The sequence below is a fragment of the Pseudomonas sp. E6002 genome (genome assembly GCF_013385565.1).
GTDB lineage: Bacteria > Pseudomonadota > Gammaproteobacteria > Pseudomonadales > Pseudomonadaceae > Aquipseudomonas.
The window spans coordinates 1-57,671 of the sequence record NZ_JACAPT010000003.1 but is presented as its reverse complement, the minus strand read 5'-3'; the positions used below and the strand labels follow the sequence as shown (position 1 = coordinate 57,671).

The following is a 57,671-nucleotide window of genomic DNA, read 5'->3' as shown; positions in this document are numbered from 1 at the left end:
TCGACAGCGCCAGCGCGCTGATCGCGGTGCTGTCCATCGGCGTGGTGGCCTGGGCCTCCTACCAGGGCCAGCGAATCAAGCGAAGACTGCTCGAACAAGGCAAGACCCGCGTGGCGATCTGGGACACCAAGGTTGCCCTGCGCCGGGTCGAGACGGTGTTCGACCGCTACTTCTGGGGCAGCTACTGGCAGCCGGGGCGCACCTTCCAGGAAGTCATGGGCGAACTGACCGGCACACCGCTGGAAAAAAGCCTCGAAGCCCTGAAAAAACAGTGCGTGATGCTTGATCGGCAAGTCGCCGACGGACGGCATTGGCTGAATAACGCCCGGGAATTATCCGATGTGGCCACTGCGATGGCGCGAGAGCGTTACCAGCTGGATTTTTATGATCCCAAGTCGGATACGCCGGGCAATGCGGTGATTCACCGTGAGTTTGAGGTGCTGGTGTATACGTGGACGGCACGGCTGAAGAGCTTCGACCATCAACTTGATGAGATCGAAACCGAGTATTCCTGATATCTGTGGTGTCTGTACTGACGCCTTCGCGAGCAAGCCCGCTCCCACATTCGATCGAGTTCCATCTTTGGAATGCAGTCGAATGTGGGAGCGGGCTTGCTCGCGAAGGCACTTTACCGTTCAGCGCTGAAGTCTGCGCCTATTGAAAAATTGGGCTGCATACGCCAGCCAATGCTAATCTTCCCCGGATTTCGGCGGGCTTGAGCCGACACCCTTCGGGGTTCAGGGAAGACAGCCCACTTCACAGGATTTGATCAGGTCACTACATGAATAAGCCAGCAGTCGTTCTCTTGGGTATCGTCGTCGCCATTGGTGCAATCAGCGCAGGCGGTGCCTGGTACACCGGCAAGCAACTGGAGCCGGTGCTGCAAACCGCCATCCAGGACGCCAACAAGGAACTGCAGACCTCCATGGCCGGTGTCGACGGCACTGTGACCCTCGAACTGGTCTCCCTCGACCGTCAGCTGTTCAGCAGCACCGCCCACTATCGCCTCAAGGCCCAGGGCGCGGTGTTCGGCGAAAATCATCAGGACACCGAACTGCTGTTCGTCGACCATATCGAACACGGCCCGCTGCCGTTCTCGCGCCTGGTGTCGCTGAAGTGGCTGCCGGTCATGGCCACCAGTCACTACGAACTCGAGAAAAACCCCACCACCGAAAAATGGTTCGCTGCCAGCAAGGACGTGTCGCCCCTCAAAGGCGTGGCCAACATCGGCTATGACCGCTCGGTGACCGGCAACGTTGAACTGCTGCCCCTGGAACTCAAGGACGACAAGTCGGCCGTGAGCTTCTCCGGCGCCAACCTCGACTTCGACTCCACCGCCGAAGGCAAGAAGGTCAAGGCCAGCGGCTACATGGACAGCCTCAAGGTCTCGGTTGTCGATGCCAACAACGCCAAGCTGGATGCGGAGCTGAGCGGCCTGACCATCGCCAGCAACCTGGAAAAAACCACCTTCGGTTTCTACACCGGGCAAAACACCGTCGAGCTGACCAACACCAAGGTCACCTTCGGCCCGCAGCAAGCAGTGCTGACTCTCAAGAACTTTGAGCAGAAAGACAGCAGCGAAACCAAGGACAACAACCTGGCCGGCCGCGTCGACTACAAGATCGACGAGATCGGTTATCAGGGCAAGCCCGTGGGCTCGGCGGCCATGGCCGTCAGCATGAAGAACGTCGACATCCCGTCGATGCTGGTACTGACCAAGCTCTACCAGGAAAAAGTACAGCCGGCCCAGGCCGCTGCCGCTGCTGGCCAGCCCGTGCCTGAGTTGCAATTGACCGAAGCCGAGCAGACCCTGGCCCAGGCCAACGTCGACCAACTGCTGGCTGCCAAGCCGCAAGTGGCGGTAGAAAACCTGTCGCTGAAAACCACCAATGGCGAGAGCCGCTTCAACCTGGTGGCGGACTTCGCCAAGCCGTCGAGCATGGACCTGCCGCCGGTTGAACTGGGCAAGCAAATCGTTGCGTTGCTGGACGCCAACCTCACCCTGTCCAAGCCGATGATCCAGGACGTTGCCGGCCTGCAGGCGCAGATTGGTGGTGTGACCGACCCGAAAGCCATCGAGCAGCAATCCCAGATGGCCAGCGAGATGATCAGCGGCATGGCCGTAGGTACTCAACTGGCGACCCTGGTGGGTACCGATATCGTGTCCAAGCTGCACTACGCCAACAATGAAGTGACCTTCAACGGCCAGAAAATGACCGTCGAGCAATTCATTGGTTTTGTGCTGGGCAAGTTCGGCGCGGTCAGCGGCGCTCAATAAGACTCGGCTCAAAGTGATGTAGGCCAATTCTGAACAATTGTTCTGAATTGGCCTTTTTTGTACCCCCCTCAAGGATATTGCGCCCCGGGAAAGCTTGGCCGCGTCATCAGATGCCGGCCGCCTGGAGTGTCGTGCAGGTGAACTTATCGCTACAGCTTTCCCTGGTGAGGAAGCTGACGACATGTCGCGTAATATTCATCCGTTTATCCGCCTGGCCCTGTGCAGCCAACTGCTCTGGCCCGTCGTGGCATCGGCCGATGCGGCCTATGATTCGCTGATCAATCAGGCCCGCAGTGGCAACTATGGTCCGGCCCTCAACCTGTTGCGCCAAATGCCCGCCGAGCGCCAGACGCCGGGGCAGGTCAGCGATCACCTGTTGATTGCCAGCTGGGCGCGCCAGGACGCCGAGGTGCTGACGGTCTACGAGGCCCAGGGCCGCTCACGCACCCTCACCACCCAGGCGCTGGCCACCGTCGCCCGCACCTATCGCAACCAGCAGCGTTGGGAACCGGCGATTGCCGTGTATCGCCAGGCGTTGCTGCGCGAGCCGAATAACCCGGACCTGCAACTCGGCCTGGCCCTGACCCAGGCGGACGCCGGCCAGACCGCTGAAGCGGTGCAGCGCACCCGCGCCCTGGTGGCCGCCAAGCCCGACGACGCCGACCGCCGCATGGCCCTGGGTTACGCACTGACCCGTGCCGGTTCTACCTATGACGCGCTGTTCGAATTCGACCAGGCGTTCATGCGTGCCGGCAACAAACCTGAAGTCGCCCGCGAATACATCGTCGCCCTGCAACGTGCGCGCCTGCCGGAACCGGCCCTGCGCCTCGCTGCCCGGCGCCCTGGCCTGTTGGACCCGGTCACCCAACGCCGCCTCGAAGGCGACCTGGCCGCCGAGCGCGTGCGCATGGCCGAGTTCGCGACCCGCAGTGAAAAAGAGCGCTACGTCATCGCCGACCGTGCCCTCAAGGATTACGACCAACTGCTCACCACCTGGACACCGGATGCCAACGCCCATGATGACGTGGTGCGCTGGCGCATCGACCGTCTGGGCGCGCTGAAAGCCCGGGCGCGCACCGCCGAGGTGATCCGCGATTACGAAGTCTTGAAGGGCGAAGGCGTGCAACTGCCGACCTACGCCCTGCGCTGGGTCGCTGCCGCCTACCTCGACCAGCGCCAGCCGGAAAAGGCCGCGCCGCTGTATCGCCAGGCCCTGGCGGCAAGCGATGCGGACGCCGGCGATCACGTCGAAGACAGCACCGCGCTGTTCTACGCCCTGCTCGAAAACGATCAAGTGGTGGAAGCTCGCGAAGTCGCCGACAACCTGGCGAGCACCCAGAAACCCCGGGTCGAGCTCAAGGGCTTGCCCATCGGCAACCCCAACGACGCCTGGATGGACGCCCAACAATTGGCCGCCCAGGCCGGCACCTATGGCGCCGACCTGCCCGCCAGCGAAAAAGGCCTGGAAGCCCTGGTGCAACAGGCCCCGGGCAATATCGGCCTGCGCCTGGCCCAGGCCGATATGTACCGTGCCCGCGACTGGCCACGGCGCGCCGAAAACACCCTCAAGGAAACCGAAGCCCAGGCCCCGCGCGACATCGGCCTGGAGGTTTCCCAAGGCCACACTGCCCTCGATCTGCAGGAATGGCGTCAGCTCGATGCACTCACCGATGACGTGGTCGACCGCGCCCCGGACAACCGCCAGGTACAGCGCCTCAGGCGCCTGCGGGATGTGCACGACATGGCCGAATTGCGCGTCGAGGCCTACACCGGCAAAAGCAACGGCGGCGGCGATAACGGCGCGGGCGCGGTGTCCGGCAGCCGCGACTTTGGCATCGAAACCTTGCTCTACAGCCCGCCCATCGATGAAGACTGGCGCGTCTTCGGCGGGGCCGGCTACGCCACCGCCGATTTCGAAGAAGGCACCGGCCAACACCGTTGGCAGCGCCTTGGTGTAGAGCGGCGCACCCGCGACATGACCCTCGAAGCCGAGGTCTCCAACCACTCCTACGGCTTTGGCGACAAGCAGGGCGCGCGCATCGCGATTGCCCGGGATATCAATGACCAATGGCAGTACGGCGGCAGTCTCGACTACCTCTCCGCGAGCACCCCGCTGCGGGCACTGAATGCCGACATTACTGCCAACGGCGGCAGCGGGTTTATCCGCTGGCGCGCCAACGAAAGCCGCGAATGGAAACTGGCCCTGAGCCCGTCCCATTTCAGCGACGGCAACAACCGTCTCGAAGCACTGCTCACCGGTCGCCAGGGCGTGTACAGCTCGCCGGGGGTGCAAGTCGACCTGGGCCTGGAAGTCGGCACCAGCCGCAACACCAAGGAAGACACGCCGTACTTCAACCCGCGCTCGGACTTCAGCGTGCTGCCCACGGCCACCGTCAACCACGTGCTCTACCACCGCTACGAAACACTGTGGAGCCAGCAGTTCCAGGTGGGGGCGGGCACCTACAGTCAGCGCGACTACGGTACCGGCGGCGTTGCACTGGTGGGCTACGGCCAGCGGTTTCGCTGGAACGACGTGCTCGAAACCGGCGCCAACCTCAGCTGGATCAGCCGACCTTATGACGGTGAGCGCGAAAGCGACCTGCGCCTGATCGTCGACCTCACCTACCGCTTCTAGAAGAGTCCGATCATGCCCGTCTTGTCCCGTTGCCTGTTGGCCCTGGGGTTAATGCTGAGCAGCGCTTGCGCCCAGCAACCCGCACCTTTCACTCCACCCGCCGAGCGGCTCAAGCCTGCCAGCGAAGCGGCGTGGCCGAAGAACCATTTCCTCGGTATCGCCTACCACGACATCGAGGACCGCGACCCCGATCAGGCTGTCGTGGCCGTGCGCACCGAACGTTTGATCGAGCAGTTGGCGTGGCTGCGGGAAAACGGCTACCAGCCCGTCACCGTCGACCAGATTTTGGCGGCCCGCAACGGCGGCCCGGAGTTGCCGGCGAAGGCGATCATGCTCAGCTTCGATGACGGCTACGCGAGCTTCTACACCCGTGTGATGCCGATCCTGCGCAGCTACAACTGGCACGCGCTGCTGGCGCCGGTGGGTTCGTGGGTGGATACGCCGCTGAACCAGCCGGTGGACTTCGCCGGCACACCACGCCCGCGTTCGGACTTCCTGACCTGGCAGCAGGTGCGCGAAATCGCCCAGTCCGGCCTGGTGGAAATCGCCGCGCACACCGACGCCAATCACAAGGGCGTGCTGGCCAACCCACAGGGCAACCTGCAACCGGCCGCCACCACCCGACGCTTTGACCCGGCGACCCATCGCTACGAAACCGAAGCCCAGTTTCAGGCGCGGATGCGCACCGACGTGACGGCGATCTCCAACAAGATCCGCGCCGTCACCGGCAAGGCGCCGCGCGTGTGGGTGTGGCCTTACGGCGCTGCCGATGGCACCTCGCTGGCGGTGGTGGGCGAGCAGGGTTACCAGATGGCCCTGACCCTGGAAGACGGTCTCGACAGCCTCGGCAACCTGATGAGCAGCCCGCGCTTCCTGGTGGCCTCCGACCCGGACGGCGAACACTACGCCAACGCCATCGTCGCGACCCAGACTGAAGCCCCGCTGCGGGTGCTGCATGTGGACCTGGACAACGTCTACGACCCGGACCCGGAACAGCAGGTGCGCAACCTCGACAAACTGATCCAGCGTGTGGTCGACATGGGTGCCAGCACCGTGTTCCTGCAGGCTTTCGCCGACCCCAAGGGCGATGGCCTGGTGCGTTCGCTGTACTTCCCCAACCGCCATTTGCCGGTGCGCGCCGACCTGTTCAACCGCGTCACCTGGCAACTGCGCACCCGGGCCCACGTGAACGTATTTGCCTGGATGCCGGTGCTCAGTTTCGCCCTCGATTCGAAGCTGCCCCGCGTTACCCGTTGGGACCCGCAAACCGGCAAGGTCGCCATCGACCCGGACCAGTACCAGCGCCTGTCGCCGTTCGATCCGAAAGTGCGGCAGGTCATCGGTGAGATCTACGAAGACCTGGCGCGCACCAGTGCCATCGACGGCGTGTTGTTCCACGACGACGCGGTGCTGTCGGACTTCGAAGACGCCAGCCCGCTGGCGCTCAAGGCCTACGCCGCCAATGGCCTGCCGGACACCATCGAAGCCCTGCGCGCCGACCCTGCGGTGATGCAGCGCTGGACGCGTTTCAAGAGCCGCTACCTGATCGACTTCACCCATGAGCTGACGGCCAAGGTCCGCAAGCTGCGCGGCCCGCAGGTGCAGACCGCACGCAATATCTTCGCCGAACCGATGCTCAACCCGGGCAGTGAAGCCTGGTTCGCGCAGAACCTCGACGACTTCCTCACCAGCTACGACTGGACTGTGCCGATGGCCATGCCGCTGATGGAAGGCCAGGACCTCAAGGGCTCCAACGCCTGGCTGGAAAAACTCGTGGCCACCGTCAAGGCCCGCCCCGGCGCGCTGCAACGCACAGTCTTCGAGTTGCAGGCCAAGGACTGGCGCACCCAGGCCGCCCCGGACCTTTCCGGCGCACAAATGGCCGAGTGGATGGGCGTGCTCAAGCGTCAAGGCGTGACCAGTTTTGGCTACTACCCCGACAACTTCCTGGAGAATTCGCCGGATCTGAAAACCGTGCGTCCGGCCCTTTCCAACCAGTGGAATCCTTGACTCATGTTCGACAGAATCCTCGCGCTTATCGTGTTGTCGCTGGTATTGGGTGTGCCTCTGGGCCTGATCTTTCTGGTCACCGGGCAGTTCCTGATGGACTTCGTCTTCTTCTATCCACTGTTCATGTCCGGCTTGTGGATCGCCGGCGGCCTGTACTTCTGGCTGCACTGGGAGCGCCACTGGCCGTGGGCGGATGACACCCCCGCGCCGGTACTCGCCGGTGAGCCGCTGATCTCGATCCTGATCCCTTGCTACAACGAAGGCGACAACGCCGCCGAGACCATCGGCGCCGCGTTGGCCCAGCAATACCGCAACATCGAAGTGATCGCGATCAACGATGGCTCCAGCGACAACACCGCCGCCGTGCTCGATGCGTTGGCCCTGAAAGAGCCGCGCCTGCGGGTGCTGCACCTGGCGCAAAACCAGGGCAAGGCTGTGGCCTTGCGCATGGGCGCGGTAGCAGCGCGCAGCGAATACCTGGTGTGCATCGACGGCGATGCGTTGCTCTCGCCGAACACCGCGGCGTACCTGGTGGCGCCGATGCTCGACAACCCGCGCCTGGGGGCGGTCACCGGCAACCCGCGCATTCGCACGCGCTCCACCTTGATCGGCCGGGTGCAGGTGGGCGAGTTCTCTTCGATCATCGGCTTGATCAAGCGCACCCAGCGGGTCTTCGGGCGGATCTTCACCGTCTCCGGCGTGGTGGTGGCGTTTCGGCGGGCGGCCCTGGACCGGGTCGACTACTGGAGCACCGACATGATCACCGAAGACATCGACGTGAGCTGGAAGCTGCAACTGGACCACTGGAGCATCTTCTACGAGCCTCGCGCGCTGTGCTGGATCCTGATGCCGGAAACCCTCGGCGGCCTGTGGAAGCAACGCCTGCGCTGGGCCCAGGGCGGCGCTGAAGTGCTGTTCAAAAATATTCGTGGCATCTGGCAATGGCGCCATCGCTACCTGTGGCCGCTGCTGTTCGAGTACTGCCTGTCCACCGGTTGGGCCTTCACCTTTTTGCTCTCGGTGATTTTCTGGGCCGTGGGCAAAGTGGTGACGCTGCCCGCCGCCATCGCCGTCGACTCGCTGATGCCGCCGGCCTTCACCGGCCTGCTGCTGGCGGTGGTGTGCCTGGTGCAGTTCGCGGTGAGCATCATGATCGACCGGCGCTATGAAAAGGGCCTGTGGAAAACCCTGTTCTGGACCGTCTGGTACCCGCTGGTGTTCTGGTTGGTGAGCCTATTCACCACCCTGGTCAGCTTCCCCAAAGTGCTGTTCCGCCAACACCAGAAACGCGCGCGCTGGGTCAGCCCGGATCGCGGAATCAAAGCCCCCACTACGGATGTGCAGCCATGAATCTGATCCGAACCCAACAGCGCCCGGTGATGTGGGCCATCGACGTATTCCTGACCCTGCTGGCCTGGGCCGGGCTGATTATCCTGCTGGTGCGCGGGCTGGTGCCGATGCTCGACAGCCACGGCGGCCCGCGGATCGATGCGCCGATTTTCGCGGCGCTGGATACCTTGCAGATCTACCTGTGGATTGCCGTGTTCAACGCGGTGGTGCTGATCAGTTGGGCACGCTACCAGCAGCGACGTGGCAAGCACTTTGCCCAGCGGCGCTCGGCGGCCAAGGCCTTGAGCGACCAGCATTTGAGCGACAGCTTCAGCCTGGGGGAAGGTGACCTGGAGCAACTGCGCCGCCCGGGTGTGTTGGTGATTCATAACGACCACGAAGGGGGCGTGCAGGAAGTGACAGCCCATGTGTCCCGGCATGTGGAGCGGCCAGGGTTGAAGTTGGTGGCGGGGCAGGAGCGGACCAAGGAGGTTGGTTAACCGGGATATCGAAAAATGGGATCCAATTCACAAAATAACCGCGAACTTTTCTCATCTTTTGGCTACTAACCAGTCTTGATACCGCATTGATGGCCAAGTAATGGCAATTGTAAGCGCCATCATTGGAGGTGTATCAAAACTGTTACCGCTTGTCGGAATAAAAATTCCAATTGCAAGCAATTAAACGTTGCATGATTTATTTATTGTTAATAATCAGCAACTTATATGCCTGTTAAACATAACTTCCCACTAAGCCAGAATCTTGGCCCACCGGAAGTTCGATGTTAGTTTGCCGGCCCCCGCTTTTTCGACGGATCGAACATGTCTTTATTATTGCCACGGACTCGGCTGCTGCTGGGCGTTTGCCTGCTGACTTGCTTCGCACTCAATAGTGCGGTGGCGGCGCCTACGCCTGGCGACCAGGACCTGATCCGCGACCGGCAAAACCGTCTGCTGGAAGAACAGCGCCGGCGCCTTGAAGACCTCAAGGAACTGCCCGGCAAAGAAGTCAAGCCCCAAGCGCCTGCCACCCCGGCCGACACCCGTTGCTTCCCGATCAAAGACATCGAACTCAAGGGTGCCGACAGCCTGCCTGCACCGGACCGCGAGCGCCTGCTCAAGCCGTATATCGGCCAGTGCCTGGGCGTCTCCCAGCTCAACCAAGTGCTCAAGTCGATCACCGACTACTACATCGACAAAGGCATGGTTACCAGCCGTGCTTACTTGCCGCAGCAGGACCTTTCCACCGGCCACCTCCAGGTGTTGGTGGTGGAAGGCAAGCTCGAAGGCTTGAAGGGCGCCGACGGCAGCAACCTGTCCCCGCGCGAGCTGGCCATGGCCTTCCCCGGCAAGGTCGGCGAGCAGCTCAACCTGCGGGAAATCGAGCAGTTGGTGGACCAGTTGAATCGCTTGCCGTCCAAGCAGGCGCAAATGGAACTGACCCCCGGCAGCCAGGTGGGCGGCAGTGAAGTGCAGGTCAAGAACGTCCCGCAAAAGCCCTGGCGCGCCAGCCTGTCGCGCAACAACGACGGGCAGAAAAGCACCGGCGAACAGCAGTGGGGCGCCGGCCTTGAGTGGGACAGCCCCCTGGGCCTGGCCGACCAGTTGGTGTTGCGCGGTGGCCACGATGGCGTCAGCGACCATCAGAAAACCTCGAAAAACACCATGCTCTACTACAACGTGCCGTGGGGCTGGTGGAACTTCAGCTACACCTACAGCGAGAGTGATTACCGCGCTCTGGGTTACGCCGACACCTTCAAGTTCAAGCAATCTGGCGACAACGAAAACCACCAGTTGCGCGCCGAGCGCGTGATCCATCGCGACGACGTCAGCAAGACCTCGGTCAACGTCGGCCTGGCCCACCTGCGCACTAACAACTACATCAACGACGCTCACCTCGAAACCAGCAGCAACCGCCTCAGCGAGCTGCAACTGGGCATCAACCACGGTCGCCGCATCGGCAATGCCTTCGTCAACCTCGACCTGGGCATGCAGAACGGTATCGGCGCCTTCGATGCCCAAGCTGAAAACGAGCGCGATCAGTACGGCAATCGCCTGCCCAACGCGCGCTACCGCAAATACACCGCCACCGTCAGCTACTTGCAGCCATTCACGCTATGGGGTGAGTCGTTCAGTTTCTCCAGCCTGGCCACCGGCCAACGCAGTGAAGACATTCTGTTCAGCCCCCAGCGCATGAGCCTCGGCGGCTCGGCCTCGGTGCGCGGTTTCAAAGACCAGCAGCTCACCGGCGACAGCGGCGGCTACTGGCGCAACGACGTGCGCTGGGCGCGCCCGGTGACCTGGGACTGGATGCGCCCGGCCTTTGCCGAATACGGCGCCAGCGTCGGCTACGACCAGGGTGTGATCAGCAACGACCGCTATAACGGTGAAGTGCATGGCCGGGTCTCGAGCAACTCGTTGGAGCTGTTCGCCCGTGGCAAATACGTCAGCACCAGCGTGACCTTTGCCCATTCCCTGGAACGCCCGGCAGTGATGAGCGAGCGCGAAGCGCCGATCTACTTCCGCATGGATTTCTTCCTGTAATTCAACGCCCCGTTACATCGAGAATATGACAATGGATGTTCGCCACTTTGCCTTCCTGGCCCGCCAACCTTCTGCTGCGCTGAAACCGCGAGACTCGTTCTTCGGCCTTCCCAAGCGCGGTTTGGTGCTGATCCTGGCCAACGCGCTGTTCTGGCAGCCGCTGCTGGCCCAGGCCGGAGGCATTGTGGTCAGTGCGCCGGGCACCACCGTCGGCCAGGCCGGCAATGGCGTACCGGTGGTGAACATCGCCACCCCCAATGGCAGTGGCTTGTCCCATAACCAATTCAAGGACTACAACGTCGGCCCCAACGGCGTGATCCTCAACAACGCCAACGGCCCCATGACGAACACCCAGCTGGGTGGCTACATCGTCGGCAACCCCAACCTCAAGGGCGGCGCGGCCAGCGTCATCCTCAACGAAGTCAACGGCGGCAGCCCCAGCCAACTGCGCGGCTACACCGAAGTGGCGGGCCAGTCGGCCAAGGTTATCGTCGCCAACCCGTACGGCGTCACGTGCAGCGGTTGCGGCTTTATCAACACCCCCAACGTGACCCTCACCACCGGCAAACCGGTGCTCGACGCCAGCGGCCAGTTGCAGCGCTACCAGGTTGACGGCGGCGCCGTGACCATCGACGGCGAAGGCTTGAATGCCAGCAACGTCGACCGCTTCGAAATCATCACCCGCTCGGCCAAGATCAATGCGCAGATCAACGCACGAGAATTGACCGTCATTGCCGGGCGTAACGACGTCGATGCCAACAGCCTGAAAGCCACCGCGCGCGCCGATGACGGCAGTGCCAAGCCCGAGCTGGCCATCGACTCCTCGGCGCTGGGCGGTATGTACGCCGGTGCGATCAAACTGGTGGGCACCGAAGCCGGCGTGGGTGTGAAGCTCGACGGTACGCTGGCCGCCAGTGGCGGCGACATCCAGCTGGATGCCAACGGGCGCCTGAGCATGGCGCAGACGGCGACCACCGGTAACCTCAAGGTCACCGCGCAGAACGTGAACCTGACCGACAAGGTCTACGCCGCCGGCAATGTGCAGGTGAGCAGTGCTGAAGAACTGGTCAACCAAAAGAGCCTGGCCGCTGGCCAACGCATCGAACTCAACGCCACCACCGTCACCAACCCGGGCATCATCGAAGCAGGCGTGCAGGCCGATAACAGCCGCAATGCCACCGGCGATGTGGTGGTGAATACGCAAACCCTGAACACCAGCGGCAACGTCCTGGCCAGCCGCTCGCTGAGCGCCACGGCCACCCGGGAACTGAACAACCAGGGCGCAGTGATCCAGGGTAAAACCGTCACGCTGAACAGTGCCAGACTGACCAACCAGGGCGCCACCGCGCGGGTGTATGGCGAGCAAGCGCTGGCGATCAACGCGCCGGCCATCGTCAACCTCGGCGGGCTGATTCGCTTCGGTGCCGATCAGGCGGCAACGCTGCAAACCGATTCGCTGGATAACCGCCAGGGCCATATCCAGGTCGCGGGCGGCAGCTTGACGCTCAACAGCGGCACGCTGAATAACACCGGCGGGCAGATTGTCGCGGGCAACCTCGGTGTAACAGCGGACACAATCAACAACCAGAACGGTTTCCTGGTTGCCGACGCCGTGACGGTCAACGCCGCCCGCCTCGACAACAGTGCCAAGGGCTTGATCAGTGCCGAGAAAGGCGCGCTCAACCTCACCGTCACCAACACCTTCAACAACAGCCAGGGTCATGCCCAGGCTGGCACTGACTTGAACCTGCGCGCCGGTGACGTCGCCAACCAGGACGGCAAGCTGGTGGGTGGTCAACTCACCGCTACCCTCGGCAGCCTCAGCAACAACGACGCAGGTGTACTCAGCGCGGATGCCGGCAAGTTGACCTTGACCGTCGCCCAACAGTTGAACAACGCCAAAGGTCACTTGCAGGCCGCCCAGGGCGACATCGAACTGCACGCCGCGAGCCTGGATAACCAGGGCGGCGCCATCATCGGCAAGCAGTTGCTGCTGGATGCGCGAAGCGGGCAGATCGACAACCGCGCCGGGCGTATCGTCGGTGACCAACTGGACGTCCGCGCCGGCAGCCTCGACAACCGCAGTGCCGGGTTGCTGGCCGGTGGTGTGCCGGGTGTGAGCGTGGTGCTGAACGACCAATTGCTCAACACCCAGGGCCGTATTCAAAGTGAGGGTGACCTGCTGCTGACCGGCAAGCGCCTGGGCAACAGCGCCGGGATCCTGCTCGGCAAGGCCCTCACTGTCACCGCGCAAGACCTCGACAACAGCAGCAAGGGCGCGCTGGTCAGCAATGACGGCGACATCACCCTCAACATCAGCAACCTGCTGACCAACACCAACGGCGTGATCGACGCCGCCGAACGCAGTGTGCTGGTCAAGGCCTTGACCACCCTCGACAACCAGGGCGGCACCTTGCGGGGCAAGCGCCTGGATATCGCGGCGCAAACCCTCGACAACGACCAGGGCCAACTCCTGGCCGGCAATCAGGGCGTGAGCTACCGCGGCCAGGACCTGAGCAATCGCCAGGGCATGATCCTCAGCGGTGGTGCGGCGGTCGACCTGACGCTGGGCACCTTGAACAACCAGGGCGGCACCGTGCAAGGCGACAGCTTGACGGTGACAGCCGACAGCGTCGACAACAGCCAAGACGGTACCAAGGCCGGCGCGTTGACCGCCTTGAAGAGCGACCTGCAACTGACGGTCGAGGCCTTGACCAACCGGGGCGGCAAACTGTTCGGCAAGGAGCACGTCACCGTCTCCGGCGCCACCCTGGACAACAGCGCCAACGGCCAGATCAGCGGCAATCAGCTCAGCCTGACCTCGCGTACCCAACTGACCAACCAAGGCGGCCTGATTGAGTCCAACCAGGGCCTGACCTTCAATGGCGGCAACCTCGACAACAGCGCGGGCGGCCAACTGCGGGCGATGGAAGGCGCCAGCAGCACGCTGACGGTCACCGACCAACTGAATAACCAGAACGGCATTCTTGAATTCGGCAGCCAGGCCTTCAGCCTCAGCGCCGGGCATCTGAATAACCAGGCCGGGCAACTGCAGCACGCTGGCACCGGCGTGTTCAGCCTCAATACCAGCAGCCTCAGCGGCAGCCAGGGCAGCATCAATGGCCTGGGCACCGCCGACTGGTCGTTCGGCCGGGTCGATGGCCTCGGCCGTGTGCAACTCAATGAAGCCTTGCACTACACCAGCACCCAGGGCCTGAGCCTCAAGGCCGGCGACCGCCTGGCCAGCGCCAAGGGTCTGACCCTGGATATCGCCAGCCTGGATAACGCGGGCGAGTTGCTCAGCGACGGTGACCTGAGTGTCAACCTGACCGGCGACATGACCAACAGTGGCCGCCTTTCGGCCCAGCAAAAACTGAGCGTGGTCGCCAACAACCTCAGCCAGAACGGCGGGCGTTTGGCCGGCGGCACCACCACCCGCATCACCCTGGGCGGTACGCTGGATAACCTCGGCTACCTCACCGCACGCCAGCAACTCGACATTGCCGCCGCACACATCAACAACCGCGGCACCCTCGGTTCACAAGGCAACGTCAACCTCAGCGCCAGCAATGGCATCAGCAATAGCGCCGACACGCTGCTGTTCAGCGGCGGCGATCTGACCCTGCGCGGGAACAGCTTCAGCAACCTGTACGGCGACGTCTACAGCAAGGGCAACCTGAGTTTCGCGGCGCTCGATGGCGGCATGGCGGCGGGCTTCAGCAACCTTTCCGGTACGGTTGAAAGCGAAGGCAATATCGGCATCAGTGCGCGGAATGTGGAAAACGCCAAGGCTGAATTCGAGTTGGGCCAGACCATCACCACCGGCAGCCTCAATTGGCAGTGCGGCCAGCACTGCGGCGGGCACGACTCGTTCAAGCGCGGTCAAATCACCATCAACCAGACCTACCTTGAATCCGCGATCAAGGACTCGGCCTCTGCGCGCCTGGTGGCGGGCAAAGACCTGCTGATCCAGGGCGACAACGTCCAGAACCGCTATAGCCTGCTGGCGGCGAATGGCAACCTGAGCATCACCGCCAACGACCTGCTCAACCAGGGCGCCGCGACTCGCACCGGGCAGAACACCATCGTCATCGGCACCCCGCAGCGCATCGACACCGATGAGTGGGACCGGATGGAATACATCGACGTACCCGCCTTCAACGCAGCAGTGGCAGCGGGTAATTTCGATGAAGCACGCTTTGAGGTGCTCAAGGCCCGGTCGAGCGACTGGCGTTTCTCCGAGCAAAGCAACGTCACCACCTGGACCGACAACGGCGGCCCAGGCTACACCGCGACGATACAGGCCGGTGGCGCGGTCAACCTCAACGTTGCGCGCACCCTGCAAAATGGCACGTTGCACACCAACACCCTGGAGCAACTGACCGGCACCCTCGGTGACGACCAGACCGGCATCCCCGTCGGCGGCATCAACATCAACCTGAGCAAGCACGTCAACGACGCCACCGCCCAGGCGCCGAGCAGCGTATTGCCGGTGACCAGCATCGCGCCCGACGGCCGCTACGTACCCGTGGACTACACCGGCGAGTCCTTCACCCCGGTCGACCCCACCACCGCGCCCGGCTTCCAGTTGCCCAAGGGCGACTACGGCCTGTTCATCAAAAACGCCGACCCCACCAGTCACTACCTGATCGAGACCAACCCGAACCTCACCACTGTGGCGGGCTTCTTCAGCTCCGACTACATGCTCGGCAAGCTCGGCTACAGCCCCGACAACGCCTGGCGTCGCCTGGGTGACGGGCAATACGAGTCACGGCTGATCCGCGATGCGGTGCTGGCGCAAACCGGGCAACGCTTCCTCGCCGGTGGCCTGACCAGCGACTACGACCAGTTCCGCTACCTGATGGACAACGCCCTGGCCAGCAAGGACGCCTTGCGCCTGAGCGTCGGCGTATCCCTCACTGACCAGCAAGTCGGCGCCCTGACCCACGACATCGTGTGGATGGAAAACCGCGTGGTCGACGGCCAGACCGTGCTCGTGCCGGTGCTCTACCTGGCCCAGGCCGACTCCCGCAACGTGCGCGGCAACAGCCTGATCCAGGGCCGCGACCTCAACCTGATGACCGGCGGCGACCTGATCAACGTCGGCACCCTGCGCGCCAGCAACAACCTCTCAGTGGCCAGCAGCGGCAGCCTCTACACCGGCGGCCTGATCGAGGCCGGCAACAACCTCAGCCTGCTGGCCCAGGACAGCATCCGCAATTCCATGGCTGGCGAGATACGCGGCACCCAGGTCAGCCTCACCACCCTGAAGGGCGACATCACCAACGACAACACCGCCATCCAGGTGCGCCAGGGTGCCGGCATGCGCACCCTCACCGACAGCAGCGCCGGCACCATCACCGCCCGCGAAAACCTGGCCATCGACGCTGGCCGCGACCTCACCAACCACGGTGCACTCACCGCCGGCGGCGATGCCGACCTGAAAGCCGGGCGCGACCTCAACCTGATCGCCGTCAGCGACACCAGCGAGATCCACGCCTTCAGCGACGGCGGGCACAAATCCAGCATCACCACCGACGTGAAAAACCAAGCGGCCACGGTCACGGCCGGTGGCAACCTGAGCATGGTGGCGGGGCAAGACGTCAACATCATCGGCAGCAACGCCACCGCGGGTAAGGACCTGAACATTCAGGCCGGGCGCGATTTCAACGTGGCGTCTGTCAGTGATGTGCACAACGTCGAAGGCAAGGAAAAGGACGGCAAGAAACGCATCAAGACGGCGGACGAGCAGACTACGCAGTTGGCCAGTGTGCTGACGGCGGGCAGGGACTTTACGAGCCAGGCCGGGCGCGACACTACGCTGGTGGCGAGCAAGATCAGTGCGGGGAATGAGGCTTATCTGTATAGCGGGGATAAGTTGAATTTGCTGGCGGCTGAGAACAGTACGCATACGTTGTATGACATGAAAAAGGTCAGCGGTTGGGGCAACAAAAAGACCCAGCGTGACGAAGTGACTCGCGTGACCAACGTCGGTACTGAAATCAAGACCGGTGGTGACCTCGTGCTTAAGAGTGGTGGTGATCAGACTTACCAGCTCGCCAAGCTTCAGAGTGGAAAAGACATCACCCTGGACAGTGGTGGTGCCATCACCTTTGAGGCGGTAAAGGACCTGCATCAGGAAAGCCATGAGAAGACCAATAACAATGCGTTTTGGGTGTCTTCCAAAGGCAAGGGCAATACTGATGAAACCCTGCGTCAGAGCCAGTTGATTGCCGAAGGCAACGTGGCAATCAAAGCCGTCGATGGTTTGAAAATCGACATCAACCAGGTTAACCAGCAAACCGTTAGCCAGTCCATTGATGCGATGGTCAAGGCGGATCCGCAGTTGGCGTGGATCAAGGAAGCGGAAAAGCGCGGTGATGTGGATTGGCGTCAGGTCAAGGAAATCCACGACAGCTTCAAGTACAGCAACTCGGGGTTGGGGCCGGCTTCGCAGATCATTATTGCGATTGTGATGGCAGCAGTGGTTGGGCCTATGGCAGCGGCCGCTGCAGGCGGCGGCACTGTCGGCGCCGTCGCAGGCGCTGTTGCGACGGGTGCTTCAACGAATGCAACGGTCAGTGTGGTTAACAATCGAGGCAACCTTGGTGCTGTGCTCAAGGATGTGACTTCCTCGAGTGCCATCAAAGGCTATGCAATCGCGGGTGCCACCGCTGGCTTGACTACCGCCTATTTTGATGGCTGGACAGGAACTCATACGGAATGGACTTCGGCGGGTGGCAAAGTCGTCGGCCCTCCGCTGAATACATGGACAGGAGTAGGCCAGTTTGCGGCTAACCAAACCTTACAGGCAGGAACATCCACACTTCTTAGCAAAGCATTGGGGCAAGGGGGAAGTGCAAGCGAAGCCTTGAAAGGGGCGCTGTTCAATACGTTGGCGGCTGCCAGCTTCAATGCAGTGGGCGATTACACCAAGGGTGTATATGCCGATGGCTCTGTACAAAAAATCGCGATCCACGCCATGGTCGGAGGACTGCTAGCCGAAGCAACCGGCGGCGATTTCAAGACGGGTGCGCTAGCGGCAGGTGCCTCTGAGGCGCTGGTCGTTGATCTGAATAACTTGGTCAAGGGCAATGAAGGCCTGTTGACCATGAGCTCGCAAATTGTTGGTGTTTTAGCTGCGGCGGCACAAGGTGATGTTGATGCCAGTCAGTTGGAAAAAGGCAGTTGGATTGCCAAGAATGCTACCCAGTACAACTTTCTTGGCGATCATTCCGGTCCTGAGCGGGATAGGGCTCGGGAGGCATTTGAGAAAGATCGAGGAATTAGTGCTGCTCAAAAACTGGTAAGCCTGGAAGGGGCCGATCAGCGTAGCGATAACCTGCTGGCGGCTTACAGAAAAGACCCCTACTCGCTCTCTGCGGCTGACGTAACAGAGCTAAACGCTTACCTGCAGGTCTACACCTATGAACAACTGACTCTGCATGGCGAACAGCAGGCAAAGTCAGACGTGGCAAATCTGATGAAAAATGGGCCTACGCCGAACTATGAGTATTCCTACGCGGGTACCACCGACGCGAAAAATGCCTACGCGGACTCAGTCCGAGCTGGGCTTGGTCCTTTAGACCAGTTGATGTGGAGCAGAGACAAAAGCTCGAACGAGCTGACATACCGAGATGCTAAAGGCTATTTGCAAATCAACAATGAGCAGCAAGGGCTCGCGAACATCGGTGGACCAGCGATTTATGGCCTTACAGGGCCGTTAGGGGCATCGATTCGAATTGCTGCTGCGGCGAACGGTGTGCTTCAGGCCGGTTATGGTGCAAACCAAGCGATTAATGGCGATACGTGGAATGCCGCTGGCAACATCCTCTTAGGCGTTGCAGGGATGGCGAGTTTGGGCTTGCCGGGTGTAAGGAATACTAACGCTTCAGGCATTGGCAAAGCATCCGTTGCTGACCGATCACCCCCTACGTTACAAATAGCCGGGGAGGGCGGTAGCGTTTTTGATAAAAATATACTGCGTGTACCAGCAAAAGATGAGCTTGCGGACCAGGCAAGCAAAGAGCTTTTAGATGCGATCTTTGCATTTCCTAGCAATACTCAGGCTTCTAAGGTCGCCACGATGATCGGGGCTTATGACCCTATGACCGGTAAAATTGCTGTTGGTAGCAGCACCGGTAAGGTAACCGCTGAGAGCTTGGATCCTCGCACAGTTAGCTACGTTGAGAGCAAGCTTGGTGTGAAAATAGGTGAATTAACAAGTTTTTGCAGGAATTCTGCTGGTGCATGTGCAGAGGTATCAGCAGTAGATAAGCTTGTCAGGTCAGGAGGGAATCCAGAAAATATCAAATTCACACAGGCTTTACGTCCTAAAACCATCAGGGATGAAGGTGGATACACCCCTAAAGCAGTTATAGAAACATGCCCGAATTGTAAGGTGACTTGGCCGGGGAATAAATGATGGTTATTGATGAACAATGGGTTCCAGGATTTGGAGAAATTGTTACTTGGTTTGCGATGGACAAAGCCGGTGCTATTGCCGTCATGGTGAATAACTGTTTTGGATCGTTACCAAAGGTTTTGTTGGAAGTTACAGCTGTGGAGCAGAAGCTTGATAGCTTAAGTGAGTACTTGTGGGAAGAGTCTGGTGATTACGAAGAATATCCGAAAGCTAAAAACGGTAAAACAATTCTTGATTTATACTCTGCCTGTGCATATCGTCACCTAGACTCTAGGGCTGAAGTGGAACGATGGATAGCGGATCGATCTTCACTCCAAGCCAGGCTGACAGAATATAACCTTCCAGCAATTAAAGGTGTCTATATATACCATGCTATAGAAGGTAGTGTGTCTGGGGAGGACTTCCCTTCCGGTTATGATGGAGAGTCTAAAATGGGGGACTATTTTCGCTACTTAATCCCTAGCGTTAAGGCTGGTATAGAAGATATTCCTTTTGAGCTTAGGGGGATAGTTGTTGTTTCTGATAGTCTGGAATTTTCAGATGTGAGTTTTTGGTCTGGAAGTTCTATTGATGAGCATTTCTCTCGTATGTATTGACGTAAAAGGGGCAGATTTATTTAAATATTAAATTTAAAAAACTCCAGATGGGTCGATTAAATAAATCCGTCCCCTTTGACCGTGGCTAATCATATGGCTGAAATTGAAATTGTCTTTAGCGAGAGGCTACATGATGGCGCTTCAGTTGTATGGGGGCGGCTAATACAACAGCTCAAAAACTTTAATGAGGATACCGTCATTGATGGCTTTACCGGCAAGAAAATAGGGTTGGCGGACGTTTCGAATTACTTGGAGAAAAACAAGTGTCAGAGTTTTTTTATTGAGCTGGCAAACGGTTCTGTCGAGTTTTCGTATGTGGCAGATAAAGCGTTTTATCGGCTTGATATGAAACGCCTGGCGAATTCGATTGAAGTTGCACAGACCTTGATTGAAGCTTTAATCGATGAGCCCGGCTTTGTTCAGGCTCGAATTTACGACGCCGAGTATGATCGATGGCAAAATGCCGAGAGTCTTACGCTCTTTGAAGTTGAGCGCGTCGAACACGCTCATCTGCCCAAGAAAAGTAATGGGCTGCCTTTTCCGCTGACCCAAGAGGTCGTAGATATATCAAAAAATCCTGGGCGTTGGGTTTTAAGAAACGGCTACATTGAGGCGGTTGGCGCTTTCATGTGGGTAAGCAAATCCTTGCTTCAGTTAGTGGGTGTCGACGAAAAGAAGTTAATGGATATCGACTGCTTTGCAGTAGAAGATTTGGGCGGCGTTTTGAAGATTGCTGCCTATAATCAGTGCTTCACTGCAGCCGTAGGGGCTCAGGCAGAGAGGCAGGACTTGCTGAGAGAAGTTTTGTTTAACGCGTGAATTAGAGCGAGAATCGGGCGCGGGAAATAGGGTTCAGGCCACGGTTTTCTAATTAAAGTATTAATAGTGGTCTGACCCCCTATTTCTCGGTCGATGATATAACAGCGTAAAGGGGGCGGATTTATTTAAATATTAAAAATTTCTTATGAGTTAATTAAATAAATCCGTCCCCTTTAACCAAATGCAAGTGGTATCTGTAATAAGTGTAGTGCAGGTTTGACGGGTAATAGTGACCTGAATGGGGTGGTTAAACAATTCAGTCAGCGCTATCCTACTCTTCTGCTAAGAGTTACCGCTGAGGGAGGGGCAGCAATGCCAAATCGTCTAACAGTCCTAGTTAAAGATGGGAGAATAGTTAATGGACAATGAAGAAGCGCTTAAAGTCATTGACAGTATGATGTGGGTAAAGAAAGCCTCAATTTTCCTTCTGTTGCTTGATTATGCTCTACGTAACCTTGACTCGGCGAGTGATACGCAAAAAAAATGTCAGGAGGCAGTTGATAAGTGTTGGCGATGGTTGTCTGATCGAGGGCTCAGTGCTGATGAATTAGCATATTATCTAGACTCCGATGATATGCAGAGCGGACCGCTGGCAGAAGGAAATTTTGCATCTGAAAGCGTAGAACAAAATAGTTTAATTTTAATATTGTTGGTGATCGGTTTTTTTGCCAATAAGGCCTATAAGATTGTAGGGCTACAAGAGCAAATGTCTGAGCCGGTATGTGAGGCGGACGAGAGCTCTGCTATATATATTGTTGCTTATGTTGAACGGATAGGCTTGTCTGATAAGTTGAGTGTTTATCTATCTGCACATGTTTTGGAAAATAGGGGGCAATCCACGTTTTAATGCTGGCAGAGTTGCTCTTTAACGTAAAGGGCAAGGATTTATTTAGGACGTAAAAGTGACGGATTTGTTTAAATATTAGATTTAAAAACTCCAGCTAGGTCAATTAAATAAATCCGTCCCCTTTGCCCAGAGTGAGTATAAAAAATGGAAAACTTGGAACTCTCCGAGTTAAAATTTCCGAGTATGAGAGAGGAGCTGGTTTCCTATCTGGCAGGTTTGTCGGACTCAGATTACCAGTTCCGTGCCTGGGTAGAACGTTCATCGCCGAATTTAGCTTATGATGAACTTGATTACACAATACATTTTTTATATGACGATACAGGGCTCGCTGAAAATGCATACACTTGGATAGGGCTAGTTTTGAAAAATGATCAGGAAGCTAGAGCCATCGAGGACGTGGTTCAAGCTATTGACGCGCTTTTTGATAAGTATGGTCCTGATCTTTCTGATAAAGAGTATTTGGAAAAAGAAGAGTGGGCACGCATAGTGTGCGTTTCTAAAGATGCTTTAAAAGTTTTGCTTCATGGTAAGTGAGGTTGTTTAACCGAGTTAAAGGGGCGGCACCCAGGCCGCCCGGCTTTTACTCAGGATGGATCGGTATTGAGTCTGCGACTGATGACATCCAGCAAATCACACCCATCGCGCAGCGGAATCGCCAGCAATTGGGCGAAGTCTTGAAGCACCACAGCATCGCTGCTGAGTTGGTCGCGGAAGGCCAGGTTTTCCAGCAGTTGGGTGACGGCGCGAATCCGGTACACGGCGGCGTCGTGGAGGACATCGAGGGGCGCATGGGTGTCGATAAGCAGGGCGGGGACGGTGCAGTCGTGGCCCGTGAGGGGCATGTATCGATTCATTGTCAGTACTCTGTTGGTGGATTAAGCCACCACTCATTCGTCGCCAAACGAATGGGTGGCGGCCGTACGCAGGTTGGCGAACCGGCAACAGAGAAAACCGGCAGACCCGAAGGTCTCCCGCGCACAGCCGCCATATCATGCACAGCTTTGCGGGTGCAAAAACACCTGCATAGAAGCGGGATGCTTTTGCGCTCTGTTGTCAGGTCGCCAAACCTGAATCGCCATATGGGCGACGGCCCGGACTATAAGCCCGCACCCAAACCCACGCAAGGCAGCAAAGTACTGGCCCACTCCCAATGCCTCATGTCTTCACCCCCATTGCCGACACCCTGGCGATGATTAAACGCATCCACCCACCACCAACATTAAAGGACTGATGTGAAAAACCTTCTCCTGGTTCTCCTCTCCACCCTCATCCTCGGCGGCTGCGTCAGCCAGCCCCTCACGCCCGAGCATCGTGCGCAGGTCAAGACGGTCAAAGTGCTGCCCGTAAAGTGGGAAAAGAACATGGTCTACATGGGCCGTGAACAAGCCTGGGGTGCGGCCCTGGGCGCCGGGCTTGGTGCGGGCGTCGGCATGGCCAGCGGCGCGTCCAAGCTGGGCACGGCAGCCTTGAGCGGCGCGGGGTTTGCCGCCGGCATGAAGGCGGGGCAACTGGCCGAGATGTCGACGCCGGCGGCGATCCTCACGGTGATGGACGCCGAAAATATCGACTTGGGTGTGTTGCTCAAGCAGGCCTTCATTGATGCCTTGGGTAAGACGTCATCGCTCAAAGTGGTGGGTGACGACGAGCCGGCCGATGCGCAGATTCAACTGACGGTAGGCGAGTGGGGCTTTCGCCTGACCCAGGGTTTCAGCAGCGTGGTCTACCCGACGCTCACCGTGGTGGCGCGCATGGACCGTGGCGACGAGATGCTCTGGCGCACGGTGGAGTCGATCACGCCGTTCAATGGCCAGAATGTCTACGGTTACACGCCGCTCACTTATCGCACTGATCCTGAGGCGTTGCGCCGCGCGTTGACGGGTATCACGCAGATCTCCGGGAGTTATCTGGTGAAGGAGCTCAAGTAGACCAGCGAGAGGTCTCCGCGTGGCTTGCGGTGGCTGATCCTGACGCGAGCAGTTTGATAGAACTCGCCGAGCACCTTGAACATTTTGTATATCCCAGTGTCTTTACCCCGCCCACCCGCAACCGGTCGGGCTGCATGGACTGCAGCGTTTTCAAATGACATTAAGGATTAATGTGAACCTCACCCCCCAAGCCTCTTTTCTGTCACCGCCCGCTGTGGTGCACAGGCGCGCGCCTGCGTTTCAGGAAGGCACCCTGGGGGAATGCATTCGGATCAATTGATCCCTCGCTTAGCACACCTACTGCCGCCGGGCCTATTGGCGGCTTTTAATGTAGTTCATGGAGTTTGAAATGAAGCGTAAGCAGTTCCAGAAAAGCCTGTTGGCACTCATGGTCGGCGCAATCAGTACGCAAGCGCTGGCGGTGGAATTCGACCTGGGGCAGGGCAAGAACATTTGGGTCGGCGAGACCTTTAATGAGTCATTGATTATCAACGGGACGTTCTCCGAAGTAGTGGTGCCGACCACCACCAACCCTGCCGGACTGGGTGTGGCCAACACCACTATCCAGGGTTCGTTGATCAACCGTGCCGACATCACTCTGGATTCCCAGGGCGCCGCCATCCGTGCGATTGCCCTGGACCCGCTGTTCTGGTCGGGCCCGCAGAACCTGAGCCCGGGAACTGTCACCGGGGACGTGGTCCAGGCGGGCAACATTCTTATGAAAAATGGGGGTTACGAGGGGCTTGAGATCGGCGCGACGACCATCGGTGGAAGTGTCATCAACTCCGGCACCATCCGTTCCACGCTGCCCCTGACGCCGCCGGCTTCACCTTCCTACGTGGATGGCGGCGAAGGCATTTACCTGCATGGCACCACCATCGCCGGCGACGTCTCGAACACCGGTGTGATCGACATGAACGGTGATTACGCCATCGGCCTGATCCTCGACCGTCAGAACAATCTGGGGACCACCGTCGGCGGCAAAATCCTCAACGCCGGCACGCTCAAGGCGACGGGCGAGGGCGCCTGGGGCATCGAGGTGGAAACCGACACCAACCCTCTGCGCATCGAAAACAGCGGCCTGCTTTCTGCCAACGGCAATGACGCCAAGACGGTGATGTTTCTAAACGGTAAGGTCGACTACATCCTCAACACCGGCACCGTCGAGGCCACGGGCACCAACGCCAATGCCTTCGAGTTTGCCGGGGCAACCTTTGCCCAGAACAGCGCGACCGGCGCGCGCGGCATCGTTAACCGCGGCACGATCAGCGCCGATGGTACAGCCATTCATGTAGATGCCGCGGACCAGACCTCGGCGTTCGAGATCAACCAGCAAGCCGGCGAAATCCGCAGTAACGCCGGCATCGCCATCGACGCCGCCAACCTTGCCACGCTGAATTGGACCGGCGGCAAAATCACCGGCGACCTGCTCAACTTGAGCGCGGTGAATGTCGCAGGCCAGGCCGATTTCACCGGCAGCCGCATCATCGCGCCGGTATCGGTCAACTCGGGCTCGCTGAACCTGTCGGCGCCCGGTACTGCGATCACTGGCAACCTCAACATTGCTAGCGGCGCAGGTATTGATATGCACCTGGCCGACAGCGTAGTGCCGACAACGCCGTACCTGACTGTCAACGGTGCAGCGAATTTCGCCCAGGCTTCGAAGCTGACCGTGAGCGCCAAGCCGGGCGACTTCGCCAGCACCAACAACGGCACTCAGTACACCCTGTTGCAAGCCACCAGCGTGCAAGACAATGGCCTGTCTGTGGCCAGCTCGTCCTCTCTGCTGAACGTGCTGAGCTACTCGGCCGACGCGCAAACGGTCAAGGCCGTGGTGGCGGTTAAAGACAACCAGCAAGTGCAGCAGGAGCTCGCCGCGGTGGGCGCCGGCGCTGCGTCAGCGACGGCGGTGAACACCTTTAAAAACGACGTACTGAGCGGACTCAATCAGAACGACCCAGTGTTCCAAACCCTGGCTGACGCCGGCACAGCACAGCAGCTTGCTCAGGTCAGCGAACAACTCAAGCCGGACGTCAATCGCGGCGCCCTGGACGTGGCGTTGTCGGGCCAGACCGTGGTCAACGGCGCGATCTTCAACCGCCTCACCGACCAGCGCGAAAGCCATCAAACCGGCGGCGTGTGGGTGCAGGGCCTGAGCAGCAACATGGACCAGGACGGGCGTGGCGGCAACAACGGCTACTCGGCCAACAGCAGCGGCATGGCCGTGGGTGTGGACGGGCGCTTGAACGACACCACCACGTTGGGCGTGGCGTACAGCTACCTTAACTCCAACATCCATTCCGACCTCGGCAACAAGACCGATGTGGAGGGCCATGCGCTGTCGCTGTACGGCAACTGGTCGCTGCAAAACTGGTTTGTCGACGGCAGCCTCAGCTATGGCCATAACGACAACGACAGCAAACGCCATATCGCCGGCACCACAGCCAAGGGCAGTTACGACAGCAATGTGCTGTCTGCCAGTGTGATCGGCGGCTACAGCTTCAAGCCGTCGCAGGCCGTGGTGATCGAGCCGCGCGTGGCAGCGCGTTACGCCAACGTGCGCATGGACGGTTTCAACGAGAAGGGCTCCTCGGCCGCGCTGAGCACCCAGTCGCAACGCTATGAAGTGGGCGAGCTGGGCGCTGGTGTGCGCTTGGCGGGCAACTTGCCCATGGGTGCCGGTAGCTTGCAGCCGGAAGCAACCTTGATGGCGTATCACGACCTGATGGGTGATCGCGTCGCACAAACCTCCAGCTATGTGCTCGGCGGTTCTGCGTTCACCGTCACCGGCGCTTCGGTGGCGCGTGACAGCTATGAAGCCAGTGTCGGCGTGAACTACCAGGTGTCGGACTTTACCGTGGGTGCCAGCTACACCCGCCAGGCCCGCAGTGGTTTTGATGCCGATGGGGTCATGCTCAAGGCGCGGTACGCGTTTTAAGTATTACGGCCGATAGAAAACGGCATCGGGCTGCGGTTCTCCCACGTAGCCCGAGCCAGACTTTTAAATGTGCTCAAGGAAGTAACCCATGAAAAAGACCTCACTCTTAATCCTCGCCCTGGTCTTGGCCGGCTGCCACTCCACTGCCAGGAACTCCTCGCCAAGCCTGCTGACGGACGGCGTCCAGTTGCAGCAGAAAAAGGTCGAGGTGGACGCCGAACACGCCAAGGTCATCATGAAGGCAACCGGTTTTACCTATCCGGTGCAGTTCTCCGTACGCCGTAGTTCCGATGCAGATCAGCGTCCGGAAATCCTCGGGACGGTGGTGGATTCCGGCCGTGGCAAGGTATTCGGCTGGATCGCCAAGATGAACGAAGTGGGCAACAGCGCCGTCGCCAAACGCTTCCCGCAGTTGGAAGTGCAGGCTGACCCGGGGCAGCCCTTTGAAGTGATCGGCGAGTCACGGGTCTACAACGCCAACTATGTCGGCCTCGTCAAAACCTATGTGTATGAGTGCGGCCCCATGAGTTCGACCTTCAAGCCTGAGAAGCAAAAGGTTTACCTGGTGGAATTCGTGATTATCGGGAAGGGCTGTGAGCAGCATGTGTATGACGTAACTGCGCCTAACGAGCGTGTCCCGGTGGCGACTGTGGCAGCGACGGGAAATATTCCGTCGCTCTAAGTTGCTTTAACCCGAATCGCCAGCCCCTTGCGTCTGACCTTGTGAACGGATCATTCATTCACGAGGTTCAGCCCATGTCCCGTCCTCTTCTGCTGTTACGCCCTGCCGCCCAAGGCTTCACCGTGACCCTGCTGGTGGCGCTTGCCGGGTGTGGGCTCTCTTCATCCCGTGACGTGGCCAAGCCCGCTGAGTCGGCGCCTGTCGTGGAGGTGCAAAGTGAGCCCGCCAGCGTCCAGGGGGCCATGGTCAAGCGGATGGTTGCGCCTGCACCGATGGCGTCGCGATTGGTCATGAACGACTCGATCGCCATGCAATACCAGACCGAGCCTCGGGAGCACTATCAGAACCTCCCGGACAACCCGATCCGCAGCGTTGCCGAAACACCGGTCTCCACCTTCAGCGTCGATGTCGACACCGGCAGCTATGCCAACGTACGACGTTTCCTTAATCAAGGCAGCCTGCCGCCCGAAGGTGCTGTGCGACTTGAGGAGATGGTCAATTACTTCCCTTATGACTACGCCTTGCCCACCGACGGCTCGCCCTTTGGCGTGACCACTGAAGTGGCACCGTCGCCGTGGAACCCTCACAGCCGGCTGTTGCGCATCGGCATCAAGGCCTCGGACCACGCCGTGGCGGACCTGGCTCCGGCTAACCTGGTGTTCCTGGTGGACGTATCCGGCTCGATGAATCGCCGCGAAGGCCTGCCGCTGGTCAAGAGCACCCTGAAACTGTTGGTGGATCAATTGCGCGACCAGGACCGCGTCTCGCTGGTGGTCTACGCCGGCGAATCGCGAGTGGTGCTCAAGCCCACCTCGGGCCGGGACAAAACCAAAATCCGCAACGCCATCGACCAACTCACCGCCGGTGGCTCCACCGCAGGCGCGTCGGGGATCGAAATGGCCTACCAAATGGCCCGCGAAGGGTTTATCGACAAAGGCATCAACCGCATCCTGCTGGCCACCGACGGTGACTTCAACGTAGGCGTGAGCGACTTCGACAGCCTCAAGCAATTGGCGGTCGACCAGCGCAAAAGCGGCGTGTCCCTGACCACCCTCGGCTTCGGTGTGGATAACTACAACGAACACCTGATGGAACAACTGGCCGATGCCGGTGATGGCAACTACGCCTATATCGACAACCTGCGCGAAGCCCGCAAAGTGCTGGTGGACCAGCTCAGCTCGACCCTCGCTGTGGTGGCCCGGGATGTGAAGCTGCAAGTGGAATTCAATCCGGCGCAGGTCAGCGAATACCGATTGCTCGGCTATGAAAACCGCGCCCTGAAGCGTGAGGATTTCAACAACGACAAGATCGACGCCGGAGAAATCGGTGCCGGGCACACGGTGACCGCGTTGTATGAAATTGTCCCGAAGGGTGAACAGGGCTGGCTGGAGCCACTGCGCTACGCATCGGCAACCAAGGCTGACGGTAAAACTGATGAGTTGGCGATGTTGCGGGTACGCTACAAACCAGCGGAAGGCGGCGATAGCCGACTGATCGAACACCCGATCAGCAACCAGCACAGCGGCAAACCCAGCGACGACCTGCGCTTCTCTGCTGCCGTGGCCGCCTTCGCCCAGCAACTCAAGGGTGATGGCCGCTACACTGGCAGCATGAGTTTCAAGGACACGGCCGCACTGGCCCGCTCCGCTCGGGGCGACGACCCTTTTGGTTTGCGCGGCGAGTTTGTGCAACTGGTCGAATTGGCCCAGAGCCTCCAGGCCCCGGCCAAACACTGATCCACCTCAAAGGAGTGCGCCACCTGATGGATTCACCCAGCGACGAAGCCCTGCTGTCCCGCTACCGCAGCGGCGACGGTGCAGCGTTCGAGGCCCTGTATGCGCGGCATCGACAGGGCCTGTACCGTTTTCTGGTGTCCTTGAGCAACAAGGCCGAACTGGCCGAGGAAGTGTTCCAGGACACCTGGCTCAGCCTGATCCGCAGCACCAGCGAGCCACAGGGCCGGGCGAGTTTTCGCACCTGGTTATTCCAGATTGCCCGCAACCGCCTGATCGACCACTGGCGCAAACACGGCATCCACAACCCGCTGCACGACAGCTACGATGAGCAGCTTCACGGCCAGCCCGACGACAGCGCCGGGCCTGAGCAACTGCTGAGCCTGAGTCGCGACCAGGCGCGCCTGGACAGCGCGTTGCAAGACTTGCCCGAAGATCAGCGCGAAGTGTTCCTGCTGCGCCTGCATGGCGAGCTGGAAGTGCCACAAATCGCCGCGCTCACCGGCGCCCCACTGGAAACGGTAAAAAGCCGCTTGCGTTACGCCCAGCAGAAACTGCGCCGACTGCTGGCCGAGGAGGTACCCGCATGACTGACCCCCGACATACCCAGGACTCGAACGACGAGCTGCTGATCGAGCATTTCCGTCAACACACCAGCGGCGAGCCGCCGGCTTCCCTGGACGCCTTCATCCTGGCCACCGCCCACCGTGAAGCACCGGTGCGGCAACCCGGCCTGTGGCAGCGTTGGTTACAGGCCTGCCAACGGCCGCGCTGGCAGATGGCGTTTGCCACCGTCGCGGGTGTGGCCCTGATGATTGGTTTGGTCACGCGCTCGCCGGTGCCGCAGCCGGAGTTATCCACAGGCACTTACGCGGCCGCCCCGCAGGAACTGGCCCGCCCGGCCCCGGCTGCCGCGCCGATGGCTCGATTCTCCGTGGCTCCGCAGGCTGACAGTGCGCCGCAGGTGCAGGCAGAAGTCGCGGGTTCGCTGGCGGATGAGCCGGTGGCGAAGATGAGCAAGCGCTCGGCTGTTGTGCTGCCGCCATTGGAGCAAGGGCTGCAGGAGATCCTGCGGTTGCGGCAGGCGGGAGAGGCGAAGGCGGCGGATGAGAAGCTGCTGGAGTTGCATAAGCGCTTTCCCAAGGAAGACTTGCCGGCGCGGTTGGAGGCGTTGCAGAAACCCTGAATCGACGCCCACAAAAAAGCCCCAGGCCTTTCGACCTGGGGCTTTTTCATCTGTATCTGGTGCACCCGGCGGGATTCGAACCCACGACCCCTGCCTTCGGAGGGCAGTACTCTATCCAGCTGAGCTACGGATGCTTGTGCGGGCGACATCATACCCATGTCGACCTTGGGCGTCCATGCCGCTTTTCGGCCTGCTGCCAGTAGGATTAGGCGCTGCCGAAGCCCTGTACCGGGCATCTCGACGAATTGCGGTTGAACTCGCCCGAAACACGCTGATCAGAAAAATCGAGCAAATGCGCCGTTTTCGTTCTTTTTTTCGAACAGACTATTGCCCTGCACCCCCATTGATCCTAGGATTCGTTTGAGATTTCAAACGCTCCTGCCTGGGTGCTGAACCGCACATTTGTCCTTTCGTGCGCTATTTACGTGCTTGCGCCCAGTGAATGATTTCCCTGACGGCAGCCCTCAAGGCGCCTTTCAACAACTCTAATTCGCTCCGCGCGTGCGCGGTGCTGTTAAGGAAAGCCGACATGCAGCTCAAAGACACCCAGTTGTTCCGCCAGCAAGCCTTCATTGATGGCGCTTGGGTCGATGCGGACAACGGTCAAACGATCAAGGTCAACAACCCCGCTACCGGCGAAATCCTCGGTACCGTGCCAAAAATGGGCGCCGCCGAAACCCGTCGCGCCATTGAAGCAGCTGACAAGGCCCTGCCGGCCTGGCGTGCACTTACCGCCAAGGACCGCGCCAACAAGCTGCGCCGCTGGTTCGAGCTGATTATCGAAAACCAGGATGACCTGGCTCGCCTGATGACCCTGGAACAAGGCAAGCCGCTGGCCGAAGCCAAGGGCGAAATCGTTTACGCCGCTTCGTTCATCGAGTGGTTCGCCGAAGAAGCCAAGCGCGTCTACGGTGATGTGATTCCCGGCCACCAGCCGGACAAACGCCTGATCGTGATCAAGCAACCAATCGGCGTTACCGCTGCCATCACGCCGTGGAACTTCCCGGCCGCGATGATCACCCGTAAAGCCGGCCCTGCCCTGGCTGCCGGTTGCACCATGGTGCTCAAGCCTGCGTCGCAAACCCCGTTCTCCGCGTTCGCCCTGGCTGAACTGGCCCAGCGTGCCGGCATTCCGAAAGGCGTGTTCAGCGTGGTCTCCGGCAGCGCCGGCGATATCGGCAGCGAGCTGACCAGCAACCCGATCGTGCGTAAGTTGTCCTTCACCGGCTCCACCGAAATCGGTCGCCAGCTGATGGCCGAATGCGCCAAGGACATCAAGAAGGTTTCCCTGGAACTGGGCGGCAACGCGCCGTTCATCGTGTTCGACGATGCAGACCTGGATAAGGCCGTCGAAGGCGCGATCATTTCCAAGTACCGCAACAACGGCCAGACCTGCGTCTGCGCCAACCGTCTGTACATTCAGGATTCGGTGTACGACGCGTTCGCTGAAAAACTGAAAGTGGCCGTGGCCAAGCTGAAGATCGGCAACGGTCTGGAAGAGGGCACCACCACCGGCCCGCTGATCGACGAGAAGGCCGTGGCCAAGGTTCAGGAGCACATCGCTGATGCCCTGAGCAAAGGCGCGACCCTGTTGGCTGGCGGCAAGGTGATGGAAGGCAACTTCTTCGAGCCGACCATCCTGGTCAACGTGCCGAAAGATGCTGCCGTGGCCAAGGAAGAAACCTTCGGCCCACTGGCGCCGCTGTTCCGCTTCAAAGACGAAGCCGAAGTGATCGCGATGTCCAACGACACCGAGTTCGGCCTGGCTTCCTACTTCTATGCCCGCGACCTGGGCCGTGTGTTCCGTGTGGCTGAAGCCCTGGAATACGGCATGGTCGGCGTCAACACCGGGTTGATCTCCAACGAAGTGGCGCCGTTCGGCGGCATCAAGGCTTCGGGCCTGGGCCGTGAAGGCTCCAAGTACGGGATCGAGGATTACCTGGAAATCAAATACCTCTGCCTGGGCATCTAAGCCCGGCAAGGCATTGCTGCAAACGCAAAGGGCACGAGAGCGCTGTCCCTTTGCGTGTTTCACCCCGTTATTCGTAGTGGCCGGGAAAGCTGTGGCAGTCGATCATCGCATGCTGCCGTAGTTGCCTCCCCGCCACGTATTCCTTGGACCACGCCACCCGATGAGTGGCGAATGAGGACTTTATGAGCAAGACCAACGCATCCCTGATGAAACGCCGCGAAGCCGCTGTACCACGCGGTGTTGGCCAGATTCACCCGATCTTCGCCGAGTCGGCGAAGAACGCCACCGTGACCGACGTTGAAGGTCGCGAGTTCATCGACTTCGCCGGCGGTATCGCCGTGCTGAACACCGGCCACGTGCACCCGAAAATCATCGCCGCCGTGACCGAACAGTTGAACAAGCTGACTCACACCTGCTTCCAGGTACTGGCCTACGAGCCGTACGTTGAGCTGTGCGAAAAAGTTAACGCCAAGGTGCCGGGTGATTTCGCCAAGAAAACCCTGCTGGTCACCACCGGTTCCGAAGCGGTAGAAAACGCCGTGAAGATTGCCCGTGCCGCCACTGGCCGTGCCGGCGTGATCGCGTTCACCGGCGCCTACCACGGTCGCACCATGATGACCCTGGGCCTCACCGGCAAAGTCGTGCCGTACTCGGCCGGCATGGGCCTGATGCCAGGCGGCGTGTTCCGCGCGCTGTTCCCGAACGAACTGCACGGTGTGAGCGATGACGACTCCATCGCCAGCATCGAACGCATCTTCAAGAACGATGCCGAGCCGCGTGATATCGCTGCCATCATCATCGAGCCGGTGCAGGGCGAAGGCGGTTTCTACGTCGCGCCTAAATCCTTCATGAAGCGCCTGCGCGAACTGTGCGACAAGCACGGCATCCTGCTGATCGCCGACGAAGTGCAAACCGGTGCCGGCCGTACCGGTACTTTCTTCGCCATGGAACAGATGGGCGTTGCCGCCGACCTGACCACCTTCGCCAAATCCATCGCAGGCGGCTTCCCGCTGGCCGGTGTGTGCGGCAAGGCTGAATACATGGACGCCATTGCTCCGGGCGGCCTGGGCGGCACCTACGCCGGTAGCCCGATCGCTTGCGCCGCGGCCCTGGCCGTGATGGAAGTGTTCGAAGAAGAGCACCTGCTGGACCGCTGCAAGGCTGTGGGCGAGCGCCTGGTGACCGGTCTGAAAGCTATCCAGGCCAAGTACCCGGTGATCGGCGAAGTGCGTGCCCTGGGCGCGATGATTGCGGTCGAGCTGTTCGAAAATGGCGACAGCCACAAGCCGAACGCCGCTGCTGTCGCTTCCGTGGTGGCCAAGGCGCGTGACAAGGGCTTGATCCTGCTGTCCTGCGGCACCTACGGCAACGTGTTGCGCGTGCTGGTTCCGCTGACTTCGCCGGACGAGCAGTTGGACAAAGGCCTGGCGATCATCGAAGAGTGCTTCTCCGAGCTGTGATCAAAAGTTGACCTGATCGACAAAAAACCCGCTTAGGCGGGTTTTTTTGTGCCCGATGAACGGTATTCAGCCGTTGTTCATTGTACGCAGGCGGCTCCTTTGTCTAAGGTGCTGGTATTGCCGATGGAGCGTGCTGGATGACTGCTGTTGATTTACCGGCTGTACCCCGTGTGTTGATTGCCGAGGCCGACCCTTGGTCCCGAGATCTGCTCAAGCAGGTGTTGCTGAATGTGCGCTGTGACGCACGGCTGGATGTGTGTGCCGATGGCCAGCGGGCCACCGAGTTGCTGCGTGACAAACCCTATGACCTGATCATTGCCGATTGGGAGCTGCCCGGCGTCGATGGCCTGAGCCTGCTGCGCAGCGTGCGCCTGCAACGGCGTACGCCGCTGTTGCCGTTTATCCTGCTGAGTACCCGCAACGACAGCGCCAGTGTGCGCGAAGCCTTGCCCCTGGCACCGACCGCGTACCTGACCAAACCCCTGAACATGGAAAGCCTGACCCAGCGCCTGCAGGACTTGCTGCTGAACGAAGGTGAGACGGTGTATTGCGAAGTCCCGGCCCTGGCGCCGGGCATGACCTTGCCGGTGTTTCTGGAGCGCCGCCGGGAAGCCTCCGACGGCGCGCCGCTGCGGGTCGACGTGCAGGCTGCGGTGCAACATAGCCTGGAGCCGGAGGGCCTGGACCTCAAGCGCCTGGAAGAGCAGGTGCGCATGGACCCGCAGATTACTGCCGTGTTGATCGCCGCCGCCAACAGCGCCGGCCATCACGGTTCGCCGGTACAGACCCTGGGCATGGCCCTGCACAAGCTGGCGGCGGGGCAGAGCATGAACCTGATCCTGGGGCTCGCCCTCAAGCACAACGTGGTACTGAGCGACCCGAGCCTTGTGGATTACGCCGAGCGTCATTGGCAGCTGTCCCAGCGTACCGCCGACTACGCCCGCAGCCTGGCGCGCATGCTCGACCTGGATCACGAGCGCTGCTACAGCGCCGGGATTCTCCATCGCCTTGGCGACCTGGCCTTGCTGCGGTGCCTGCAAGACTGGCTGCTGGGCGGTGGCGAACTGGATGACGAAGCGATTGGCGAGTCCCTCTACACCTTCGGCGCGGCCTATGGTTCGGCACTGCGCACACGCTGGCGCCTGCCGCTGGAGTTACGCCAGTTGATCGCGGCGATTTATTCGCTGGAGGGCGGGGTGTATTCCCGCGAAGCGCTGGTGATGAACCTGGCGGCGCAGCTGGCGCGGCTGACCGAGCATGAAGGCGTCGAGGCATTGGCGAAAGGCAAGACGGCACGCTTGCTCAAGGTGGGTTTGCCGGAATTGACGCGTATGCGCAAAACCTAGCAGGCGATGCGTGCCAGTGTGGGAGCTGGCTTGCCTGCGATAGCATCATCCCGGTACAACCAACACGCCGAGGTGCCTGCATCGCGGGCAAGCCCGGCTCCCACAGGTCATCGTGTGGCGTCAGCCGGGGAGCACGCGGTTTTTGCCCTGGCGCTTGGCCTCGTACATGGCCGCGTCAGCGCGGGCAAACAGGCTGTCCACATTGGCGTCCTCGGCGGTCAGGCTGGCCAGGCCCTGGCTGACGGTGATCGCGAAGCTCTCACCGTCGTGGCTGAAACTCAGCTGCGCAATCTCGTGCCCCAGGCGTTCGGCCACCTGCATTGCCATCTCCGGGGCACAACCGGGCAGTATGGCGGCGAATTCTTCGCCGCCAATGCGCCCGAACAGGTCGCCACGGCGCAGAACTCCCCGACCGCTCTCGGCGATACGCTGCAACACCTGATCGCCTTCCAGGTGGCCGTAGGTGTCGTTCACCACCTTGAAGTCATCGATGTCCAGCAACAGGAACGCCAGGGGCGTGCCTTGCAGGCAGGCGCGTTCAAACTCGTGGTGGGCGCACTCGAAGAAATGCCGGCGGTTGCTGCTGCGGGTCAGCACATCGGTGGTGGCCAGGCGGTGCAGCTCCAGCTCCAGCTGCTTCTTTTCAGTGATGTCTTCGGCTATGCCTACCACGATCACCGGCTGGCCGGGCTCGGCCTGCTGGTTGATGTAACACTTGTCGCTGAGCCAGCGGATCTGCCCGTCGGCGGTGATGATGCGGTACTCGCGGTCTTCCACGGCGCCGCTGTGCAGCACCTGGGCCAGGCTGTGCTCGGCGTAGTCGAGGTCTTCGGGGTGGATGCTGTTGCGCCATTCCCGATAGTCGGTCAACAACATGCCCGCCGTACGTCCGAAAACCCGCTCATAGGCCGGGCTGACGTACAGCACGCGGCGAGTGTCCCACTCGATTGCCCAGAGCACGGCATTCACACTGACCAACAGCGAACTCAGCAGTTGCTCGCGTTCACTCAGCCGTTCCACTTCGCCCTGGGCATGCATCAGGGCCAGCAACGTAGCGGCGGCTGCCGGTCGTGGCTGTTCGAGGACTGGGGTGTCGGTGAAGGTCTGTTCGGGGACCATCGGCACAACTCTCTCTGGGCAGGCCGCGGGGTTGGGCAGCGGTCACAACAAGGGCCGCCGGGATGGCGAAGTGTTGATTGAGAGGGGGAATTTGCTGCGAAGTTCCGTTATCAGCGCCGATTAGAGGCGACCAAGAAATGGCGCCAGAAACATGTAGGAGCGAGTTTGTTGGGGGGGAGGGGCTTGCTGTGGGGAAGGAGTTGCGGTGGGGAGGGGGCTGCTGTGGGGAAGGAGCTGCTATGGGGAGGGAGCTTGTTGTGGCGAGGGAGCTTGCTCCGGCTGGGCTGCGTAGCGGCCCCAGAATCTTGGGAGCGCTGCGCACTCCAGCGGGAGCAAGCTCCCTCGCCACAGAAGCTCCCTTGCCACAAAAAATCGGCTCGCTACAGCCGTATCAGGCCGCGGCAGGCCGCAGCGAATAGGTCTTCAGCTGATGGGCAAAGTCCCGCAGGGATTGAATCCCGCTCGCCTCGGCCTCGTGCACCCATTCCTTGATCGCCGCCAGCATGTCGTGGCCGTTGGTGCTGGTTTTCAGCCAGATCTGTTGCAGCGCCAGGCGCTTCTCGTAGATCACTTTCAGGGCCTGGCTGTGCTCCAGCATGCTCTGGATGCGCACGTGGTGGCGGTCATCCAGCAGGCTGGTCTCCCGCGACAGCAGGCGCTTGGCGCGATGGAATTGGTGGCGCACCGAGTGATCGACCTTTTCCAGTTCCTGCTTGACCAGCGGGCCAATCACCAACTTGCGGTACTGGGCCATGATCTGGAAGCGGTTGTTGAGGATCGCCATCGCGGTGTCCATGTCCAGGCTGCCCTTGCCTTCGACCCGGTGGGCGATCGGCGCGACCCGTTGCACCTTGGCCAGGCGCAGGAAGCTGAACACTTTGATCCAGGCCCAGCCCAGGTCGAACTCCCACTTCTTCACCGACAGCTTGGCGGAGTTGGGGTAGGTGTGGTGGTTGTTATGCAGTTCTTCGCCACCCACGATGATGCCCCAGGGAATCAGGTTGGTCGCCGCGTCGCGGCATTCGAAGTTGCGGTAGCCGATGGCATGACCCAGGCCGTTGATTACGCCGGCAGCCCAGAACGGGATCCACATCATCTGGATGGCCCAGATGGTGATGCCGATGGTGCCGAACAGCAGCAGGTCGATCACGCCCATGATCGCCACGCCCAGCAGCGGGTACGGGGTGTAGAGCTTGCGCTCGATCCAGTCTTCCGGGCAGTTCTTGCCGTAGATGCGCAGGGTCTCGGGGTTCTCGGCTTCGGCGCGATACAGCTCGGCGCCTTTGCGCAGCACGGTGGACAGGCCCTTGATCACCGGGCTGTGGGGATCGTCGACGGTTTCGCACTTGGCGTGGTGTTTGCGGTGGATAGCGGTCCACTCGCGGGTGTTCTGCGCCGTGGTGAGCCACAGCCAGAAGCGGAAGAAGTGTTTCAGGCCAGCATTGAGCTCCAGGGAGCGGTGGGCTGAATAGCGGTGCAGATAGACCGTGACCCCGACAATGGTCACGTGGGTCATCAACAGAGTGACTGCCACCAGTTGCCAGGCCGACAAGTCAAGAAAACCGTTGTACCACATAGGCTGTATGGCCCTCAGATAAAGAAAAAACCAGCTTGCGCATTATCACTAAGCCTACAGATAAAACCAGCCGCCCTTTCAGATAGGAGTGACTGGATGTTTCTTATTCTATAATCCGTAGCCTTTGTAGGGCGAATCTGGTTTTTTAGTAAGGATTACTGAACATATGCTGTTTTCATACCGAGGTGCCCTGCGTGCCGGGCTGATGTACCTGCTGGTTTCGATTGTGTGGATTCAGCTCAGCCATCAGGTATTGATCAACTTTATCGATGAACCCGTGGAGCTGGGCCGCTGGCTTCAGATACGCGGTTACCTGTGGGTCAGCCTCAGTGCCCTGGCGATCTACCTGCTCTGCGCGCACTTTGCCCGCGCGAACCTGATCCAGCAGCCACTGAAGGAAAACCGCGAGCGCCTGCGCCAGGCCGCCGCCGTGTTCGATTGCACCCGCGAAGGAGTGCTGGTCACCGATGCCCTGGGGCTGATTGTTCACGTCAACCGGGCCTTTATCGAAATCACCGGCTACCAGTGCGAAGACGTGCTGGGGCACCAGCCGAGCCTGTTCAAGTCCGGGCGCCACTCGGCCAGTTTCTACCAGGCGATGTTCGAGACGCTGGAACGTGACGGTGAATGGAGCGGTGAAATCTGGAACCGCCGTAAAAGCGGCGAAATCTACCCACAGTGGCAGACCATCCGGGTGATCCGTGATGAGCAGGGCCATATCAGCCACTACGTCGCGGTGTTCTCCGATATCAGCGCCATCAAGCACTCCGAGAGCGAGTTGGCGCACCTGGCCCATCACGACCCGCTGACCGACCTGCCCAACCGCCTGCTGTTCACCGACCGTGCCGAACAGGCCCTGGCCTCCGCGCAGATCCATAAACGTGGCTGCGCCTTACTGCTGCTCGACCTCGACCATTTCAAGATCATCAACGACAGCCTCGGCCATAACGTCGGCGACCAGTTGCTCAAGGCCGTCGGCGAGCGCCTGCAAGGCCTGTTCGGCCCCGGCGTGACCCTGGCGCGCCTGGGCGGTGACGAGTTCGCGGTGCTGGCGGAAAGTTGTCCACAGGTGGGCCAGGCCGCCGCCCTGGCGCAACGTATTCTCGACGCGATGAAAGAACCGGTCATCTTCGACGGCCATCAACTGTTTATCAGCGTGAGCATCGGGATCAGCCTGTTCCCCAGCGACGCGCTGAGCGCCGAGCAACTGCTGCGCAACGCCGACTCCGCGTTGTTCAAGGCCAAGAGCGCCGGCCGCGAAGGTTACGCCTTGTACACCGAAGAACTTACCGCCCACGCCCAGCACCGCGTGGAAATGGCCGGTGAACTGCGCCGCGCGCTGGATCAGCAGGAGCTGCGGGTTTACTACCAGCCAGTGCACGACCTGCAAGACAGCCGAATGATCGGCGTCGAAGCCCTGGTGCGCTGGCAGCACCCGGAGCGCGGGCTGGTGCCGCCGGGGGAATTCATCCCGATTGCCGAGCGCACCGGGCTGATTGCCGACATCGACGCCTGGGTCATGGACCAGGCCTGTCGCCAGATGTGCCAATGGCTGGCAGACGGCGCACCGCTGACGTTTCTCGCGGTGAATGTGTCCAGCCGCCTGTTTGCCCGGCGTGAGCTGTATGAGCAAGTAGCCAAGGTGCTGCACGACACGGGGCTGGATCCGGCGCTTTTAGAGCTGGAAGTCACCGAAAGCGCGGTGATGGAAGACCCGGAAGTCGCCCTTGAGCAAATGCATCGCCTGCGTGAGCTCGGCTTGCGCCTGGCTATCGACGACTTTGGCACCGGTTATTCATCGCTGCTGCGGCTCAAGCGCTTGCCGGTGCAGAAGCTCAAGATCGACCAGGGTTTTGTCGCCGGGTTGCCATGGGATGAGGACGATGCGGCGATCGTGCGGGTAGTGATCGCGTTGGCGCAGAGCATGGGCATGCAGGTGCATGCCGAAGGTATCGAGCAGGTTGAGCAGGCGCGGTTTCTATTGGAACAGCGCTGTGACCTGGGCCAGGGGTACTGGTTTGGTCGGCCGATGCCGGCCAGTGAGCTGGATTGGGCGAGGGCGCCGACAATTCGTTAACCACCGCCTGTCCTGATTTCAAACAGGGCCAAAATGTGGGAGCGGGCTTGCTCGCGAAGGCGGTGTGTCAGTCAGCAAATCTGTCACTGACCCACCGCCTTCGCGAGCAAGCCCGCTCCCACATTTGGATCTCCACACGGCTTTATTTCACGGGTCGTCCCGCAAAACCCCTCGCAACCCCTCGTCCCATCAGAAAATTCTTTCTGGTTATATAAACATTCTTAAATAGTATTTTTAAGAATATCCGCGCTTATCTACTATCGCCCTCACGCCGCAAGCAGTGCCGCCACTGCGAGGCACTTCTCATTTCAGGAGCACGACCATGAGCGCATCTCTACGTAGCGTTGACGGCCAGGACGAAGCAGCCATTTTGCGCGAGATCCAGAGCGCCCTGCGCGATCTGCGGTTTGGCGCGGTGGAAATCACTGTGCACAACGCCCAGGTAGTACAAATCGAACGCAAAGAGAAATTCCGTTTGCAGAACCCGGGCAACAAACCGAGCTGAGCAACACCGGCGATTCGATTGCAAGACCCGCAACTATAAGAAAAAAGCCAACACCCAAGAATTTCAGGAGCCTTCTATGTCGTCGATTCGCCGTTATGCCCTGGCAGCACTGGCCAGTGCCGTGTTTGCCGGTTCCGCTGTTGCCAAGGATTACGAACTGCTCAACGTGTCTTACGACCCCACCCGCGAGCTCTACCAGGACTACAACGCTGAATTCACCAGCTTCTGGAAGCAGTCGCACCCGGGTGACAACGTCAAGATTCAGCAATCCCACGGTGGTTCGGGCAAGCAGGGCCGAGCGGTAATCGACGGCCTGCGCGCCGACGTCGTGACCCTGGCCCTGGCCGGCGACATCGACGAAATCGCAAAACTGGGCAAGACCCTGCCGGAAAACTGGCAAACCCGCCTGCCGGACGCCAGCACCCCGTACACCTCGACCATCGTGTTCCTGGTACGCAAGGGCAACCCTAAAGGCATCAAGGATTGGGGCGACCTGATCAAGAAAGACGTGTCGGTGATCACCCCGAACCCGAAAACCTCCGGCGGCGCCCGCTGGAACTTCCTAGCCGCCTGGGCCTACGGCCTGAAAGCCGGTGGCAGCGAAGCCAAGGCCCAGGAATACGTGAAAGAGCTGTTCAAGCACGTGCCGATCCTCGACACCGGCGCGCGCGGTTCGACCATCACCTTCGTCAACAACGGTCAGGGTGACGTGTTGCTGGCCTGGGAAAACGAAGCCTTCCTGGCCCTGAAGGAAGACGGCGGCGCCGACAAGTTCGACATCGTTGTACCTTCGCTGTCGATCCTCGCCGAGCCGCCAGTGGCCGTGGTCGACAAGAACGCTGAGAAAAAGGGCAATACCGAGATCGCCACCGAGTACCTCAAGCACCTGTACAGCCCGGCTGGCCAGGAGATTGCGGCGAAGAACTTCTACCGCCCACGCGATGAGAAAGTCGCCGCCAAATACGCCCAGCAGTTCCCGAAACTGGACCTGGTGACTATCGACAAAGACTTCGGCGGCTGGAAAACTGCCCAACCGAAATTCTTCAATGACGGTGGCGTGTTCGACCAGATCTACTCGGCGCAGTAAGCAAAATCAAACTGTAGGAGCCAGCTTTCTGTGGGAGCCGGGCTTGCCCGCGATAGCATCACCTCGGTGTAACTGATACACCGAGGTGCCGGCATCGCAGGCAAGCCAGCTCCCACAGAAGCTCGCTCCTACAGTGGTATCTACCCGCTAACCAAGGACTCTTATGTCGCGTCGTATCTCCCCCGTCATACCCGGCTTCGGGCTGACGCTGGGCTACACCGTGGTGTACCTCAGCCTGATCGTACTCATCCCCCTTGCGGCGATGTTTGTACATGCCGCTCAACTCACCTGGGATCAGTTCTGGAACATCATCTCCGCACCGCGTGTGCTGGCGGCGTTGAAACTGAGCTTCGGCACTGCGTTGTATGCCGCGATCATCAACGGCGTGATCGGTACCCTGCTGGCATGGGTACTGGTGCGCTACACCTTCCCCGGGCGCAAGATCATCGATGCGATGATCGACTTGCCGTTCGCCCTGCCCACCGCCGTCGCCGGTATTGCACTCACCGCGCTGTACACGCCCACTGGCCTGGTAGGCCAGTTCGCCGCCGACCTGGGCTTCAAGATCGCCTACACCCCCCTGGGCATCACTCTCGCGCTGACCTTCGTCACGCTGCCATTCGTGGTGCGTACCGTGCAGCCGGTGTTGGCCGATATCCCCCGGGAAATCGAAGAAGCCGCCGCCTGTCTCGGCGCCAAGCCCCTGCAAGTGTTCCGCTACATCCTGGTACCGGCGCTGCTGCCTGCCTGGTTGACCGGCTTCGCCTTGGCGTTTGCACGAGGTGTCGGTGAGTACGGTTCGGTGATCTTCATCGCCGGCAACATGCCGATGAAAACCGAGATCCTGCCGCTGCTGATCATGGTCAAGCTCGACCAATACGACTACCACGGCGCCACGTCCATCGGTGTGCTGATGCTGGTGGTTTCCTTTGTCCTGCTGCTGCTGATCAACTTGCTGCAGCGGCGCATCGAACACCCATAAGGAGGCGCGGAACATGTCCCAATCGTCTATTTCCGCCGCGTCCTCGGCCAACGCTGCCCGTCGTGGCAGTGCGGTGTCCCGACGCATCCTGATCAGCCTTGGCTGGCTGGTGTTCTTCCTGTTTTTGTTGCTGCCGCTGTTTATCGTGGTGTCCCAGGGCCTGAAGAATGGCCTGGGTGCGTTCTTCACCGCGATCCTTGAGCCGGACGCGCTGTCGGCATTGAAACTCACGGTGATCGCCGTGGTGATTTCGGTACCGCTCAACGTGGTGTTCGGCGTCAGCGCCGCCTGGTGCGTGAGCAAGTACTCGTTCCGTGGCAAAAGTATCCTGGTGACCCTGATCGACCTGCCGTTCTCGGTATCGCCGGTGATCGCCGGCCTGGTCTACGTGTTGATGTTCGGCGCCCAGGGCTTCTTTGGCCCGTGGCTGCAAGACCATGACATCCAGATCGTGTTCGCCTTGCCGGGCATAGTGCTGGCGACCATCTTCGTCACCGTGCCGTTCGTGGCCCGTGAGCTGATCCCGCTGATGCAGGAGCAGGGCACCCAGGAAGAAGAGGCCGCGCGCCTGCTGGGCGCCAACGGCTGGCAGATGTTCTGGCATGTCACCGTGCCGAACATCAAGTGGGGCCTGATCTACGGCGTGGTGCTGTGTACCGCGCGGGCCATGGGTGAGTTCGGTGCGGTGTCGGTGGTGTCCGGCCACATTCGCGGCGTGACCAACACCTTGCCGCTGCACGTCGAGATCCTCTACAACGAATACAACCACGTCGCCGCGTTTGCCGTCGCGAGCCTGTTGCTGATCCTGGCGCTCTTCATCCTGCTGCTCAAGCAGTGGAGCGAGAACCGTATCAACCGCCTGCGCAAAAGTGCTGGTGAGGAATAAGTCATGTCGATCGAAGTCCGTAATGTCAGCAAGAATTTCAACGCCTTCAAGGCCCTGAACAGCATCAATCTGGACATCCAGAGTGGCGAGCTGGTGGCGTTGCTGGGCCCGTCCGGCTGCGGCAAGACCACCCTGCTGCGGATCATCGCCGGTCTCGAAACCCCGGATGCCGGCAACATCGTGTTCCATGGTGAAGACGTCTCCGGCCACGACGTGCGTGATCGCAACGTCGGCTTTGTGTTCCAGCACTACGCGCTGTTCCGCCACATGACCGTGTTCGACAACGTCGCGTTCGGCCTGCGGATGAAACCGAAAAACCAGCGCCCCACCGAAAGCCAGATCGCAGTGAAAGTCCACGAGCTGCTGAACATGGTGCAGCTCGATTGGCTGTCGGATCGCTACCCGGAACAACTCTCCGGCGGCCAGCGCCAGCGTATCGCCCTGGCGCGCGCCCTGGCGGTAGAGCCGAAAGTGCTGCTGCTGGATGAACCCTTCGGCGCCCTCGATGCCAAGGTCCGTAAAGAACTGCGCCGCTGGCTGGCGCGCCTGCACGAAGACATCAACCTGACCTCGGTGTTCGTGACCCACGACCAGGAAGAAGCCATGGAAGTGGCGGACCGCATCGTGGTGATGAACAAGGGCGTGATCGAGCAGATTGGCTCACCGGGCGAAGTCTACGAAAACCCGGCCAGTGACTTTGTTTATCACTTCCTCGGGGACTCCAACCGCCTGCATTTGGGTGAAGACAAGCACGTGCTGTTCCGCCCGCATGAAGTGTCGTTGTCGCGCCATGAACTGGAAGACCACCACGCGGCTGAAGTGCGTGATATTCGCCCGCTTGGCGCGACCACCCGGGTGACCCTGAAGGTCGAAGGCCAGAGCGAGTTGATCGAGGCTGAAGTGGTGAAAGACCACGACAGCCTGACTGGTTTGGCGCGGGGCGAGACGTTGTTCTTCAAGCCCAAGGTCTGGCAAAAAGCCTAAAAGTGCCGCAAAACCCATGTGGGAGCGGGCTTGCTCGCGAATGCGGTGGTTCAGTCGGTACATCCGGTGACTGACACTCCGCTTTCGCGAGCAAGCCCGCTCCCACATTTGGATCTCCAGTGTTGCTCAGGCCGTGGCGTTCTTGTGCCGCACGGCCACGGGCCCTGAGCGCTCTTCAATCTGCCGCTTCAGCTCATGCCGCAGCCCCACCAGGAACGCCAACTCCGCCACCACGAACAACGGCCCCACGATCAACCCGGACACGTCATCGACAAACGCCGGTTTGCGCCCCTCGTAGTAATGCCCCACAAACTGGATCACCCAGCCCACCACGAACATGCCGATGCCGCTGCTCAGCCACACCAGCGTGCTTTGTGCCGCCAGCACATGCCCGGCCCACACCGACAGGCCCATCAGCACCGTCATCAGCACGCCGAGCGCCAGTTCCAGGCGCAGGTAGAACCATGCCGAAAGCAGCGCCACTACCACCGCGGGCGACAGCCACAGCCCGGCCACCGTCCATTCGGGGCGTGACAGCAGCACGGCCACGGCCACCACAATCAGCGGGATGCCGATAAAGTGGCTGGCGATATTGCGCGGGTCGCGGTGGTAGGCGGCGTATTGACTGAGATGGTCGACGAGGCTTTTCATTGTTGTTCCTCCTGTAGGATGTTTGATCATGCCCTGTAGGCCCACGACACACTGTCAACTGGCCGACAATCTTCGGAGTTCGCATGGATGTAGAGAAATGGCACCCACGGCTGGCCACCGGTCACTGGTACAGCCATCTGCCTGCTGACTTACAGAATAGCTTGCTGGCCAGCGCCCGGTTGCGGCAGCTGACGGCGGGGCAATACCTGTTCAAGCGCGGCGATGCGCCGTGTGGGTTGTACGCGGTGCTGGAAGGCTCCCTGCGCATCAGCGCGGTGAACGAGCAGGGCAAGGAGGCAGTGTTGAGCCTGGCGGAATTGCCATACTGGTTCGGCGAAATCTCATTGTTCGACGGGTTGCCCCGCACCCACGATGCCTGCGCCGTCGGGCCGTGTACGTTGTTGCAGGTACCGCAGCCGGCGTTGCTGCACATTCTTGAACAGACTCCGCGTTACTGGCGCGACATGGCCCTGTTGATGAGCCAGAAACTGCGCCTGACCTTTATCAATATCGAGCAATTGAGCCTGATGCCGGCGTCGGTGCGGGTGGCGCACCGCCTGCTGATGATCGCCGAGGGCTATGGCGACATCGAGCAGGCCCGGCAGGTGCTGCAACTGCCCCAGGAAGACCTGGCCGCGATGCTGAGCCTGTCGCGCCAGACCACCAATGCGTTGCTCAAGGACCTGCAAGGCCAGGGCATCGTGCGGCTGGGCTATGGCGAGATCGAAATCCTCGACCCGCAACGTTTGCGCGAGGCGGCGCATGCCTGAGGGTGGTAGCCTGCGTTCACGATTATTCGAGGTGTGTTATGCGCGTCCTGCTAGTGGAACACGAGTCAGAGGCGGCCGAGGCGATGGGCCGCAGTCTTGAAGAGGCCAGCTACACGGTGGAGGTGGCGGCCAATGGCATGGCGGCCCTGCGCTTTGTGGAAAGCACCGAATACGACCTGGTGATCCTGGATGTGATGCTGCCGGGGCTGAATGCCTGGAAGCTGCAGCAGGCGATCCGGTTGAAGGGTGAGACGCCGATGTTGTTTTTGACCACGCCTGACGGGATTGAAGATCGGCTGCGTGGGCTGGAATTGCATGAGGATGATTATCTGCTCAAGCCCTTTGAGGCCCGGGCCTTGGTGGCGCGGGTGAAGAAGGTGTTGCGGCGGGACCGGGGGCGCTGACTGCCACTGGCTTTTGTGGTGTTTGATCGACCGCTTTCGCGAGCAAGCCCGCTCCCACATTTGACCGAGTACATCCTTTGGAATGCGGTCAAATGTGGGAGCGGGCTTGCTCGCGAAGAGGCCCTCACAGCCACCGCAACTCCAGCTACCTCAACCCATCCCGAAACTGCCCCGGCGTCATCCCGGTCCAGCGCTTGAACGCCCGGTTGAAGCTGCTGGTATCGGCAAACCCCAGCAAATGACTGATCTCCGCCAGCGAACACTCGGGATCCCGCAGATGCAGCAGCGCGAGGTTCTCCCGGCATTCGTTCAGCAGCGCATCAAACCGGCAGCCCTCATCCGCCAGATGCCGCTGCAAGCTGCGCAAGCTCAAATGCAACGCCTGGGCGATGCGCTCGGCACTCGGCTCACCGTCAGGCAACTGCGCCTCAATGGCCGAACGCACCTTGCGTTCCCAGGTCAGCGGCCGCAGTTGCGCCAGGGTGCGCTTGAGCACGGTTTCATTGTGCTCGGCCAACTCGGGGTTGGCATCGTCCAGGTGGCTGTCAAAGTCCCGGGCCGCAAATTCCAGACGGTCTTCCTCGGCGGCAAAAAACACCGGCGCGCGAAATACCGTGTGCCACGGCTTGGGATCAGCCGGCTCGGGCCGCCGCAGGTACACCGCCAGCGGCGCGTACTCCCGGCCCAGGCGATTGCGACAGGTGCGCACGTAAATCGCGGCGAACGCATCAATCGCCTCAAACGCGGGAGCGGGTGTACCGGCGGGCTGTTGCAGGCGAAAGCGGTAACGTTCGCCCTCCCGGCTAAGCTCCAGGCTCAGGGCGTCGCTGACCACCTGGTGATAGCGCACGATCCGCTCGAACACTTCCCGCAGGCTGCCGCTGGCCACCAGCGCATAACCCAGCGCGTGAAAGGTGGTGGGGCTGACAAACCGCGACACCCGCAAGCCAATCGCCGGGTCGCCGCTGGCCTGTACCGCCAGTTCCCACAGGCGCGTGGTGGCCGATAGCGGGTAGCGCGCGTTCGGATCTTCCATCAACTGCGGGTCGAGCCCGGCCTGGGCACACAGCGCGGCGCTGTCGAGGCCCAGGGCGTCGAGCTGCTTGCGCAGGGCGCGGGTCCAGCTGGCGAGAGAGGTCGGTTCGGTCATGTTGATTGGCGCTTGCGGTCAACAGGTTGGCGTGTGGGGCTAGCGTCCCGCCAGATCGCATAGGGCAGGATGTACGCATCAATAAGACAGAGGATGGAAGCATGGACGGTACTTCTGCAAGCCCCCGGCAGATGAACGCACAACAGCGTTCAGCGCATATCCGTGAAGTGGTGCTGGCCGAGGGGCTGTTATTGCGCCAGCGCCACCCCTGGCTGCTGCATCAGGATGCGTTGGGCGCGGGCATCCTGGCCTTTGCCCTGGTGGGCATGCTGGGTTCGGCGGCGCTGTATATCACCGGGCACATGGCGTGGTGGGTGTGCCTGCTGCTCAACGCATTCCTCGCGTCATTGACCCACGAACTGGAACACGACCTGATCCACAGCATGTACTTTCGCAAGCAGCGCCTGCCCCACAACCTGATGATGGGCCTGGTGTGGCTGGCGCGGCCCAGCACCATCAACCCTTGGGTACGACGCCATATCCACCTCAATCACCACAAGGTTTCCGGCAGCGAAACCGACATCGAAGAGCGCGCAATCACCAACGGTGAACCGTGGGGCCTGGCACGTTTGCTGATGGTCGGCGACAACATCATGTCGGCACTGATCCGGGTGCTGCGGGCACCGTCCTGGAAGCACAAGCTGGGCATTCTCAAGCGCACGGCGCTGGTCTACGCACCGCTGGCGCTGCTGCATTGGGGCGCGTGGTATGTGTTCCTCGGCTTCCATGCCGCGAATGGCATCGCCAGCCTGCTGGGCGCGCCGATCGACTGGTCGGCCAACACGCTGGCGGTGATGCACGTCATCGACATCGCCGCCGTGGTGACCATCGGCCCCAATGTACTGCGCACCTTCTGCCTGCACTTTGTCAGCTCCAACATGCACTACTACGGCGACATCGAGCCGGGCAACGTGATCCAGCAAACCCAGGTGCTCAACCCGTGGTGGCTGTGGCCGTTGCAAGCGTTCTGCTTCAACTTCGGCAGCACCCACGGGATTCATCATTTTGTGGTCAAGGAGCCGTTCTACATCCGCCAGATGACGGTGAAAACGGCGCACAAGGTGATGGCGGAGATGGGCGTGCGCTTCAACGATTTCGGCACGTTTGCCCGGGCCAATCGGTTTGCGCGCCAGGAGGGACGGTTGAGCGAACTCAACCCGGTGGAAAGGACAGCGATCTGAGCAAGCGTCCCGGTCACCCTGGGGTGACCGGGTGCGGTTTACTGAATGGCCTGGTAGAAGTTCACCTGTGCTTCATCCAGGTACGCGAGGATTTTCGCCGGCAGGCGCTCGGTGGGTTTCGCCGGGCCGAAGGCTTTGTAGAGCGTTTCGAAATGCGCGTGCAGGTCCGCGACGCTTTCCCACTGTTCGTTGAGAAAGAACCGGTTGGGGTTCTCTTCATCCTTATGCCATTGATAGACCACGGCCTTGTCGTGCTGGTGGGTGAGCTTTTGTGAAACGGCCGCTACATCACGATAGAACTCGGCCTGTTTGCCTTCTTTGATGGTGCCGCTGAAAACCAGGTAGAGCATGTTGGAATCCTCGGTTTGGGGAGATTGCAGAACATCTGCATCGCCAAACTAGCCTCAGTGAGCAGGCGCTTGTAGCCAGCCCGCCGCGAATTCAGAATTCGTAAAAGGCCTCGTTGCCCAATCAGGCCAGGGGGGCGAGCCAGGCGCGCAGGGTGTCGGGATGCCTTGCCAGCCAATCGATCGCGGCGTCATCCGCGGATTGCCCGCCACGGTTGAGCGCATCATCGAGTTCGGCAACGATGAGGTTGGAGAGGCGGATATTGTCCAGTACCTGGATCTCGGCAGCCGTGAGTAATACCAAGCGACCCTCGCGCGCCAGCAGCACCGCTCTATCAACACTGCCGAGTAATCCCTTGGGGTCTTTCAGGTCGCGAATTCGATAACGGTGGTGCAGGAACTGAGGATGCCACAGCGGCACGATGCCCCAGCGCCGCTGCTGATACAGCGCCTCGAACGCCTTAATACAATCGTCCTGGCTGCCCGTGCGGAACCGATATCCGGCGTCGTTCAACCCGTATTCGTCCATGATTTTCAGCGAGAAGCGGGTAATGCCCGCACCCGGGCCGATCCCCTGGATCAGCGGGTTCATCCGGGCCCGGACGTCGGGCTTGAGCAGGTCCTCGATGGATTCCACGTCATGCTCGCTGACATAGTCCGGCACTCCCCACAAGGCATAAGGCTGATAGTGCAGGCCCAGTTCGCGAGTGGGCGTCACTGCCTCCACCGCTTGCTTGTACAGCCCGTGGCTGAAAGGAATCCAGGCGGAGACCAGCATGTCGACCGAGCCTTTGCGCAACTGCTCGAAGTTTTCCTCGTGCAGGGCATAGTGGCGCTCAACGGTCAGGCCCATGCGTTGCAACACCAGCGCTACCACCGCAGCGGTAACCCGATGGAACGACAAGTCTGTCACCCCTAGTCGAACGACGCGTGGGCCGCTCGCGAGATTTGTTTTGCCTGCAGTTTGGTGAGTCACCGCCATGATTTTTTCCCTATGCTAAAAATCGCCCTGGAACTCGGCGATCATGAACTCGACGAAAGCCCGAGCCTTGGATGAGATCAACCGCGCGCTGGGGTAGATCGCCCAGATATCCCGGGTTTGCTCCAGGACACAGGACGGCATGATTTCCACCAATGCGCCGCTTTCCAGTGAGGGCCTGACATTCCACTGTGAAACAGAGACGATGCCGAGCCCACCCTCCGCGGCAAGCCGTGCGCTTTCGCCGCAATTGACTCTGAGCGAACCACTGATTGCCGTGACTTTGTGTGAATGGGCACCCACGAAACGCCAATGGTCCTCGTCGCCCAGCAGGATGCAGGAATGATTGGCCAGCTCCGCAGGTGAAGTCGGTTCGCCATGCGCCTGGAGGTAGGCGGGTGCCGCACACAGGATGCGTCGGTCGCAGCCGAGCTTGCGCGCCACCAGGGATGAGTCCTTCAGGGCGGCGATGCGGATTGCCACATCAATCCCGATCTCGGTCAGGTCCTGCATTTGATCGGACAGTATCAGGTCGATCTTCAGCTTCGGGTTGGCGTGCAGGAACCGGGTAATGGCCGGCATCAGGCACATCCGCGCGAAGGACCCGGGGGCGGATACTCTTAACACCCGCTTGGCCACGTCCTTGCCTTTCACCGCGACCAGATAGGCCTCGTCCACGGCTGCCAGCACCCGGATTGCATGGGGCAGAAACAGCGCACCGTCTTCGGTCAGGCTGACCTGGCGGGTGGTGCGATGCAGCAGGCGCATGCCCAGGTATTCTTCAAGCTTCGCCAGTTTGTGGCTGGCCACCGAGGGCGCGAGTCCCAGCTCCCTGCCGGCTGCGGTGATATTGCCCAGCTCTGTTGATCGCATGAACAGGTTCAACGCATCAATATTCATGCTTCGGCGCCGCTAGTGTGTGGGCGCCGGTGCGGCATCGATCTTCACGCGCAGCAGGCTGTAGGGTTTCTGGCGCAAGTCTTTGCCTGCGTGAAAGATGCTTTGGCGGTGCAGCTGATTGGCGATGAAGTACAGGTAGCCATCAGGACCGATTGACAGTGTGTCGGGCCAAAGCACACGCGGATCATGGACGATGGTCTGCCATTGCCCGTTCGCCAGCCGTTTGCGCACGCTGTTGTTTTCGTAGTCGCCGGCATACACGGCCCCCGAGGCGTCGGCTTCAAGCCCGTCCGAGGCGCCTTTTTCCCCGAGGTCTTTGACCGCCATTTCGAGCCGTGCTTCGCTGACTGTCTCGTCACGCAGCAGTGCCGTGGGGATGGCGTACAGGTGCCGACTCGACAGCGGGCAGAAATACAAGGTCTGCCCATCAGCCGACAGGGCGATGCCGTCCGAAGCCACGGCAAAAGGCTGGGTGCCGCCTTTGGCATCCCGCACTTTCAGGACCTGGCCTTCGACCGTGGGTACGAAGTTCGGGTCGACCGAGGTCGAGGGTGCACCACTGAGCCGGCGTATGGCCGTGCCACTGGCGATGTCCATGACGATGATCGCGCCCGGGCCGGTAAGTGAAGAGTCGGTGATATAGATCACGCCTTGGTCACCCACGCGAAAATCAAAGCGCATGTCGTTGACGTAGGTGCCGGGCAGCATGACGTTTTTCGGGAATACGAGGGTCTTGACCACCTTGTTGGTGGCGAGCTCAACTGCGACGAGCTTGGCACCACCTGGCTGTGGAGGCGAGAAGCCAGGCGCCGCGGTGTCCAGTATCCAGAGGCGTCCGCGCCCGTCGGCCACCACGCTTTGTACGCTGATAAACCCTTTGGCCGGGTCTTTGGGGTTGGCCTGATTTATCGCCTGGTCAGGGTAGGGTACGACTTTGCCGTCGCGCAATTCTGCGACGGTAAACGGCACCTCGTCGCCCCAGCGAGGAAAGTTGACAAAGATGCGTCCGGTCTCGGTAACGCTCACGCCGGTGGGCATGGCATCGTGGAAGGCGTGCACCTGCTCGATGGCGCCAACGCTCTGATCGGCGGGCAGGTTCGCCGGCATGGAAGCCTGGGCGGCGGTGCCGGTGAGGGCCGCTGCCAAGGCAAGGGCAGTCCAACTGATTGGGTATTTCAAGTACATGGCAGGGCTCCAGGTTTTTCTGTTCTGGAGCCAATGGTGTCGGTTCCCGGCAGGCGAAAAAACCCGCTGATTGCCGATAACAGTTTCATTGAAATCAAGAGAATGGGCTGTCGCGCGCAAGCCTGGTTTTTAATTGCGGGCGAGCAAGCTTGCTTCAGCAGAGGGGGTATCCACGGTGATCAGGGTTTCGATCATCGCCTTCGCCGCCGGCGACAAGCGAAACCCGGTACGGCTGATGATCCCGCAGCGGTTGTTCAAACTGTCGAGGCTGTGAGGCACGTTGCGCCAGTGCAACACCGTCAGTGCGCCACGGGCAAAGTCTTCGGCAAACGCATCCTCGGCACCCAGGCCAATCGCGTTGGACTGGTGCACGATGGCTGCCAGCGCCGCAAACTGCTCCAGTTCGATAGCGGGAGAAAAGTCGACACGCCCGCTCAGGTTGGCCAGTAGCTTGCGTACCCCGGGAGCGATCAGCGGTGTGGCCAGCGGGTAGTCAAACAAGTCGTTGGTCGAGAGGCTGTCCTTGGCCAGTAACGGGTGCCCGGCGCGGCAGAAAAATACATTGCGCCGGGGTGTCAGGGCCTGGGTCTGGAAATTCGGATCGGCCTCGAAGTGGCGCACATCGGCGATGAAGAATTCGATCTCTTCGCGACTCAAACTGCGTCCGAGTTTTTCCCAGTTATCCACATGCAAACCGCTGCGTACTCGTGGATGAGCGCCGACAAACCTTGCGATCGCTCCAGGCACCAGGTTCACCGCCGCCACGGCATCGCAGCCAAAGCGCAATTCGCCGGCGTCGAGCTTGGTCATGCGGGTGACTTCGTGGCTCAGCCGCGCCGCCCCCTGAACGAGCGACAAGGCATGTTGCAACACCACCTGGCCCTCGGGAGTGGGGCGCAGGTCTTTGTGGGCGCGGTCCACCAGCACACAGCCAAACTCCTGTTCCAGGCTTTGGATGCTGCGGCTGAACGCCGGCTGGGTAATGCCCATGGCGTCGGCGGCGCGCACAAAACTGCGGTACTCATTCAGAGCAATGAAGTAGCGCAGTTGGCGAAGGTCCATGGAGTTTTCCGGCGTCCTGAAGGAAACCGCGATTCTAATCGCCTCGCTTATTCCGCAAAAGAATGTTCATTGTTTTATCTAGATTCAAATTGCATATCCATAGAGCCTGTGCGGTAGGTGGCCGGGCTGAACACCCGGGTGAGTATCAGCATCGCCACCACCGTCAGCGTCAGCACCATCCACGCGCTTACGAAACTGCCAGTCAATTCCCGCAGCCAGCCGGTCAGCCACGGTGATACGGCGTTGATCAAAAAGCCCACGCCCTGGACGAACGCCGCCAGTTGGCCGGCCTCCCGAGGATCGCGGCGGTGATCCAGGGTCAGCAACAGGCTCAGGGCGAAACACGCTCCCAGGCCGAAACCGATCAACGCCACCCACACGTGGGGGAACTCCAGCGGCGCCGTCAGCAGGCCGATATAGCCCACGGTCTGGGCCAGCAGGCTGATGCTCAGTAACGGTCGACGATCAATGCCACGTTGCGCCAGTGCCGGCATCAGCAGCGCGGCGATTACCTGGAAGATCGTCATGAACGCCAGCAGCGAACCACTGGGCAGTACGCCCCAACCCAACTGCTGATAGTAGGCCGGCAGCCACGCGACCATGCTCATGTAGCCGCAATTCACCAGGCCGAAATACAGCGCCAGCAACCACGCCCGACGGTTGCGCAGGCCCTGGAACGGCGCCGTCACCTGCGGGTTTTTCGCCGCACCCAATGGCAGCCACGCCCACAACAATAGTGCGCCCAGGGCCGGTAGCAGCCAGATCCCGAGCCCCGCCTGCCACTGCTGGAAATGCCCCGCCACCAACGGGCTGAGCAGGGCGGCCAAGCCACCGCCGCCCATCAGCGAAGCCGAGTAAACCCCCATGGCCAACGGCACGCGCTGGTGAAACTGGCGCTTGATCATCGCCGGCACCAGCGCCTGGATCAGCGCCACACCCGCACCGCCGAACAATGCCGTGGCCAGCAGCGCCGGCGCCTGGCCAAACAGCCAGCGCGCGAGGCACGCCAGCAGAATCATCATCAAGCCCAGGGCGATTCCGCGACGCTCCCCCAGCTTCGCCTCCAGGCGCACACCTACCAGCGCCACCAGGCCCATGCAGATCACCGGCAGGCTGGTGAGCAGGGCGCTGCTCTGGAAACTCAGGCCGGTGGCCAGACGGATTTCCCCCAGCAACGGGCTGATGGAACTGAGGATCGGTCGCAGGTTCAGGCCCAGTACTACCAACAAACCCCAACCGGCGAGCTTGCCGGCGAACGAATTATTCAGCGTCATGCAGGGCCTGCCACTCGCGGTAAAGGGCTTGCATCGCTGCCTGCGGCAGGTGCTGCACGGGCAATTTTTGCTCCGCCAGCGGCAGCGCCAGTTGCTGGTAGATCGCTGCTGTGGACAAACCAAAGGGCGCCGCCACGTCGTTGCTGGCGGCGAACACCACACGGGATATGCCGCACAGGTGCATCGCACTCAGGCACATCGGGCAGGGCTGGCCGCTGGCGTAGATCACACAACCGTCGAGGCGCGGGCCGAGTTGTTGGCTGGCGGCACGGATGGCGAGCATCTCGGCGTGGGCGGTGGGGTCCGGCTCAAGTGGATTTCGTTGACCGCTTCCACCAGCACCTTGCCGTCGCGCACCAGGACCGCACCAAACGGGCGGCCACCGGCGGCTACGTTGGCCTTGGCCAGTTGCACGGCGTGATGCAGATGCTGTTGATCGTCAGTCATGGAAAACCCCTCGTGCGCAATGAGGCGTGAAGTATGGGCAGCCGCAGGGGTATTCTGAAATTAAATATAACCATGCCAATCAGTGGCAAATGGAATGGTGAGCCCATGTTCGATCCTGTGTTGTTGCGCAGCTTTGTTGCCGTCGTCGATTGCGGCAATTTCACCCGAGCGGCCGAGCGGCTGCATCTGACCCAGTCCACGGTCAGCCAACAGATCCGCCGCCTGGAAGACGCACTGGGTAGCCAGGTGCTCGACCGTGATCAGCGTCGCGTGGTGGCCACGGTGGAGGGCGAGCGCTTGCTGGCGTATGCGCGGCGCATCCTGGCGCTGCACGAAGAGGCGGCCGACGTGCTGATCAATCAGCAGAGCGATGGCGTGTTGCGCCTGGCGGTGCCCGAGGACTTTGCGGCCGAGCGCCTGATGCCGCTGCTGTCGGCGTTTGTGCAGGCTTATCCCCGGGTGCGCCTGGAGGTTACCAGCGGCTTGGGGCCGGAATTGTTGCGGGATTATCGCGGCGGTGAATTCGACGTGCTGCTGGTCAAGCAAATGGGTGACAGCGATGACTGCCTGGTGTCCTGGCCGGAGCCGTTGTGTTGGGTCGACAGCCGCAGTTCGCCGTCCCTGGGACGTGATCCGCTGCCGCTGGTGGCGTTTCCCGCCGGCGGCCTGTACCGCAATGAAATGCTGCATCACCTGGAGGTGGGCGGCTGGCGCTGGCGCATCGGTTATTCCAGCGCCAGCTTGGCCAGCGTGTGTTCGGCGGTGGCGGCGGGGCTGGGGATCAGCCTGTTGCCGGTGCGGGTGGTGCAGCCCGGGCACGTGGTGTTGGGCGCGGACAGCGGTTTGCCTGCGGTGCAGGGCGTGCGGCTGGCGCTGTATGGCCGTAACGGCCTTGGTGCGGCAGGGCAGGCGTTGCTACGCCAATTGCAGGATTTGTGTGCCGGTAATCCACGCTGAGCCATGCCTTCAGTGAATATTTTGTATGCCTCAAAAGCATTGAGATTTTCCCCCTCGGCGCCAGGCCGCGCAGGACGTGGCTTCGGCGTATCCGGATGTTTCGGTTATTCAATTTAGATCTATCTATAACTTTAAAGATTACTTTAAGAGATAAGCGTCTGCCCCCGATGATTCAGCCCTCGACGGCCGCCAAGGCAGGCCCGTCGGTTTTTTTGCTTAAGACCGCAGGGGAGTTAATCAATGGGCAATGTCCAGACCGCCGCCAGTGCACAAGAGGCGCAGTGGCGCCACGCACCGGGTGGTGAGTTGGTCGACCTTGGCCGGCCGCATCGCGCGCCGTTGGGGCAGTTGCGTACGCAGAAAACCCCGAAGGGTGTGTTGAGTCGGCGTGAAGCGATCCTGTTGGGGATTCTCGCGCTGGCCTTGCATGGCGCGGTGATCTATTGGGTCAGCCAGAAGCCAACCCCGGTGCTGCCGATTGTGCCGCCGGAAATCCCGCCGATGACGATCGAATTTTCCCAGCCGGCACCGCCGGTTGTGGAGCCGCCACCGCCTGTACCGCCACCGCCGCCGCCACCGGTTGTCGAGCCACCGCCGCCGGTGGTTGATGAATTGGCCGCCAAGCCGGCGCCGAAAAAGATTCCGAAACCCAAGCCGGTGCCAAAGCCTGTGCCCAAGCCCGCACCGAAACCGGTAGCCGAGCAGCCGCCCGCGCCGCCTGTACCCGCGCCACCGGCTCCAGCACCGCCGGCACCGCCTGCGCCCGCGCCGGTCACACCGGCCTCGGCCAACGCCGCGTACCTGAAGAACCCGGCGCCCGAATACCCGTCACTGGCCCAGCGCCGGGGTTGGGAAGGCACGGTGCTGTTGCGGGTGCATGTATTGGCCACCGGCAAGCCGGGTGAGATCCAGATTCAGAAAAGCAGTGGTCGCCAGCAACTCGACGAAGCCGCACTGGCTGCCGTGAAGCGCTGGAGTTTTGTACCGGCCAAGCAGGGTGATGTGGCCCAGGACGGCTGGGTCAGCGTACCGATCGATTTCAAGATTCATTAATTATTGGATGCGGTGTGTTGGACACATCGCGACCTGCACAGAGGGAAAACATCATGGCATTAGCATCTCCAACTGAATCCATCGAAAGCGCGGTGATCTGGCTGCTGGTGGTCTTTTCGGTCGCTACCTGGGGCCTGGCCCTGCTCAAGGGCGTCCAGTTCGGCCGCCTCAAGTCCCAGGATCGCAAGTTCCACAAACAGTTTTGGGCGGCATCCAGCCTGGACTCGGCCGCTGAACTCGCTGAAACCAAACCCGGCGCCGCCGCTCGTGTGGCCCAGGCTGGTTACGCCGCGATCCAGGTCGGTGAAGCGCCACATGCTGCTGACCTGAGCCAGGCGATCAACCATCAGGACCGTCTTGAACGCGCTTTGCGCCAACAGATCGTGCGTGAGCGTCGCTCCCTGGAGACCGGCCTGGCCGTGGTTGCGAGTATCGGCAGCACCTCGCCGTTTATCGGCCTGTTCGGCACTGTGTGGGGGATCATGGAAGCCCTGAAAGGCATCAGCGCCGCCGGTTCCGCCAGCCTCGAAACCGTGGCCGGGCCGATCGGTGCGGCACTGGTTGCCACGGGTGTGGGTATTGCCGTCGCGGTGCCGGCGGTGCTGGTCTACAACTACTTCCTGCGTCGCCTGAAGCTCACGGCTGCTGACCTGGACGACTTCGCCCACGACTTCTACAGCCTGGCGCAGAAGAACTCGTTCCGCGTGCTGCTGCACCCGACGCTGAGCAAGGCCGGTGCCCAGGGTGGCGCGCAAAAAGTGAAGGAGGCGTCCTGAGATGGCCTTCTCCACGCAAGACAGTGATGAGGTGCTGAGCGAGATCAACGTTACGCCGCTGGTGGACGTGATGCTGGTGCTGCTGGTGGTGTTTATCGTCACGGCGCCGTTGTTGACCAATGCGATTCCGATCAACTTGCCCAAGACCGAGGCCGTGGCCCCGGTGGAGCAGAAGGACCCGCTGGTGGTGAGCATTGATGCGGCCGGGAAACTGTTTATCAACAAGGATGAAATCCAGCCGGATTTGCTGGAGTTCAACTTGCAGTCGGCCAAGGCCAAGGACCCGGATGTGCGGGTGCAACTGCAGGCTGATGATGGAGTGAACTATGGCGAAGTGGCGCGAGCCATGGCGTCGATTGAGCGGGCGGGGATTACCAAGCTTTCGGTGATTACTGCACGTTAGTTTCAAATGCCTCGACAATTTTTTTGGCCGTCTCCTTGGCAGGGTGCGGCCTTTTTTTTGCTTTGGGGGGAGTACATATCCGTTATTTAGGTAACGGCTACTTATGGTTCCGCTCTTACAGCGGCTCACTTTTGAACAGCCGGAATGCCGGCCCAGTCAAAAGTAAGCAAAACGCTCTTGCCCCACCACTCG

The 57,671-nt window shown here is 60.7% G+C and carries 45 protein-coding genes, 1 tRNA gene and 1 pseudogene (1 of these 47 running past the window's edge); 34 read left to right on the top strand and 13 right to left on the bottom strand.

The genetic code is table 11. The features are described 5' to 3' along the window. From HX815_RS04130 to HX815_RS04075, 12 genes are all read left to right on the top strand, one after another. Positions 1–515 carry the 3' portion of a hypothetical protein gene (locus HX815_RS04130; protein WP_003218188.1) on the top strand. It extends 118 nt beyond the left edge of the window, so only the last 515 of its 633 coding nucleotides appear in the window; its start codon lies beyond the left edge, outside the window; the stop codon is at positions 513–515. A gap of 266 nt (positions 516–781) precedes the next feature. Continuing rightward, entirely contained in the window at positions 782–2,278 is a 1,497-nt protein-coding gene (locus HX815_RS04125) for a YdgA family protein (protein ID WP_087693604.1), read from the top strand. 181 nt (positions 2,279–2,459) lie between these two features. Further along, on the top strand, positions 2,460–4,913 hold the full coding sequence (gene pgaA / locus HX815_RS04120; protein ID WP_177027841.1) for a poly-beta-1,6 N-acetyl-D-glucosamine export porin PgaA: 2,454 nt from the start codon (positions 2,460–2,462) through the stop codon (positions 4,911–4,913). 12 nt (positions 4,914–4,925) lie between these two features. Further along, positions 4,926–6,923: a poly-beta-1,6-N-acetyl-D-glucosamine N-deacetylase PgaB gene (gene pgaB, locus HX815_RS04115; protein WP_177027840.1), complete on the top strand. Its 1,998-nt coding sequence runs from the start codon at positions 4,926–4,928 to the stop codon at positions 6,921–6,923. 3 nt (positions 6,924–6,926) lie between these two features. Then, positions 6,927–8,273 (top strand): poly-beta-1,6-N-acetyl-D-glucosamine synthase, encoded by a 1,347-nt coding sequence (gene pgaC / locus HX815_RS04110; RefSeq protein ID WP_003218180.1) that lies wholly within the window; start codon positions 6,927–6,929, stop codon positions 8,271–8,273. Then, positions 8,270–8,752: a poly-beta-1,6-N-acetyl-D-glucosamine biosynthesis protein PgaD gene (pgaD, locus tag HX815_RS04105; protein WP_003218178.1), complete on the top strand. Its 483-nt coding sequence runs from the start codon at positions 8,270–8,272 to the stop codon at positions 8,750–8,752. The genes pgaC and pgaD overlap by 4 nt, the downstream gene beginning before the upstream one ends. Before the next feature lie 321 nt (positions 8,753–9,073). Then, on the top strand, positions 9,074–10,795 hold the full coding sequence (locus HX815_RS04100) for a ShlB/FhaC/HecB family hemolysin secretion/activation protein (protein WP_177027839.1): 1,722 nt from the start codon (positions 9,074–9,076) through the stop codon (positions 10,793–10,795). Positions 10,796–10,826: 31 nt separating this feature from the next. Next, a complete protein-coding gene (locus HX815_RS04095; RefSeq protein ID WP_256351037.1) occupies positions 10,827–19,220 on the top strand; it encodes a DUF637 domain-containing protein in 8,394 nt (2,797 codons plus the stop codon). After that, complete coding sequence (locus HX815_RS04090; RefSeq protein ID WP_023659327.1) at positions 19,220–19,816, top strand: hypothetical protein; 597 nt, start codon at positions 19,220–19,222, stop codon at positions 19,814–19,816. Before HX815_RS04095 ends, HX815_RS04090 begins: the two co-directional genes overlap by 1 nt. A gap of 93 nt (positions 19,817–19,909) precedes the next feature. After that, a complete protein-coding gene (locus HX815_RS04085; protein WP_177027838.1) occupies positions 19,910–20,635 on the top strand; it encodes a hypothetical protein in 726 nt (241 codons plus the stop codon). Between the two features lie 358 nt (positions 20,636–20,993). Continuing rightward, positions 20,994–21,482 carry an Imm6 family immunity protein gene (locus tag HX815_RS04080; protein WP_177027837.1) on the top strand — a complete coding sequence of 163 codons (489 nt, stop codon included), beginning with the start codon at positions 20,994–20,996 and terminating at the stop codon, positions 21,480–21,482. Positions 21,483–21,626: 144 nt separating this feature from the next. Further along, entirely contained in the window at positions 21,627–22,016 is a 390-nt protein-coding gene (locus HX815_RS04075) for a hypothetical protein (RefSeq protein ID WP_008433672.1), read from the top strand. Between the two features lie 50 nt (positions 22,017–22,066). Here the strand turns inward: HX815_RS04075 and HX815_RS04070 are convergent, their stop codons facing one another. Next, the gene (locus HX815_RS04070; RefSeq protein WP_008433674.1) at positions 22,067–22,324 is read right to left on the bottom strand and encodes a hypothetical protein; all 258 of its coding nucleotides are present in this window, start codon (positions 22,322–22,324) and stop codon (positions 22,067–22,069) included. 390 nt (positions 22,325–22,714) lie between these two features. Between HX815_RS04070 and HX815_RS04065 the strand changes: the two genes are divergently transcribed. From HX815_RS04065 to HX815_RS04040, 6 genes are all read left to right on the top strand, one after another. After that, positions 22,715–23,407: a hypothetical protein gene (locus tag HX815_RS04065; RefSeq protein WP_003218168.1), complete on the top strand. Its 693-nt coding sequence runs from the start codon at positions 22,715–22,717 to the stop codon at positions 23,405–23,407. Between the two features lie 349 nt (positions 23,408–23,756). After that, positions 23,757–26,345 (top strand): autotransporter domain-containing protein, encoded by a 2,589-nt coding sequence (locus tag HX815_RS04060; RefSeq protein WP_177027836.1) that lies wholly within the window; start codon positions 23,757–23,759, stop codon positions 26,343–26,345. Positions 26,346–26,433: 88 nt separating this feature from the next. Next, entirely contained in the window at positions 26,434–27,027 is a 594-nt protein-coding gene (locus HX815_RS04055) for a hypothetical protein (RefSeq protein ID WP_008433680.1), read from the top strand. A gap of 74 nt (positions 27,028–27,101) precedes the next feature. Continuing rightward, on the top strand, positions 27,102–28,763 hold the full coding sequence (locus HX815_RS04050; RefSeq protein WP_177027835.1) for a VWA domain-containing protein: 1,662 nt from the start codon (positions 27,102–27,104) through the stop codon (positions 28,761–28,763). 26 nt (positions 28,764–28,789) lie between these two features. Next, the gene (locus HX815_RS04045; protein WP_003218160.1) at positions 28,790–29,350 is read left to right on the top strand and encodes an RNA polymerase sigma factor; all 561 of its coding nucleotides are present in this window, start codon (positions 28,790–28,792) and stop codon (positions 29,348–29,350) included. Then, the gene (locus HX815_RS04040) at positions 29,347–29,946 is read left to right on the top strand and encodes a hypothetical protein (RefSeq protein WP_102367868.1); all 600 of its coding nucleotides are present in this window, start codon (positions 29,347–29,349) and stop codon (positions 29,944–29,946) included. The genes HX815_RS04045 and HX815_RS04040 overlap by 4 nt, the downstream gene beginning before the upstream one ends. A gap of 57 nt (positions 29,947–30,003) precedes the next feature. Here HX815_RS04040 and HX815_RS04035 read toward each other — a convergent pair. After that, positions 30,004–30,080 (bottom strand) — tRNA-Arg (locus HX815_RS04035). Between the two features lie 395 nt (positions 30,081–30,475). On the opposite strand from HX815_RS04035, the gene gabD reads away from it, so the two are divergent. The 3 genes from gabD (at position 30,476) to HX815_RS04020 (ending at position 34,724) form a co-directional block, all read left to right on the top strand. Continuing rightward, entirely contained in the window at positions 30,476–31,918 is a 1,443-nt protein-coding gene (gene gabD / locus HX815_RS04030) for an NADP-dependent succinate-semialdehyde dehydrogenase (RefSeq protein WP_003218155.1), read from the top strand. A gap of 182 nt (positions 31,919–32,100) precedes the next feature. Continuing rightward, positions 32,101–33,378 carry a 4-aminobutyrate--2-oxoglutarate transaminase gene (gene gabT / locus HX815_RS04025; RefSeq protein ID WP_087693631.1) on the top strand — a complete coding sequence of 426 codons (1,278 nt, stop codon included), beginning with the start codon at positions 32,101–32,103 and terminating at the stop codon, positions 33,376–33,378. 137 nt (positions 33,379–33,515) lie between these two features. Further along, on the top strand, positions 33,516–34,724 hold the full coding sequence (locus HX815_RS04020) for an HDOD domain-containing protein (RefSeq protein WP_003218151.1): 1,209 nt from the start codon (positions 33,516–33,518) through the stop codon (positions 34,722–34,724). Positions 34,725–34,844: 120 nt separating this feature from the next. Here HX815_RS04020 and HX815_RS04015 read toward each other — a convergent pair whose 3' ends face one another. Beyond that, positions 34,845–35,843 carry a sensor domain-containing diguanylate cyclase gene (locus HX815_RS04015; protein WP_177027834.1) on the bottom strand — a complete coding sequence of 333 codons (999 nt, stop codon included), beginning with the start codon at positions 35,841–35,843 and terminating at the stop codon, positions 34,845–34,847. Positions 35,844–36,234: 391 nt separating this feature from the next. After that, positions 36,235–37,419 (bottom strand): delta-9 fatty acid desaturase DesA, encoded by a 1,185-nt coding sequence (desA, locus tag HX815_RS04010; RefSeq protein ID WP_087693634.1) that lies wholly within the window; start codon positions 37,417–37,419, stop codon positions 36,235–36,237. Positions 37,420–37,585: 166 nt separating this feature from the next. On the opposite strand from desA, the gene dibA reads away from it, so the two are divergent. From dibA to HX815_RS03980, 6 genes are all read left to right on the top strand, one after another. Then, positions 37,586–39,496: a phosphodiesterase DibA gene (dibA, locus tag HX815_RS04005; RefSeq protein ID WP_008433689.1), complete on the top strand. Its 1,911-nt coding sequence runs from the start codon at positions 37,586–37,588 to the stop codon at positions 39,494–39,496. 322 nt (positions 39,497–39,818) lie between these two features. Further along, positions 39,819–40,001, top strand: a complete 183-nt coding sequence (gene oscA, locus HX815_RS04000) for a sulfur starvation response protein OscA (RefSeq protein WP_003170956.1) — start codon at positions 39,819–39,821, stop codon at positions 39,999–40,001. Between the two features lie 76 nt (positions 40,002–40,077). Beyond that, the gene (locus tag HX815_RS03995; protein ID WP_003218143.1) at positions 40,078–41,088 is read left to right on the top strand and encodes a sulfate ABC transporter substrate-binding protein; all 1,011 of its coding nucleotides are present in this window, start codon (positions 40,078–40,080) and stop codon (positions 41,086–41,088) included. Between the two features lie 163 nt (positions 41,089–41,251). Beyond that, complete coding sequence (gene cysT, locus HX815_RS03990) at positions 41,252–42,070, top strand: sulfate ABC transporter permease subunit CysT (RefSeq protein ID WP_003218141.1); 819 nt, start codon at positions 41,252–41,254, stop codon at positions 42,068–42,070. Between the two features lie 13 nt (positions 42,071–42,083). After that, positions 42,084–42,956 carry a sulfate ABC transporter permease subunit CysW gene (gene cysW / locus HX815_RS03985; protein ID WP_003218139.1) on the top strand — a complete coding sequence of 291 codons (873 nt, stop codon included), beginning with the start codon at positions 42,084–42,086 and terminating at the stop codon, positions 42,954–42,956. 3 nt (positions 42,957–42,959) lie between these two features. Next, entirely contained in the window at positions 42,960–43,940 is a 981-nt protein-coding gene (locus HX815_RS03980) for a sulfate/molybdate ABC transporter ATP-binding protein (RefSeq protein WP_003218138.1), read from the top strand. A gap of 126 nt (positions 43,941–44,066) precedes the next feature. On the opposite strand, the gene HX815_RS03975 is transcribed toward HX815_RS03980, so the two are convergent. Then, positions 44,067–44,591: a DUF962 domain-containing protein gene (locus tag HX815_RS03975; RefSeq protein WP_102367872.1), complete on the bottom strand. Its 525-nt coding sequence runs from the start codon at positions 44,589–44,591 to the stop codon at positions 44,067–44,069. Positions 44,592–44,674: 83 nt separating this feature from the next. On the opposite strand from HX815_RS03975, the gene HX815_RS03970 reads away from it, so the two are divergent. Together HX815_RS03970 and HX815_RS03965 are read left to right on the top strand one after the other, a co-directional pair. Continuing rightward, positions 44,675–45,361: a Crp/Fnr family transcriptional regulator gene (locus tag HX815_RS03970; protein WP_177027833.1), complete on the top strand. Its 687-nt coding sequence runs from the start codon at positions 44,675–44,677 to the stop codon at positions 45,359–45,361. A 38-nt stretch (positions 45,362–45,399) separates the two neighbouring features. After that, the gene (locus HX815_RS03965; RefSeq protein ID WP_003218132.1) at positions 45,400–45,765 is read left to right on the top strand and encodes a response regulator; all 366 of its coding nucleotides are present in this window, start codon (positions 45,400–45,402) and stop codon (positions 45,763–45,765) included. Between the two features lie 145 nt (positions 45,766–45,910). Here the strand turns inward: HX815_RS03965 and HX815_RS03960 are convergent, their stop codons facing one another. After that, positions 45,911–46,915, bottom strand: a complete 1,005-nt coding sequence (locus HX815_RS03960; RefSeq protein ID WP_003218131.1) for an AraC family transcriptional regulator — start codon at positions 46,913–46,915, stop codon at positions 45,911–45,913. A gap of 101 nt (positions 46,916–47,016) precedes the next feature. Here HX815_RS03960 and HX815_RS03955 point away from each other — a divergent pair, with 101 nt between their 5' ends. Then, positions 47,017–48,096 (top strand): fatty acid desaturase, encoded by a 1,080-nt coding sequence (locus HX815_RS03955; protein WP_177027832.1) that lies wholly within the window; start codon positions 47,017–47,019, stop codon positions 48,094–48,096. 38 nt (positions 48,097–48,134) lie between these two features. On the opposite strand, the gene HX815_RS03950 is transcribed toward HX815_RS03955, so the two are convergent. From HX815_RS03950 to HX815_RS03920, 7 genes and pseudogenes are all read right to left on the bottom strand, one after another. Further along, entirely contained in the window at positions 48,135–48,446 is a 312-nt protein-coding gene (locus HX815_RS03950; RefSeq protein WP_003218128.1) for a putative quinol monooxygenase, read from the bottom strand. A gap of 121 nt (positions 48,447–48,567) precedes the next feature. After that, the gene (locus tag HX815_RS03945) at positions 48,568–49,425 is read right to left on the bottom strand and encodes a glycine betaine ABC transporter substrate-binding protein (protein ID WP_177027831.1); all 858 of its coding nucleotides are present in this window, start codon (positions 49,423–49,425) and stop codon (positions 48,568–48,570) included. A 15-nt stretch (positions 49,426–49,440) separates the two neighbouring features. After that, positions 49,441–50,322 (bottom strand): LysR family transcriptional regulator, encoded by an 882-nt coding sequence (locus tag HX815_RS03940; protein ID WP_177027830.1) that lies wholly within the window; start codon positions 50,320–50,322, stop codon positions 49,441–49,443. Between the two features lie 12 nt (positions 50,323–50,334). Beyond that, on the bottom strand, positions 50,335–51,507 hold the full coding sequence (locus tag HX815_RS03935) for an L-dopachrome tautomerase-related protein (protein WP_003218125.1): 1,173 nt from the start codon (positions 51,505–51,507) through the stop codon (positions 50,335–50,337). A 129-nt stretch (positions 51,508–51,636) separates the two neighbouring features. Beyond that, the gene (locus tag HX815_RS03930) at positions 51,637–52,569 is read right to left on the bottom strand and encodes a LysR family transcriptional regulator (protein WP_003218124.1); all 933 of its coding nucleotides are present in this window, start codon (positions 52,567–52,569) and stop codon (positions 51,637–51,639) included. 74 nt (positions 52,570–52,643) lie between these two features. Further along, positions 52,644–53,843, bottom strand: coding sequence for a CynX/NimT family MFS transporter (locus tag HX815_RS03925; protein WP_003218123.1), 1,200 nt, complete (start codon positions 53,841–53,843; stop codon positions 52,644–52,646). Continuing rightward, positions 53,830–54,290 (bottom strand): annotated as a pseudogene (locus tag HX815_RS03920) (nucleoside deaminase). The gene HX815_RS03925 and the pseudogene HX815_RS03920 overlap by 14 nt, the downstream one beginning before the upstream one ends. Before the next feature lie 105 nt (positions 54,291–54,395). On the opposite strand from HX815_RS03920, the gene HX815_RS03915 reads away from it, so the two are divergent. From HX815_RS03915 to HX815_RS03900, 4 genes are all read left to right on the top strand, one after another. Beyond that, a complete protein-coding gene (locus tag HX815_RS03915) occupies positions 54,396–55,247 on the top strand; it encodes a LysR family transcriptional regulator (protein WP_008433713.1) in 852 nt (283 codons plus the stop codon). Between the two features lie 240 nt (positions 55,248–55,487). Then, positions 55,488–56,300 carry an energy transducer TonB gene (locus HX815_RS03910; protein WP_003218120.1) on the top strand — a complete coding sequence of 271 codons (813 nt, stop codon included), beginning with the start codon at positions 55,488–55,490 and terminating at the stop codon, positions 56,298–56,300. A 50-nt stretch (positions 56,301–56,350) separates the two neighbouring features. Beyond that, complete coding sequence (locus HX815_RS03905; protein WP_085984637.1) at positions 56,351–57,076, top strand: MotA/TolQ/ExbB proton channel family protein; 726 nt, start codon at positions 56,351–56,353, stop codon at positions 57,074–57,076. A gap of 1 nt (position 57,077) precedes the next feature. Beyond that, positions 57,078–57,479 (top strand): biopolymer transporter ExbD, encoded by a 402-nt coding sequence (locus HX815_RS03900; protein WP_003218118.1) that lies wholly within the window; start codon positions 57,078–57,080, stop codon positions 57,477–57,479. Positions 57,480–57,671: the final 192 nt, after the last annotated feature.

Coding starts and splice junctions, on each gene's coding strand:
- HX815_RS04125 (WP_087693604.1), top strand. CDS start 782: ATGAATAAGCCAGCAGTCGTTCTCTTGGGTATCGTCGTCGCCATTGGT.
- pgaA (WP_177027841.1), top strand. CDS start 2,460: ATGTCGCGTAATATTCATCCGTTTATCCGCCTGGCCCTGTGCAGCCAA.
- pgaB (WP_177027840.1), top strand. CDS start 4,926: ATGCCCGTCTTGTCCCGTTGCCTGTTGGCCCTGGGGTTAATGCTGAGC.
- pgaC (WP_003218180.1), top strand. CDS start 6,927: ATGTTCGACAGAATCCTCGCGCTTATCGTGTTGTCGCTGGTATTGGGT.
- pgaD (WP_003218178.1), top strand. CDS start 8,270: ATGAATCTGATCCGAACCCAACAGCGCCCGGTGATGTGGGCCATCGAC.
- HX815_RS04100 (WP_177027839.1), top strand. CDS start 9,074: ATGTCTTTATTATTGCCACGGACTCGGCTGCTGCTGGGCGTTTGCCTG.
- HX815_RS04095 (WP_256351037.1), top strand. CDS start 10,827: ATGGATGTTCGCCACTTTGCCTTCCTGGCCCGCCAACCTTCTGCTGCG.
- HX815_RS04090 (WP_023659327.1), top strand. CDS start 19,220: ATGGTTATTGATGAACAATGGGTTCCAGGATTTGGAGAAATTGTTACT.
- HX815_RS04085 (WP_177027838.1), top strand. CDS start 19,910: ATGGCTGAAATTGAAATTGTCTTTAGCGAGAGGCTACATGATGGCGCT.
- HX815_RS04080 (WP_177027837.1), top strand. CDS start 20,994: ATGGACAATGAAGAAGCGCTTAAAGTCATTGACAGTATGATGTGGGTA.
- HX815_RS04075 (WP_008433672.1), top strand. CDS start 21,627: ATGGAAAACTTGGAACTCTCCGAGTTAAAATTTCCGAGTATGAGAGAG.
- HX815_RS04070 (WP_008433674.1), bottom strand. CDS start 22,324: ATGCCCCTCACGGGCCACGACTGCACCGTCCCCGCCCTGCTTATCGAC.
- HX815_RS04060 (WP_177027836.1), top strand. CDS start 23,757: ATGAAGCGTAAGCAGTTCCAGAAAAGCCTGTTGGCACTCATGGTCGGC.
- HX815_RS04055 (WP_008433680.1), top strand. CDS start 26,434: ATGAAAAAGACCTCACTCTTAATCCTCGCCCTGGTCTTGGCCGGCTGC.
- HX815_RS04050 (WP_177027835.1), top strand. CDS start 27,102: ATGTCCCGTCCTCTTCTGCTGTTACGCCCTGCCGCCCAAGGCTTCACC.
- HX815_RS04045 (WP_003218160.1), top strand. CDS start 28,790: ATGGATTCACCCAGCGACGAAGCCCTGCTGTCCCGCTACCGCAGCGGC.
- HX815_RS04040 (WP_102367868.1), top strand. CDS start 29,347: ATGACTGACCCCCGACATACCCAGGACTCGAACGACGAGCTGCTGATC.
- gabD (WP_003218155.1), top strand. CDS start 30,476: ATGCAGCTCAAAGACACCCAGTTGTTCCGCCAGCAAGCCTTCATTGAT.
- gabT (WP_087693631.1), top strand. CDS start 32,101: ATGAGCAAGACCAACGCATCCCTGATGAAACGCCGCGAAGCCGCTGTA.
- HX815_RS04020 (WP_003218151.1), top strand. CDS start 33,516: ATGACTGCTGTTGATTTACCGGCTGTACCCCGTGTGTTGATTGCCGAG.
- HX815_RS04015 (WP_177027834.1), bottom strand. CDS start 35,843: ATGGTCCCCGAACAGACCTTCACCGACACCCCAGTCCTCGAACAGCCA.
- desA (WP_087693634.1), bottom strand. CDS start 37,419: ATGTGGTACAACGGTTTTCTTGACTTGTCGGCCTGGCAACTGGTGGCA.
- dibA (WP_008433689.1), top strand. CDS start 37,586: ATGCTGTTTTCATACCGAGGTGCCCTGCGTGCCGGGCTGATGTACCTG.
- oscA (WP_003170956.1), top strand. CDS start 39,819: ATGAGCGCATCTCTACGTAGCGTTGACGGCCAGGACGAAGCAGCCATT.
- HX815_RS03995 (WP_003218143.1), top strand. CDS start 40,078: ATGTCGTCGATTCGCCGTTATGCCCTGGCAGCACTGGCCAGTGCCGTG.
- cysT (WP_003218141.1), top strand. CDS start 41,252: ATGTCGCGTCGTATCTCCCCCGTCATACCCGGCTTCGGGCTGACGCTG.
- cysW (WP_003218139.1), top strand. CDS start 42,084: ATGTCCCAATCGTCTATTTCCGCCGCGTCCTCGGCCAACGCTGCCCGT.
- HX815_RS03980 (WP_003218138.1), top strand. CDS start 42,960: ATGTCGATCGAAGTCCGTAATGTCAGCAAGAATTTCAACGCCTTCAAG.
- HX815_RS03975 (WP_102367872.1), bottom strand. CDS start 44,591: ATGAAAAGCCTCGTCGACCATCTCAGTCAATACGCCGCCTACCACCGC.
- HX815_RS03970 (WP_177027833.1), top strand. CDS start 44,675: ATGGATGTAGAGAAATGGCACCCACGGCTGGCCACCGGTCACTGGTAC.
- HX815_RS03965 (WP_003218132.1), top strand. CDS start 45,400: ATGCGCGTCCTGCTAGTGGAACACGAGTCAGAGGCGGCCGAGGCGATG.
- HX815_RS03960 (WP_003218131.1), bottom strand. CDS start 46,915: ATGACCGAACCGACCTCTCTCGCCAGCTGGACCCGCGCCCTGCGCAAG.
- HX815_RS03955 (WP_177027832.1), top strand. CDS start 47,017: ATGGACGGTACTTCTGCAAGCCCCCGGCAGATGAACGCACAACAGCGT.
- HX815_RS03950 (WP_003218128.1), bottom strand. CDS start 48,446: ATGCTCTACCTGGTTTTCAGCGGCACCATCAAAGAAGGCAAACAGGCC.
- HX815_RS03945 (WP_177027831.1), bottom strand. CDS start 49,425: ATGGCGGTGACTCACCAAACTGCAGGCAAAACAAATCTCGCGAGCGGC.
- HX815_RS03940 (WP_177027830.1), bottom strand. CDS start 50,322: ATGAATATTGATGCGTTGAACCTGTTCATGCGATCAACAGAGCTGGGC.
- HX815_RS03935 (WP_003218125.1), bottom strand. CDS start 51,507: ATGTACTTGAAATACCCAATCAGTTGGACTGCCCTTGCCTTGGCAGCG.
- HX815_RS03930 (WP_003218124.1), bottom strand. CDS start 52,569: ATGGACCTTCGCCAACTGCGCTACTTCATTGCTCTGAATGAGTACCGC.
- HX815_RS03925 (WP_003218123.1), bottom strand. CDS start 53,843: ATGACGCTGAATAATTCGTTCGCCGGCAAGCTCGCCGGTTGGGGTTTG.
- HX815_RS03915 (WP_008433713.1), top strand. CDS start 54,396: ATGTTCGATCCTGTGTTGTTGCGCAGCTTTGTTGCCGTCGTCGATTGC.
- HX815_RS03910 (WP_003218120.1), top strand. CDS start 55,488: ATGGGCAATGTCCAGACCGCCGCCAGTGCACAAGAGGCGCAGTGGCGC.
- HX815_RS03900 (WP_003218118.1), top strand. CDS start 57,078: ATGGCCTTCTCCACGCAAGACAGTGATGAGGTGCTGAGCGAGATCAAC.